The 57,671-nt window shown below is 45.1% G+C and carries 50 protein-coding genes (1 of these 50 running past the window's edge); 26 read left to right on the top strand and 24 right to left on the bottom strand.

The window, feature by feature from the left end:
- The 6 genes from KIO97_RS25335 to KIO97_RS25310 form a co-directional block, all read left to right on the top strand.
- On the top strand, window positions 1–1,240 hold the 3' portion of the coding sequence (locus tag KIO97_RS25335) for a COG3014 family protein (RefSeq protein ID WP_038891577.1). It extends 155 nt beyond the left edge of the window; 1,240 of the gene's 1,395 nt are visible here — the last part of the coding sequence; its start codon lies off the left edge, out of view; it ends in the stop codon at window positions 1,238–1,240.
- A complete protein-coding gene (locus KIO97_RS25330) occupies window positions 1,240–1,632 on the top strand; it encodes a YcfL family protein (protein ID WP_005431649.1) in 393 nt (130 codons plus the stop codon). Before KIO97_RS25335 ends, KIO97_RS25330 begins: the two co-directional genes overlap by 1 nt.
- Before the next feature lie 91 nt (window positions 1,633–1,723).
- Complete coding sequence (gene lpoB, locus KIO97_RS25325; RefSeq protein WP_005431666.1) at window positions 1,724–2,314, top strand: penicillin-binding protein activator LpoB; 591 nt, start codon at window positions 1,724–1,726, stop codon at window positions 2,312–2,314.
- Window positions 2,315–2,356: 42 nt separating this feature from the next.
- The gene (gene thiK, locus KIO97_RS25320; protein ID WP_077200960.1) at window positions 2,357–3,238 is read left to right on the top strand and encodes a thiamine kinase; all 882 of its coding nucleotides are present in this window, start codon (window positions 2,357–2,359) and stop codon (window positions 3,236–3,238) included.
- 75 nt (window positions 3,239–3,313) lie between these two features.
- Window positions 3,314–3,853 (top strand): alpha/beta hydrolase YcfP, encoded by a 540-nt coding sequence (gene ycfP, locus KIO97_RS25315; RefSeq protein WP_005431653.1) that lies wholly within the window; start codon window positions 3,314–3,316, stop codon window positions 3,851–3,853.
- Between the two features lie 527 nt (window positions 3,854–4,380).
- The gene (locus KIO97_RS25310; protein WP_005431677.1) at window positions 4,381–5,670 is read left to right on the top strand and encodes an NAD(P)/FAD-dependent oxidoreductase; all 1,290 of its coding nucleotides are present in this window, start codon (window positions 4,381–4,383) and stop codon (window positions 5,668–5,670) included.
- A gap of 86 nt (window positions 5,671–5,756) precedes the next feature.
- Here the strand turns inward: KIO97_RS25310 and KIO97_RS25305 are convergent, their stop codons facing one another.
- From KIO97_RS25305 to KIO97_RS25290, 4 genes are all read right to left on the bottom strand, one after another.
- Window positions 5,757–6,305 (bottom strand): GNAT family N-acetyltransferase, encoded by a 549-nt coding sequence (locus KIO97_RS25305; RefSeq protein WP_045397644.1) that lies wholly within the window; start codon window positions 6,303–6,305, stop codon window positions 5,757–5,759.
- 78 nt (window positions 6,306–6,383) lie between these two features.
- Window positions 6,384–7,151 (bottom strand): peptidoglycan binding protein CsiV, encoded by a 768-nt coding sequence (locus tag KIO97_RS25300; protein WP_010649101.1) that lies wholly within the window; start codon window positions 7,149–7,151, stop codon window positions 6,384–6,386.
- Window positions 7,152–7,158: 7 nt separating this feature from the next.
- Window positions 7,159–10,620 carry a transcription-repair coupling factor gene (gene mfd / locus KIO97_RS25295; protein WP_285384286.1) on the bottom strand — a complete coding sequence of 1,154 codons (3,462 nt, stop codon included), beginning with the start codon at window positions 10,618–10,620 and terminating at the stop codon, window positions 7,159–7,161.
- A 25-nt stretch (window positions 10,621–10,645) separates the two neighbouring features.
- Window positions 10,646–11,215: a PilZ domain-containing protein gene (locus KIO97_RS25290; protein WP_038891579.1), complete on the bottom strand. Its 570-nt coding sequence runs from the start codon at window positions 11,213–11,215 to the stop codon at window positions 10,646–10,648.
- Between the two features lie 264 nt (window positions 11,216–11,479).
- Between KIO97_RS25290 and lolC the strand changes: the two genes are divergently transcribed.
- The 3 genes from lolC to lolE are packed head-to-tail and all read left to right on the top strand — an operon-like array spanning window position 11,480 to window position 14,635.
- The gene (gene lolC / locus KIO97_RS25285) at window positions 11,480–12,688 is read left to right on the top strand and encodes a lipoprotein-releasing ABC transporter permease subunit LolC (protein WP_285384285.1); all 1,209 of its coding nucleotides are present in this window, start codon (window positions 11,480–11,482) and stop codon (window positions 12,686–12,688) included.
- On the top strand, window positions 12,681–13,388 hold the full coding sequence (lolD, locus tag KIO97_RS25280; protein ID WP_045373222.1) for a lipoprotein-releasing ABC transporter ATP-binding protein LolD: 708 nt from the start codon (window positions 12,681–12,683) through the stop codon (window positions 13,386–13,388). The genes lolC and lolD overlap by 8 nt, the downstream gene beginning before the upstream one ends.
- A 2-nt stretch (window positions 13,389–13,390) precedes the next feature.
- Complete coding sequence (gene lolE / locus KIO97_RS25275) at window positions 13,391–14,635, top strand: lipoprotein-releasing ABC transporter permease subunit LolE (protein ID WP_005431697.1); 1,245 nt, start codon at window positions 13,391–13,393, stop codon at window positions 14,633–14,635.
- A 201-nt stretch (window positions 14,636–14,836) separates the two neighbouring features.
- Here the strand turns inward: lolE and KIO97_RS25270 are convergent, their stop codons facing one another.
- Complete coding sequence (locus KIO97_RS25270) at window positions 14,837–15,346, bottom strand: DUF2062 domain-containing protein (protein ID WP_005431694.1); 510 nt, start codon at window positions 15,344–15,346, stop codon at window positions 14,837–14,839.
- Window positions 15,347–15,354: 8 nt separating this feature from the next.
- Here KIO97_RS25270 and KIO97_RS25265 point away from each other — a divergent pair, with 8 nt between their 5' ends.
- Genes KIO97_RS25265 through kdsB form a run of 5 tightly spaced genes read left to right on the top strand, consistent with a single transcriptional unit; the run spans window position 15,355 to window position 21,327 of the window.
- Entirely contained in the window at window positions 15,355–17,613 is a 2,259-nt protein-coding gene (locus KIO97_RS25265) for a DNA internalization-related competence protein ComEC/Rec2 (protein ID WP_285384284.1), read from the top strand.
- A gap of 31 nt (window positions 17,614–17,644) precedes the next feature.
- A complete protein-coding gene (msbA, locus tag KIO97_RS25260; protein WP_005431688.1) occupies window positions 17,645–19,396 on the top strand; it encodes a lipid A ABC transporter ATP-binding protein/permease MsbA in 1,752 nt (583 codons plus the stop codon).
- 5 nt (window positions 19,397–19,401) lie between these two features.
- Entirely contained in the window at window positions 19,402–20,409 is a 1,008-nt protein-coding gene (lpxK, locus tag KIO97_RS25255; protein WP_285384283.1) for a tetraacyldisaccharide 4'-kinase, read from the top strand.
- Window positions 20,390–20,569 carry a Trm112 family protein gene (locus KIO97_RS25250; protein ID WP_005378451.1) on the top strand — a complete coding sequence of 60 codons (180 nt, stop codon included), beginning with the start codon at window positions 20,390–20,392 and terminating at the stop codon, window positions 20,567–20,569. The genes lpxK and KIO97_RS25250 overlap by 20 nt, the downstream gene beginning before the upstream one ends.
- A complete protein-coding gene (gene kdsB, locus KIO97_RS25245) occupies window positions 20,569–21,327 on the top strand; it encodes a 3-deoxy-manno-octulosonate cytidylyltransferase (RefSeq protein ID WP_038891570.1) in 759 nt (252 codons plus the stop codon). The genes KIO97_RS25250 and kdsB overlap by 1 nt, the downstream gene beginning before the upstream one ends.
- Window positions 21,328–21,408: 81 nt before the next feature.
- Here the strand turns inward: kdsB and KIO97_RS25240 are convergent, their stop codons facing one another.
- The 9 genes from KIO97_RS25240 to KIO97_RS25200 all read right to left on the bottom strand — a co-directional run bounded on the left by KIO97_RS25240 (window position 21,409) and on the right by KIO97_RS25200 (window position 34,382).
- Window positions 21,409–22,968, bottom strand: a complete 1,560-nt coding sequence (locus KIO97_RS25240) for a SpoVR family protein (RefSeq protein WP_285384282.1) — start codon at window positions 22,966–22,968, stop codon at window positions 21,409–21,411.
- 11 nt (window positions 22,969–22,979) lie between these two features.
- Complete coding sequence (locus KIO97_RS25235; RefSeq protein ID WP_038891573.1) at window positions 22,980–24,251, bottom strand: YeaH/YhbH family protein; 1,272 nt, start codon at window positions 24,249–24,251, stop codon at window positions 22,980–22,982.
- A gap of 45 nt (window positions 24,252–24,296) precedes the next feature.
- Entirely contained in the window at window positions 24,297–26,231 is a 1,935-nt protein-coding gene (locus KIO97_RS25230) for a PrkA family serine protein kinase (RefSeq protein WP_005431706.1), read from the bottom strand.
- Between the two features lie 489 nt (window positions 26,232–26,720).
- Window positions 26,721–27,221 (bottom strand): YfbU family protein, encoded by a 501-nt coding sequence (locus tag KIO97_RS25225; RefSeq protein ID WP_005534010.1) that lies wholly within the window; start codon window positions 27,219–27,221, stop codon window positions 26,721–26,723.
- 158 nt (window positions 27,222–27,379) lie between these two features.
- Complete coding sequence (locus tag KIO97_RS25220; RefSeq protein WP_012127402.1) at window positions 27,380–28,045, bottom strand: energy-coupling factor ABC transporter permease; 666 nt, start codon at window positions 28,043–28,045, stop codon at window positions 27,380–27,382.
- Between the two features lie 191 nt (window positions 28,046–28,236).
- Complete coding sequence (pflA, locus tag KIO97_RS25215; RefSeq protein ID WP_228174897.1) at window positions 28,237–28,977, bottom strand: pyruvate formate lyase 1-activating protein; 741 nt, start codon at window positions 28,975–28,977, stop codon at window positions 28,237–28,239.
- Window positions 28,978–29,121: 144 nt separating this feature from the next.
- Window positions 29,122–30,099: a lipid A deacylase LpxR family protein gene (locus KIO97_RS25210; RefSeq protein ID WP_285384281.1), complete on the bottom strand. Its 978-nt coding sequence runs from the start codon at window positions 30,097–30,099 to the stop codon at window positions 29,122–29,124.
- A gap of 152 nt (window positions 30,100–30,251) precedes the next feature.
- On the bottom strand, window positions 30,252–32,528 hold the full coding sequence (pflB, locus tag KIO97_RS25205; protein ID WP_043883438.1) for a formate C-acetyltransferase: 2,277 nt from the start codon (window positions 32,526–32,528) through the stop codon (window positions 30,252–30,254).
- A gap of 306 nt (window positions 32,529–32,834) precedes the next feature.
- Window positions 32,835–34,382 (bottom strand): DUF3360 family protein, encoded by a 1,548-nt coding sequence (locus KIO97_RS25200; protein ID WP_038892562.1) that lies wholly within the window; start codon window positions 34,380–34,382, stop codon window positions 32,835–32,837.
- Between the two features lie 458 nt (window positions 34,383–34,840).
- Here KIO97_RS25200 and KIO97_RS25195 point away from each other — a divergent pair, with 458 nt between their 5' ends.
- The 5 genes from KIO97_RS25195 to KIO97_RS25175 all read left to right on the top strand — a co-directional run bounded on the left by KIO97_RS25195 (window position 34,841) and on the right by KIO97_RS25175 (window position 39,653).
- Window positions 34,841–36,295, top strand: a complete 1,455-nt coding sequence (locus KIO97_RS25195) for a flagellar sheath protein A (protein ID WP_285384280.1) — start codon at window positions 34,841–34,843, stop codon at window positions 36,293–36,295.
- A 233-nt stretch (window positions 36,296–36,528) separates the two neighbouring features.
- Complete coding sequence (locus KIO97_RS25190; RefSeq protein ID WP_005446708.1) at window positions 36,529–37,299, top strand: ABC transporter ATP-binding protein; 771 nt, start codon at window positions 36,529–36,531, stop codon at window positions 37,297–37,299.
- A gap of 80 nt (window positions 37,300–37,379) precedes the next feature.
- Window positions 37,380–38,150, top strand: a complete 771-nt coding sequence (locus tag KIO97_RS25185; RefSeq protein ID WP_285384279.1) for an ABC transporter substrate-binding protein — start codon at window positions 37,380–37,382, stop codon at window positions 38,148–38,150.
- Window positions 38,151–38,231: 81 nt separating this feature from the next.
- A complete protein-coding gene (locus KIO97_RS25180) occupies window positions 38,232–38,972 on the top strand; it encodes an ABC transporter permease (RefSeq protein ID WP_045377857.1) in 741 nt (246 codons plus the stop codon).
- 3 nt (window positions 38,973–38,975) lie between these two features.
- Window positions 38,976–39,653: an ABC transporter permease gene (locus KIO97_RS25175; RefSeq protein ID WP_138942222.1), complete on the top strand. Its 678-nt coding sequence runs from the start codon at window positions 38,976–38,978 to the stop codon at window positions 39,651–39,653.
- Window positions 39,654–39,732: 79 nt separating this feature from the next.
- Here the strand turns inward: KIO97_RS25175 and xthA are convergent, their stop codons facing one another.
- The 5 genes from xthA to dinG form a co-directional block, all read right to left on the bottom strand.
- Complete coding sequence (gene xthA / locus KIO97_RS25170; RefSeq protein WP_045373201.1) at window positions 39,733–40,539, bottom strand: exodeoxyribonuclease III; 807 nt, start codon at window positions 40,537–40,539, stop codon at window positions 39,733–39,735.
- 119 nt (window positions 40,540–40,658) lie between these two features.
- Window positions 40,659–40,823, bottom strand: a complete 165-nt coding sequence (rsmS, locus tag KIO97_RS25165) for a pleiotropic regulatory protein RsmS (protein ID WP_005431885.1) — start codon at window positions 40,821–40,823, stop codon at window positions 40,659–40,661.
- Complete coding sequence (locus tag KIO97_RS25160) at window positions 40,823–41,368, bottom strand: primosomal replication protein (RefSeq protein ID WP_285384278.1); 546 nt, start codon at window positions 41,366–41,368, stop codon at window positions 40,823–40,825. The genes rsmS and KIO97_RS25160 overlap by 1 nt, the downstream gene beginning before the upstream one ends.
- On the bottom strand, window positions 41,365–42,150 hold the full coding sequence (locus KIO97_RS25155) for a TSUP family transporter (RefSeq protein WP_038889197.1): 786 nt from the start codon (window positions 42,148–42,150) through the stop codon (window positions 41,365–41,367). The genes KIO97_RS25160 and KIO97_RS25155 overlap by 4 nt, the downstream gene beginning before the upstream one ends.
- 14 nt (window positions 42,151–42,164) lie before the next feature.
- Window positions 42,165–44,240, bottom strand: coding sequence for an ATP-dependent DNA helicase DinG (dinG, locus tag KIO97_RS25150; RefSeq protein ID WP_010649062.1), 2,076 nt, complete (start codon window positions 44,238–44,240; stop codon window positions 42,165–42,167).
- Window positions 44,241–44,756: 516 nt separating this feature from the next.
- Here dinG and KIO97_RS25145 point away from each other — a divergent pair.
- Together KIO97_RS25145 and KIO97_RS25140 are read left to right on the top strand one after the other, a co-directional pair.
- Window positions 44,757–45,740: a porin gene (locus tag KIO97_RS25145; RefSeq protein ID WP_285384277.1), complete on the top strand. Its 984-nt coding sequence runs from the start codon at window positions 44,757–44,759 to the stop codon at window positions 45,738–45,740.
- A 264-nt stretch (window positions 45,741–46,004) separates the two neighbouring features.
- The gene (locus tag KIO97_RS25140; RefSeq protein ID WP_285384276.1) at window positions 46,005–46,670 is read left to right on the top strand and encodes a DUF2057 domain-containing protein; all 666 of its coding nucleotides are present in this window, start codon (window positions 46,005–46,007) and stop codon (window positions 46,668–46,670) included.
- 66 nt (window positions 46,671–46,736) lie between these two features.
- Here KIO97_RS25140 and KIO97_RS25135 read toward each other — a convergent pair whose 3' ends face one another.
- A complete protein-coding gene (locus KIO97_RS25135; protein ID WP_285384275.1) occupies window positions 46,737–47,447 on the bottom strand; it encodes a pseudouridine synthase in 711 nt (236 codons plus the stop codon).
- Between the two features lie 371 nt (window positions 47,448–47,818).
- Here KIO97_RS25135 and KIO97_RS25130 point away from each other — a divergent pair, with 371 nt between their 5' ends.
- A complete protein-coding gene (locus tag KIO97_RS25130; RefSeq protein WP_285384274.1) occupies window positions 47,819–50,044 on the top strand; it encodes an NADP-dependent isocitrate dehydrogenase in 2,226 nt (741 codons plus the stop codon).
- A gap of 146 nt (window positions 50,045–50,190) precedes the next feature.
- Here the strand turns inward: KIO97_RS25130 and cspD are convergent, their stop codons facing one another.
- Window positions 50,191–50,409, bottom strand: coding sequence for a cold shock domain-containing protein CspD (gene cspD, locus KIO97_RS25125; protein WP_005427548.1), 219 nt, complete (start codon window positions 50,407–50,409; stop codon window positions 50,191–50,193).
- A gap of 710 nt (window positions 50,410–51,119) precedes the next feature.
- On the opposite strand from cspD, the gene clpS reads away from it, so the two are divergent.
- Together clpS and clpA are read left to right on the top strand one after the other, a co-directional pair.
- On the top strand, window positions 51,120–51,440 hold the full coding sequence (gene clpS / locus KIO97_RS25120) for an ATP-dependent Clp protease adapter ClpS (protein WP_005427554.1): 321 nt from the start codon (window positions 51,120–51,122) through the stop codon (window positions 51,438–51,440).
- 48 nt (window positions 51,441–51,488) lie between these two features.
- A complete protein-coding gene (clpA, locus tag KIO97_RS25115) occupies window positions 51,489–53,759 on the top strand; it encodes an ATP-dependent Clp protease ATP-binding subunit ClpA (RefSeq protein ID WP_285384273.1) in 2,271 nt (756 codons plus the stop codon).
- Window positions 53,760–53,949: 190 nt separating this feature from the next.
- Here the strand turns inward: clpA and infA are convergent, their stop codons facing one another.
- The 3 genes from infA to aat all read right to left on the bottom strand — a co-directional run bounded on the left by infA (window position 53,950) and on the right by aat (window position 55,657).
- On the bottom strand, window positions 53,950–54,168 hold the full coding sequence (infA, locus tag KIO97_RS25110; RefSeq protein ID WP_001040192.1) for a translation initiation factor IF-1: 219 nt from the start codon (window positions 54,166–54,168) through the stop codon (window positions 53,950–53,952).
- 80 nt (window positions 54,169–54,248) lie between these two features.
- A complete protein-coding gene (locus KIO97_RS25105; protein ID WP_005532832.1) occupies window positions 54,249–54,950 on the bottom strand; it encodes an arginyltransferase in 702 nt (233 codons plus the stop codon).
- Complete coding sequence (aat, locus tag KIO97_RS25100; RefSeq protein ID WP_012127426.1) at window positions 54,947–55,657, bottom strand: leucyl/phenylalanyl-tRNA--protein transferase; 711 nt, start codon at window positions 55,655–55,657, stop codon at window positions 54,947–54,949. The genes KIO97_RS25105 and aat overlap by 4 nt, the downstream gene beginning before the upstream one ends.
- Before the next feature lie 41 nt (window positions 55,658–55,698).
- Between aat and KIO97_RS25095 the strand changes: the two genes are divergently transcribed.
- The gene (locus tag KIO97_RS25095; protein ID WP_012127427.1) at window positions 55,699–56,175 is read left to right on the top strand and encodes a glycine zipper 2TM domain-containing protein; all 477 of its coding nucleotides are present in this window, start codon (window positions 55,699–55,701) and stop codon (window positions 56,173–56,175) included.
- Window positions 56,176–56,335: 160 nt separating this feature from the next.
- Window positions 56,336–57,616: a 3-phosphoshikimate 1-carboxyvinyltransferase gene (gene aroA / locus KIO97_RS25090; RefSeq protein ID WP_103413407.1), complete on the top strand. Its 1,281-nt coding sequence runs from the start codon at window positions 56,336–56,338 to the stop codon at window positions 57,614–57,616.
- Window positions 57,617–57,671 lie beyond the last annotated feature (55 nt).

Genomic DNA, 57,671 nt, shown 5'->3' with positions numbered 1-57,671 from the left:
GCAACTGCAATCTAGTGATGTCGGTGGCGAAATACTTGGCAACTTTGAACAAGGCCGAATCTCGTTTCTTGCGCAAGACTACCCAACCAGCCTGAGTTCACTTGAAGACAGCGATCGTGCAGTACGCAAACAACAAGATCGCGCTACCATTTCTGTTACGGAAACGGCGACCAGTGTGGGTTCTCTTGCCGTTAACGACAATTTAAACGAATACCAACCTGCCGACTATGAACTCGGCTTTTTGCATTTGTACCTTGGTCTGAACTACCTACAAAAAAATGACCTTGAGGGGGCGCTGGTTGAAATGCGCCGCGCAAACCAAGTGCAAGAGGCGGCAAAGAAAGCACGTGAAAAGGAACTAAACCAAGCAGAGAAGGATCTTAAGAAGCAAGGTATGTCAGCGAACTTAGGTAGTGTGCTAGCCAACTACCCAGACGCAGGCAAAAAGCTGAGCTCTGTACAAAATGGTTACTTATTCTACCTTTCTGGATTGCTGTATGAAGCGTCACGAGATTTGAACAGTGCGTATGTAGACTATCGTCGTGCACTTGCAGTGATGCCAGATAACAAGCAAGTTATTGAAAGCACCATGTATGCCGCGAAAAAGCTCGGTATGCGTCAAGATCTTCGTATGCTAGAGAAGCGCTACGGCAAAGCACCATCAGGGCTGAGTAAGTCGCAAGGTCGCGTGATTGTGATTGATGAGCAAGGTGTGGTGGAAGCGCTACAAGGTTGGCGTATTGATTTACCAATCTATGACAGCCGAGGTGATGGCGCGATCTACTCGCTCGCACTGCCTTATTATCCGAAGCGCGGTACACAACGTTTTGGTGATGTTGCGTTGAATGGTAAAAAGCTACCTTCAAGCACATTGGCTGATGTGAATGCCATGGCACAAAACGATTTGCATGAGCGTTTAACGACGATTGTGATTCGTCAGGCAATTCGTGTTTGGGCCAAAGATAGAATTCGAAAAGAAGCGGCGAAAGGTGATGATGTCGGCAACATTCTTTTCAACGTGTGGAATACACTAACTGAACAACCTGATACCAGAAGTTGGCAGACACTTCCGGGCACGGTGAAAACGGCGTCGAAAGTCGTCAAGCCGGGTCAGCAGAGTCTGAACGTTGGTGATCAGGTGTATCAATTCGAAGTGCCAGCACAGCAAACAACGTTGGTTTGGGTTTCTCGTCAGGGAACACATTCTACGGTGTGGCATAAACAGCTAGGGAGGTTGTAATGAGAGCATGGCTTATAGGTTTGGCAGTGATAGTAGGTTTAGCAGGTTGTGCAGATAACACTGCGGGAATCCGAATCGATGGCCAAACGCAAAAGGTTTTCTTCCACGATAACGTCATGGGTAGTCGCCTGTTGGTAGACAATATTACCACGACTTATGTGGATGACCGTCCACGCGGTGTTGTTCAACTGAGCAGCAATTACAAAGGCGATCAAGAGATTCTTTATCGTTTTTACTGGTATGACAATACTGGATTAGAAGTGAATACCAAACCAGGTCCATGGCGCAAAATGATTGTGCGTGGATTTGAACAAGTGACTTTGTCTGAAGTGACGGTGAACCCGAATGGGACTCAATTCCGTGTACAAATTCGCGAAGCACAAGATAACTAACCCAAGCTTTGGGATACATATTTTTTAGGTAGCTATGCTGCTTTCCCAAGATGGAGACATCTCGGGACGAAACACAAACTAAGGAACTCTCATGAAAAAAAGTATTATTGCTCTTTTAGGTCTTGCCGTCATTCTGGGTGGTTGTTCAAACAAAGTCTCTTACGGTGATGCGCAAGCGACTGAAACCACAACGATCGACTTCGGCTCGACGGATCTACAAAAAATTGCTGGCGAAATGGTCGACAGCATGATGATGTCAGGTTCGGTGGCAGCAATTACTCGTGACCAACGTCCTATCGTGTTTGTTGAGCGTATCAAGAACAAGACAAGCGAACATATTGATACGGAATCAATCACAGACACTATCTCTACTAAGATGCTGAACTCTGGTAAGTTCCGTTTCGTAGATATGGACCGCGTTGAGTCTGTTCGTGAGCAACTTAACTTCCAAAACACTGACGAGCTAGTGAACCAAAGCACGGCAATCCAATTCGGTAAAATGGTCGGTGCGCAATACATGCTTTACGGAAACCTTTCTAGCATCGTGAAAAATGCAGGTAGTGACAAAGACGTTTACTACAAAATGACCATGCGTCTAATGGACCTTGAAACTGGTTTGATTGAGTGGGCGGATGAGACTGAAATCCGTAAAGAACAATCTAAGAGCCTATTTGGTCTTTAATTGATTCTGTTTGGTCTTATGACCTGAGTGGAGAAGTCATTCATGGCGTGGTTTTCTTGGCAACAAGCGAAACAATTAGACCCGAGTTTAAATACTCTTGATGGCTTCTTTACTTCGCCACCAGTGAAGGTTCAAACCGTCACTGGAGGGTTGACCAATCGCTGTTGGCGGTTGGAATCCTCTGAAGGCCTTGCTTACGTCTGGCGACCGACCAGTAATGTATGCAAGGCCTTTGCTATATCTCGCCACAATGAATATCAAGTTCTCAACGCGATTGCTCCGCTCAATTTAGGCCCGAAGCCCGTGTTTGTTCACGAGCAAGGTTTATTGGTGGAGTGGGTGCCGGGTGAAACTCTCACCAAACCGGGAATTGATATTGAAGAGTTACTGCCAATAGCGGCTGCAATCCACGAGTATTCAGCAACGTCGATTCCATTAGTGCCATTCTCTTATCTCTCACGTATCGATCATTATTGGTTAGAGCTGGGGGGCAAGTACGTAGGCACTGAGTTTGAGATGTTGTATCGCAAGTGGCGTTCTGAACCAAGCGTAGAACAAATCCCAGCAGCACTGTGTCATTTTGACCTTGGTTGTTACAACTTAGTGCGCGGCCAAGACGGTGTGAAAGTCATTGATTGGGAATACGCAGGCTTAGCGGACCCAAGACTTGATCTCACCCTTATTTTGCAACTGGCTGACGTACCAATTGAAGATGGTGTCGTCAGGTATTGCCAAGTTCGTCAAATTGAAGACGTGGATTTGTGGCTAGAAGGCGTTCAAGCTTGGATGCCAAGAACTCGAATGATGGCAATGCTATGGTATTTAGTCGCCTACAAATTGTGGGATGATGAACAATACTTAGACAGTGCTCGCGAGTTTAAAGACTTATTATGTATTGAAGATCACTGTTTTGATAACTCATGACTTTTTCCTCTTTAACCATAAGGAAATAGTGGTAGTTTAAAGTGAAGTACCAGCAAGTCACAGGGAGAGGTACACATGATTATTTACTTGCACGGCTTTGATAGTACAAGCCCAGGTAACCACGAAAAAGTTCTTCAATTGCAGTTCATCGATGATGACGTTCGTTTCATCAACTACAGCACACTTCATCCTAAGCATGACATGCAGCACTTATTGAAAGAAGTGTCTAAGGTCATCGACCAAGCGAACGATCCAAATCCACTGATTTGTGGTGTGGGTCTTGGGGCTTACTGGTCAGAGCGAATCGGTTTTCTTTGCGGCATCAAACAAGTGATGTTCAACCCGAATTTGCATCCAGAGAAGACGATGGCAGGGCGTATTGATCGTCCAGAAGAGTACGAAGATATTGCCACCAAATGTGTCGAGCAGTTCCGTACGAAAAACCAAGAGCGCTGTTTGGTTATTTTGTCGAAAGAAGATGAAATTCACGACAACTCAAAAACCGCAGCAGAATTGGATAAACACTACCAAATCATTTGGGATGAAACTCAATCGCATAAATTCAAGAAAATCTCTCACCACTTGCAAGCGATGAAGGCATTCAAAAACGCTTAACTTGCCCCAGAGCAAATGATTTAACTATCTTTAAACGGCACTTTTCGAAGTGCCGTTTTTGTTTCTGGCTTTGCCCAACTTGATAATAATAATTCTGTAGAAATTTACATTTTGTAGCTATTTATTATCTTGATTTATTGTTTTAACCTTTTGTGGCACGAAAACGATACCGTTAAGCAGATGAAAATTAGCCAATCCGTATCTAGAGTAAGGATTTTTGTTGCCATCAAAAGATAGCCCTATATAATGAACTTCGTAAAAATAATTTGATAAATATCAAAAAAAATTGAGAGCGAGTAAGAAACTTGCCCATTTTTTGTCTGAGATCGCGTGTTTCAGACCAAGAAACCGATGCACATCAACAAGCAAATGAAATAAGAAGCAAAAACAAGATGGTATCGGCGTTTATCCAAAAGTGAGCTCACCTCTAGAGACCAAAGAATTCATCGGTTGGATGTATGACCGCAGAGCACTGTGAGTCAGCATCGAGCTGAACCCATATATTCATTTTTGTAGAGGATAACATTGTGACACGCATTATCGTTGTAGGCGGCGGTGCTGGTGGCCTTGAGTTGGCAACCAAACTGGGCCGCACTCTGGGTCGTAAGAACCGTGCGCAAATTACACTGGTAGACCGTAAAGCGAGCCACTTGTGGAAACCATTGTTGCACGAAGTAGCAACAGGTTCTTTGGACGAAGGTGTGGATGCACTGAGCTACCGTGCTCACGCAAAAAACCACAGCTTTGACTTCCAAATGGGCAGCCTTCAAGACATCGATCGTGAACGTAAAGTGATCATTCTAAGTGAGCTTAAAGACGAGCACGGCGAACTTCTTATGCCAAGCCGTGAACTAGAATACGATATTCTGGTGATGGCAATTGGTTCTACATCTAACGATTTCAACACTCCTGGTGTTCGTGACAACTGTATCTTCCTAGATAGCCCAGAACAGGCACACCGTTTCCGTAGTGAAATGAACAACGAGTTCCTAAAACTGCACGCGAAAAACGGTAATGGCACGGTAGATATCGCGATTGTTGGTGCGGGTGCGACTGGTGTTGAGCTCTCTGCTGAGCTTCACAACGCGGTGAAAGAGCTGCGTACTTACGGCTTTGGCGACCTAGATTCTAGCAAGCTAAACGTAAACCTAGTTGAAGCGGGCGAACGTATTCTTCCTGCGCTTCCTCCACGTATTTCTTCTGCGGCACACCAAGAATTGGTTAAGTTGGGTGTCAACGTACGCACAGCGACCATGGTGACGCAGGCGGACAAAGACGGTCTGACGACGAAAGACGGTGAGAAGATCCCTGCGCAAATCATGGTATGGGCTGCGGGTATCAAAGCGCCTGACTTCATTAAAGATATCGCAGGTCTAGAGACGAACCGTATTAACCAGCTTGTAGTGAAAAACACGTTACAAACCACACGTGATGACGACATCTTCGTTATTGGTGATCTAGCACAATGTACTCAGCCTGATGGCTCTTTTGTTCCGCCACGAGCTCAGGCTGCGCACCAAATGGCTAGCCAAGCGTTTACTAACATCGTTGCTAAGCTAAATGGTCGTGAACTGAAAGCTTACGAATACAAAGACCACGGTTCTCTGGTTTCTCTAAGCCGCTTCTCTACGGTTGGTAGCTTGATGGGTAACCTAACCAAAGGTTCGATGATGGTTGAAGGTCGTATCGCTCGTGTGGTTTACATTTCGCTATACCGCATGCACCAAATGGCGCTGCATGGCGTGATTAAGACAGGCCTGATGATGCTGGTTGGCCGTATCAACCGCGTACTGCGTCCGAACTTGAAGCTGCACTAATATTTGATGATTTGGCTCTTTAAGCTGATTTGGTTGAGAGCGAAACAAAGGTCAAAACAGAAGCCACCGCATATCGGTGGCTTTTTTCATTCTAAGTCACTAGGAAGCAGTGAATACACTACGCCATCCTTTGGCTTGCCATGGAAGATAAAACGGTTTCTGGCAATGGCTTCTTTTTGTGCGCCAACGGATTCAATTAATGCCTGACTAGCGGTGTTATCTGGATCGCAGACAATTTCCACGCGAGTTAAATTGAGTTTGGCAAAGCAGAACTCTGCCAGTGAGCGAATCGATTCTTGTGCATAACCTTTGCGCTGATAGCGATCGGCAACCCAATAACCAATGCTTGCCATATTGAAGGTATGGTAAAGCTCATTAACCGCCGCCATGCCTACGAGACTGTTGCTCTCACGCTCGTAAACGCCAAAACCAAACGCCTCGGTTTTGACCCAATTTAAGCGAGTTGCTAACAAGAAATCTTGAGCGTCTTTTAACGTAACGTCTTCATCGCACCAATCTAGCCATTGATGCAGAGAAGGGGATTCGACTAGGAGTCGCTGCAAGGTGTGAGCGTGTTCTGAAGGAATCAGTCGCAGCGCTAAACGAGGGGTGATGATTTCAAAATCTGGACTCATGAATTGATACAACTTCCATGTGAGACTCTAGATAAAACAAAGCGCAGCCAGTGCTGCGCTTTTATGTTGAGGTGGCTCTTATCGAACTCGACGAACTTGAATGATCATACCCATCAATGGGTTGTCTAGGTAGTGGGTTTCGCCACTGCGCATACGACGCTTTTGATCCATTCGGAAGCTCTTCAAAAACTTCTCTTCGGTCACGGTTGGGGTGACTTCCGCTAAGTTGCCAACTTGTACGTTGCCATCGACTTCGCCAAATTCATCAGATAGCTGTTCAGAAGGCTGTGACGCTAGGTGGACTTCACGCACGCTTGGTTCACGAATATCGATGGTTGTTTCAGCAAACAAGTAGTGCTGAACATAGATTTGTAACTTACCGTCTAGTTCGTACAGTGGGCCATTCACGCTCTCTTCACTGTAGCCATCGGTTGATAGTGATGTGCTGCTGCCGACAGGGCTGCCATCTGCATTGTAAGAACCAGAGAAGTCTCTGCCACCAACCATACGGAAGATTGGTGCACTGGCTTTACCACGGTCACCTTGACGCCATGCCACGTGTTTTAGCACTTTAAAGCCTGCGTGGTTGTTCAGCGCAGCTTCTTGCGCGTTCAATCGGTAAGAAGAACGTGGTAGAAGCGTAACGCCTTTTGACTGGCGGTAAGAATCGCTTTGTAGGCTGCCGACGTTACTCATTTCAATAGTTGGCAGTTCATTTGGCCATGATTCACTGGTATTTTCAGCGTTGACTGCTCGCTTGAAAATAATTACTTCAATATCAAATTGACGCGCAGCCCAAGATGGCATTGAGACACAAAGAAGCAATAATGGGATCAGTATTCTCATTCGACTATTAGCTCGTTGGTAATAAATTCTGTTTAAAATCATTCAGTAAGTCTTGAACAAACTGGATGCGTTTACGTCGGTCCGTCAATGGTACGCTAAACTTGAACTTAGTTGGACCTTCCATTGCAAATTTTTGCGGCTGTGATTGCAGGAGTTTAACCAAATACGCTGGATTAATGTCAGCATCAGGGTAAAACTCAATGAATCCGCCCTTATCATGCGCCTCAATTTTCTTCGCTTTGAGACTTCCTGCCCCAATTTTCAACTCTGAGACAGATAGGAGGTTCTTGGTTGCATCTGGTAAAACACCAAATCGGTCAATCAGTTCCACTTTCAGTTCAGACAAACCTTCGTTATCCGTCACGCTTGCAATACGTTTGTACATCGATAGACGTGTGTTCACATCTGGAATGTAGTCATCCGGCAATAGCGCTGGGATACGCATTTCAATTTCAGTTTGTTCGCGAAGCAGATCATCCAATGATGGCTCTTTACCTTCTTTCAATGCTTCAACCGCTTGTTCAAGCATCTCCATATACAGTGTAAAGCCAACAGATTGAATTTGACCACTTTGTTCGTCACCTAATAGCTCACCCGCACCACGAATCTCAAGATCGTGCGTGGCCAGTGTGAAACCTGCACCGAGATCTTCCAGCGAAGCGATCGCATCAAGACGCTTAATCGCATCTTTGGTGATGGCTTTTGGATGTGGCGTCAATAAGTAAGCGTAAGCTTGGTGGTGTGAACGACCAACGCGGCCACGAAGCTGGTGCAACTGCGCTAAACCGAGGTTATCGGCACGATCCATAATGATGGTGTTGGCCGTCGGAACGTCGATACCTGTTTCTATGATGGTGGTACACACCAGCAGGTTGAAACGCTGGTGGTAGAAATCGTTCATGATGCGCTCTAGTTCGCGTTCACGCATTTGACCATGGGCAACGGTCACGCGCGCTTCAGGAATCAGCTTTTGTAGGTCTTCAGCGGTTTTTTCAATGGTTTCTACTTGGTTGTGTAGGAAATAAACCTGACCACCACGCATGATTTCACGCAGTACGGCTTCGCGTACCACAGAGTCTTCACGTTGACGCACAAAGGTCTTGATAGCTAGGCGACGCGCAGGCGGTGTTGCGATGATCGACAAGTCGCGCATGCCACTCATTGCCATATTCAATGTACGAGGAATAGGGGTTGCGGTCAGCGTTAGGATGTCGACATCAGCACGCATCGCTTTCACTTTTTCTTTTTGGCGTACACCGAAGCGGTGTTCTTCATCGACAATCAACAAGCCAAGATCTTTGAATTTGATGTCGCTTGAAAGTAGCTTGTGAGTACCTACGACAATATCCACTTTGCCATCGGCGACGTCTTGAAGAATGACTTTTTGCTCTTTTGCCGATTTAAAACGCGAAAGTACTTCTACGCGAATTGGTAAGTTGGCAAAGCGGTCACGGAAGTTTTCAAAGTGTTGCTGAGCAAGTAGGGTGGTTGGCACCAATACCGCGACCTGCTTACTGTTGTCTGTAGCAACAAACGCAGCGCGCATCGCCACTTCTGTTTTACCAAAGCCCACATCACCACATACGAGACGGTCCATGGCTTTTGCTTGGCACATATCGGATAGAACCGCATTAATGGCAGTTGACTGATCATCGGTTTCTTCAAACGGGAAGGTGGCTTTAAATGTGGCGTATTGACCACGGTCCAGCTCAAACTTGTAGCCCGGTTTCAATTCACGCTTAGCGTAAACATCAAGTAGCTCTGCCGCGACGTCGCGTACTTTCTCAGCGGCTTTACGACGAGCCTTCGCCCATGCTTCACCACCCAGTTTATGCAGCGGCGCGCTCTCTTCGGCACCACCAGAGTAGCGGCTGATTAGGTTTAATGAAGAGACGGGAACGTAAAGTTTGGCATCATTTTGATACTCAAGGGTTACGTATTCCGTTTTCATGCCGCCCGCTTCAAGAGTCTGTAAGCCAATATAGCGACCGATACCGTGATCGATGTGCACAACGGGCTGACCCGGCTTAAGTTCAGCTAGGTGACGAATAACGGTGTCACTGTTTACCGCTTTCTTGTCTTTGCGGCGACGTTGAATCACACGATCGCCCAGCAGATCGCTTTCACAGATCAGGGCGAAGTTCAGGTCATCATGAATAAAGCCATGTTCTGCTGCACCTAAGATCAAACTGAAACGATCATCAGAATCCAGTGCTTGGTAGAGTGAACCATGCACGACAGGACGCACTTTAATGCCTTGCAGCAGCTCTGTTAGTGCTTCTCGGCGGCCTTCCGATTCCACAGAGAAAATGATTTTACCTGTGAATTGTTCACTGAATTGACGTAAACGCGCTAACGGCTCTTTGTTCTGCTGTTGAACACCAAGCTCGGCTAGAGATTGAACTGTGAGATTCTGGCGACCAGCACGCTTAACGATTTTCTCTAAGTTCAGCTGCGCCTGTGGCAGGCGTTTGAAGTGAGTAAATAGTTCGTCTTTCTTCAACCACAATTCATGTGGCGCTAACAACGGACGCATCGGATCGATTTTCTTTTGATCGTAGCGGTAATCTACGTCATTCAAGAAGGTATCCACTGAGGCTTCAATATCACCGTATGTGATCAGTTGAGAGTCTTCTGGCAGGTAGTCAAACAGTGTTTCGGTATGGTCGAAGAACAGTGGTTGCCAGTACTCGATACCTGCCGGCCAAGTACCTTTGGTGACTTGCATGTAAATCGACTCGGGCTCGCGGCGAGCTTCAAACTGAGAACGCCAGCGAGTACGGAAATCTTCAATTGCCGCTTTGGTTGTCGGGAACTCATGCGCTGGTAGCAATTGGATTTGCTGAATGTCTTCGATCGAACGTTGGTTTTCTGGGTCGAAGGTACGGATGGTGTCGATCTCGTCATCGAAGAAATCAATGCGGTATGGATCTGAGCTGCCCATTGGGAACAGGTCAAGGATCGACCCTCGGCTCGCGTATTCACCCGGACCAAACACTTGATCAACGTGACGGTAGCCTGAGTTCTCTAGCTGCACACGAAGCTTATCTAGTGAGAATTGGTCGCCCGTTTTCACCATCAAAGTGTGTTGCAATAAGAAATCACGTGGAGACTGACGCTGCAACACCGTACTTACTGGCACAATCGTTACGCCATTACTTTGAGTCGGCAATTGGTATAAGCGTGCAATACGGTCTGAGATGATCTCTTGGTGCGGAGAAAAGTTGTCGTAAGGCAGTGTTTCCCAATCTGGAAATAGGCTGACTGGTTGTTCGGTAAACTGTTCAATTTCCGCTTGTAGCTTGAGTGCGATTTGTGGATCTGGCACTACAAGCAAAGAGTGACTTGAATGCTGTTTGGCTAGCTCAGCGATTGCCATTGCCAATGCTGCACCAGGTAGGTTGCCAAGTTGTTTTTTGTCGCCACGCTCAGATGGATTCGTGACGGAAAGAATTGTTGCTTTTGTCATGATAGTTATTTAAGGAGCATGAGGGTTATTTGTTTTCTCGCTCTAGTGAGCGCTGACGGAGTAATTTTTGCTGTTGGTATAGCGCGGCTTTGATTAATAAATCTTGGTCAGCTTCTCGAAGCAGTTTGTACTTGAGTGTAACCACATAACCTTGCTCTGATTGTTCACACTCTACTACCTGAGCGTAGCAGTAAATCGCTGCGGCAGGATGATCTAAGAAGAGTTTCACTCGAACCAGTTGGTCTTTTTCTACGGCAGAAGCGCTGCGATAGCTCAGTTGGCTTGCACCGAATTGCGTGGTTTGAAAACGCAGTGCAATATCATCTTGCTGAGAAAGCATAAAACTCAGCAGTAAGTTGAGTTTTGAGTTTTGGGTATCCAGCAAGCTGATGACGTGTTTCAACTCTTTATTTTGCAGTTCCAGTCTCGCGTTATCCGCTAACATATCTAAGTGACTGAATTCACTTGCGACGATGAACGGTGCTGGAATTTCAGATACAAAAGTGGCCTCATCTGGCAGAGCAAAGTCCGTCCCTAACGTTTCGACGTTAATCGTCAGATTGTGGTGCACGGTGAAGTATTCTTGCTCTGTCATAATTTGGTCCTTTTCTGCCATCGAGCGCTCTCATTTCATTGAAGAATGAGTAGGATAGGGGAGTGATTATCGCTAATCAGGGTAAGTTATCAAGTTTACCTGTTTTTATGGCTGAACTTTTTGCAGTAAATGGGGACTTATTGCATGTCGTTGACAAATTTAGCGATTATCTTGTCTTCTTCATAGTAAGAGTAAGGTAAGATAACCGCTATTAATTAGCTAAGTATTGGCTCCATTATTAGAAAACCAGTTGGTTTGTCCTATATGTATCATCCTATCTCTTTGTTTATTGGCTTGAGGTATCTTCGGGGACGCTCCGGGGATAGATTCAGCCGATTCGTTTCTTACATGTCGACCGCAGGTATCACGATTGGTGTGATGGCGTTGGTGACAGTACTGTCTGTGATGAATGGCTTTGAAGCTCAGCTTAAAGAGCGCATTTTAGGCGTACTTCCTCATGCTGTCGTTTCTCAGTATGATGGCAAAACGCCAATGAGCGAGACGGCGCCCCAATTCATTCAAAATATGTCGACCATTGCTGAGCCAGAGCCGATTGTGCGTGGTGAAGCGGTGATCCAAAGTTCCGCGCAGCTAACCGCTGGTTACTTGATTGGTATCGAGCCTAAACTTGGTGATCCTATTTCCAATCACTTGATAGCAGGTCGCTTATCTTCGCTACAAGCGGGTGAATATAAGGTTTTCCTTGGTCACAGTTTGGCGCGCTCTCTTAAAGTATCGATGGGTGACAAAGTCCGCTTAATGGTGACCAATGCGACGCAATTTACCCCATTAGGTCGAATTCCAAGTCAACGTAACTTCACTGTGGCGGGTATCTTTAATACCGGCTCAGATGTGGATGGTCAGCTTATGATCGTCAACATGACTGACGCTTCTAAATTGATGCGTTTACCGAAAGATACGGTATCCGGTTGGCGTGTGTTCTTCTCTGACCCATTCATGGTGACGGAATTTGCAGATAAGCCAATGCCGGAAGGTTGGCAATGGAGTGACTGGCGTGAGCAGCGTGGTGAGCTTTTCCAAGCAGTAAAAATGGAAAAGAACATGATGGGCTTGATGCTGGGGCTGATTGTTGGCGTAGCAGCATTTAATATTATTTCTGCGTTGATCATGGTGGTGATGGAGAAGCAATCGGAAGTCGCGATTCTCAAAACTCAAGGCATGAAGCAATCTCAAGTGATGGCGATTTTCATGGTGCAGGGCGCGAGTAGTGGTGTGATTGGTGCGATTGTTGGTGGCGCGGTCGGCGTTGCTTTATCGCTCAATCTCAATGCGATTCTGGAAGCGGCAGGCGTTGCCTTGTTTAGCTTTGGTGGTCACTTGCCAATCGTGATTGATTCATTCCAAATTTTATTAGTGGTAGTGCTGGCGATTGCTCTGAGTCTAGCTGCAACTGTTTACCCGTCTTACCGAGCATCTTCTGTTAAACCTGCTGAGGCACTTCGCTATGAATAAGCTATTAGAATGTCGTGATATTCGTAAAGTCTACCGAGAAGGCTCGTTAGATACGGAAGTGTTGAAAGGCGTGAGTTTTGATATCGACAAAGGTGAACTGGTTTCTATTGTTGGCTCATCTGGCTCAGGTAAGAGTACGCTGCTTCACATCCTTGGTGCTTTAGATGATGCATCTCAAGGTGAAGTGGACTTTCTAGGGCAGAACTTGTCTGCGCTAAGTTCAAACAAGCAAGCGGCACTACGAAACAAACATCTTGGTTTTGTCTATCAGTTCCATCACCTATTGGCTGACTTTACCGCAGTAGAAAACGTTGCGATGCCATTGTTGATTGGTGGCGCAAAAGTAGCGGATGCCAAAGCGGAAGCAAAAGCTCTGCTTGAGAAAGTTGGCCTAGGGCACCGCATGGACCACCGTCCTTCGGAGCTATCAGGTGGTGAACGCCAACGTGTTGCGATTGCGCGTGCTTTGGTTAATAAGCCTGACTTGGTTTTGGCTGATGAGCCTACAGGTAACCTAGACCACAACACGGCATTGGCGATTTACGACTTAATGCGAGAGCTAAACCAGGAGTCAAACATCGCTTTCTTGGTGGTGACCCACGATAACGAGTTAGCTGCGAAAATGGATCGTCAAATGCACATGCAAGATGGTTTGCTGGTGGATCGCTTCACGACTCAAACAGCGGCTGCGGAGGGCTAATTTTGTTTTCATCTTTAGCATTGATGATCGGTGGCCGTTTTAGTCGCGCGAAAAAGCGCAACAAGATGGTGTCGTTCATTTCTCTCTCTTCCACTATTGGTATTGCGGTTGGTGTTGCGGTGATCATTATAGGTCTATCCGCTATGAACGGCTTTGAGCGTGAGCTGCAATCGCGCGTACTTTCTGTGATTCCGCACGGTGAGTTAGAAGGGGTGAATGGACCGCTGCATAACTACACCAAAACCATGAACCAAGCCTTGAGTCATGAACACGTCGTCGCAGCGGCGCCTTATGTCCGATTTACGGGATTGGCAGAAAAGGGCAGCAAGCTTAAGGCGATTGAAGTACGTGGTGTGGATCCTGCTTTTGAACAAGCGGTGTCGAGCATGTCGGAATTCATTGATCCAAAAGCATGGCAGAACTTCTATGCGGGCCAACAGCAAGTCATTTTGGGGCGTGGTGTAGCGAATGAACTTAACGTCGACGTAGGTGACTACATTACATTGATGATTCCGCAAACCGGAAGTACCAATAAGGTTCAAGCGCCGAAACGAGTTCGCGTGAAGGTGGCTGGATTCCTAACACTCAATGGTCAAATCGATCACTCATTGGCTTTGGTGCCGCTGAAAGATGCTCAGGCTTATGCGCGCTTAGGTGATGGCGTAACAGGTATTTCGCTCAAGACCGATGATGTGTTAAACGCACCTTCCATTGTGCGTGAAGTGGGCAATCTGATTGATGTGTATGTTTACCTGAAAAGCTGGCAACAACAGTTCGGCTTCTTGTATCGCGATATTCAGCTCGTTCGTACTATCATGTACTTGGTGATGGTTTTGGTTATCGGTGTGGCGTGTTTCAACATTGTGTCGACACTGATGATGGCGGTGAAAGATCGCGCGGCGGAAATTGCGATTCTTCGTACGATGGGTGCAAAAGATGGTTTGATTAAACGTATCTTTGTGTGGCAAGGCGTCTTCTCTGGCGTATTCGGCAGTCTTGCTGGCAGTGTCGTTGGCGTTCTTGTCGCTCTCAACCTCACACCGATTATTAAGGGGCTGGAAGCCTTAATTGGTCACCAGTTCCTTTCGGGAGATATCTACTTTGTCGACTTCTTGCCATCGCAGTTGCACTGGCCTGATGTCGCTTTAGTTTCCATTACAGCGATTGTTCTGAGCTTGCTAGCTACTTGGTATCCCGCATCTCGTGCAGCGAAGCTTAACCCAGCGGCGGTATTGAGTTCAAAGTAGTGGATAGAACTTAGCGAAGCGCTGGCCACTCACTGACACAAAAAAGGGCCGAATCTCGGTCCTTTCTTTTATCTGTAATCTAACTATCTCTGCGGTGGCTCGGTAGCTTTCATACTTGAGTTACATCGCCTTTCATTTCGAACGTTAACTGTTCTCCATTCGATGTTCTGCGACCTGCCAACTGAAAGATAAGTACTTATCTTATCTTATCTTACGTTTTTGCCAGCTTCTGACCACTGAGTAACGCCATAATCCACGTATACCAAAATAGCCTATGATGGCTGATACCACGCCACAGATTGCGCAGCCTAGTAGGAACGGAGGCCCAATGGTATTCATTTGCTGCATGATGAATTCCCACGACAACTCAAAGTGGAACGGTTGTGGTGGTACATGCATGACCAATGCGCCAAGTTTGTATGCGAAGTAGAACAGCACCGGCATGGTGATTGGGTTACTGATCCAGACAAGGGCAACAGATAGAGGCAAGTTAACACCAAGCATGATGGCGAGACCCGCCGCCATGATCATCTGGCTCGGAAGCGGAACAAACGCCATAAACAGACCAACAGCAAAAGCACCTGATGCAGAGCGACGATTTAAACACCACAAGTTTGGGTTGTATAAAACGTTGCCGAAGACCTTCAGTGCTTTTTGGCGTTTGATCATTTCATGATCTGGCATGAAGCGTTTTATCAGCTTTCTAGGCATAGGACGACATGACTCTCTTAGAAAAAAGTTTGACCTTGGCGTTATTTGTAGCGAGCGTTATATCGTCTGCGTGGTGGCCGACGATGCCTGATTGGCGATGGTTGCTGCTGGGAATAATTGCCACTGGCTCGATTATCAAATTACGTCGTGGCTTATTGAGCATAGGCGTAATTTGGGGCTTTATGGTTGTCATTATCCACGGCAATGTTATGGAGCATCAAAGACAAGCCCTGTTTCGAGCAGGGGTGAATATTACCATAAATGGCAAAGTTGACAGCCCTTTTACGCAAATAAGTCACGGATATGAAGGAATTGCGCAGATCAATCAGGTGAATTCTCAAAACCTGTTACCTTTTCTTAAACCGAAAATCCGATTGATAACCGCTTTCCCACTGCCCGTTAACAGTGAGTTCACTACTCAGGTGACGATCAAACCGATTCTGGGTTTGAAGAATGAGGCGGGGTTTGATGCGGAAAAGCAAGCGATAGGTAAGGGTATTACCGCTAGAGCTGTCACACCTGATGACGCGAAATGGTTGATTCGTACACACTCTTCATTTCGACAGCAAATCATTACGGCCGTTGATAGTCATATTGCTGAGCTTGACCATTTCCCGTTAATCAGTGCATTAGCATTTAGTGACCGCTCCCTGCTTGCTAAACAGGATTGGCAGTCTCTGCGAGATAGCGGGCTGCTGCATTTGGTCTCAATCTCTGGTTTGCATATTGGAATGGCGTTTGCGTTTGGCATGAGTTTGGGCTTTGTCATTCGGCTTCTATTCCCCAAATTTGTTCACCTTCCTTCCGCTGTCGGTTTATTGGCAGCGCTCGTTTATGCGTGGTTGGCCGATTTTTCTTTACCTACAACCCGTGCTTTCTCGGTTTGTGTCATTTATCTCGTACTTAAAGCGGCGTTGGTTCATTGGAGCCCTTGGCGAGTGTTATTGCTCGCAGTCTCGATACAGCTTTTCATCGAGCCTTTTGCTTCATTCACGATGAGCTTCTGGTTGTCTTATCTGTCCGTGGTTGCCGTGCTTTTAGCCGTGAATGTGGTTCAACAGCGACGCGGCAATTGGCAAACGAAGCTGAGTTCACTACTAAAAATACAGTTAGTACTTACTTTGCTTATCGTGCCAATCAGCGGTGCGTTTTTCTCTGGAACAAGTTTGGTATCCATCGCTTACAACCTAGTTTTCATTCCTTGGTTTGGTTTTTTGGTCGTTCCTTTGATGTTCCTAGCGCTGATTGTAACCCCAATTGCTTTTCAGTTGGCTGGTGTGCTTTGGCAACTGGTGGATTGGGTGTTGTTGCCACTGACATGCTCATTACAGTTTGCGGTTGGGAGTTGGCATTTTGTAAGTTTGCCTTTGACCTTAACGATACTCGCAGTTGCCATCTGTGGATTATTGAGACGTTTTTTAAATCGGGGCTCGATCGTTACGTTAGTCATTCTAGTAACGGGTGTCGCCCTATTTTATGAGCGTACAACAAATTCTTGGCGAGTGGACGTGTTAGATGTAGGGCATGGCCTTGCGGTATTAATTGAGAAGCATGGAAAGGTGGCGCTTTATGACACAGGCAAAGCTTGGAACTCAGGGAGCATAGCTCAGCAAGTTATCTCTCCCGTATTACATCGCAGAGGTTTTGGCACCATTGATATGTTCATTATCAGTCATGCTGATTCGGATCATGCTGGAGGTAGGCAATATATAGAGCAGCACTTTTCGCCAGCGCAGAAATTCAGCAGTCAAAACTACGCTAACTACCAATCTTGTATTGCGGGTGAACGCTGGTATTGGCAGGCGCTTTATTTTGAAGTCCTATGGCCACCTAAGCAGGTAAACCGTGCTTATAATCCTCATTCGTGTGTTGTTCGAGTTGTGGATAAGGAATCGGGTTTTAAATTGCTTTTGACTGGCGATATTGAAGCCGTCAGTGAGTGGATACTTATGCGTGAACCCAACAAGCTAGAGAGTGATGTTATGTTGGTTCCTCATCATGGTAGCAAGAGCTCTTCGAATCCAAAATTTGTTCAAACTGTCTCTCCAACCTTGGCGATAGCCTCGTTAGCAAAAAGTAATCAGTGGGGCATGCCTGCTGAAAATGTTTTATCGGCTTATCAGGCAGCAAATGCCCACTGGCTGGATACGGGAAATCATGGGCAGGTATCGGTGTTTATTGAGCGAGACAATTGGTACTTTGAAGCTAAACGTAGTGAGACATTTGAGCCTTGGTATAGGCAGATGCTGCGTAAGGGAGTAGAATAAGAGTCTTAATGTAAGAAAATAAAGCACTTCTATGTCGATAAATACTGATGAAACGACCTGGCAGACGTTTAAGCGTCTATGGCAATTTATTCGCCTTTATAAGTCAGGTATTATCGTTGCCGTCATTGCATTAGTGATTAATGCACTTTCAGATACCTATATGATTTCTTTGCTAAAACCACTTCTTGACGAAGGTTTTGGTAATGCGGAATCGGATTTTCTACGCACGCTTCCATTGATTGTTTTCGCCATGATGTTCATTCGTGGTGTGAGCGGATTTGTCTCGACTTACTGCTTGAGCTGGGTATCCGGCAACGTGGTGATGCAAATTCGTCGCATGGTGTTTAATCACTTCATGCATATGCCAGTTTCTTACTTTGATAAAGAAAAAACAGGTAATTTACTGTCTCGTATTACTTATGATTCAGAACAAGTCTCTGCCGCAACAAGCCAAGCGCTGGTAAGCATTGTACGTGAAGGTGCGAGCATCATCGGTCTTCTTGTGTTGATGTTCTACAACAGCTGGCAGCTTTCTCTGGTACTATTTGCTGTTGCACCAGTTGTGGCTTGGGGTATTGGTATCGTTTCTAAGCGATTCCGTAAGATCTCTAAGAACATGCAAACAATGATGGGCCATGTGACGGCTTCTGCTGAGCAAATGCTGAAAGGTCACAAAGTCGTACTAAGCTACGGCGGTCAAGATATCGAAGGCAAACGCTTCGAAAAAGTCAGCAACCAAATGCGTCAACAAAGCATGAAGTTGGTGACAGCTCAAGCCGCAGCAAACCCAATCATTCAAATGATCGCGTCTATTGCGATTGTTGTAGTTCTGTACCTAGCAAGTATCGACTCAATCAAAGAACAGTTAACGCCGGGTACATTTACCGTTGTATTCTCAGCAATGTTTGGTTTGATGCGTCCGCTTAAAGCGCTGACAAACGTAACCTCACAGTTCCAACGTGGTATGGCAGCGAGCCAAACCTTGTTTGCCCTGGTAGACCTAGAGCCAGAGAAGAACGAAGGTAAGTTCACTGTAGAACGTGCAAATGGCGACGTTGCAGTAAAAGAAGTCAGCTTTACCTACGAAGGTGCAGAGAAACCGGCACTTGAGAACGTGAGCTTTGATATTCCAAAAGGCAAGACAGTTGCTCTTGTTGGTCGTTCAGGCTCGGGTAAGAGTACCATCGCGAACTTATTCAACCGTTTTTACGACGTCAGCGGTGGTTCAATTACACTTGATGGCCACGATATTCGTGACTACGAGCTTAAGAACCTGCGCGAGCAGTTTGCATTGGTATCGCAAAACGTACATTTGTTTAATGACACGATTGCAAACAACATTGCTTACGCGACAGAAGATCAATACACACGTGAAGACATCGAACGAGCCGCTAAACTTGCTCACGTCACTGAGTTCGTCAGCAAGATGGAAGATGGCCTTGATACGATGATTGGTGAGAATGGTGCGAGTCTATCTGGCGGTCAACGTCAACGTGTCGCTATTGCTCGTGCACTTCTTCGTGATGCCCCTGTTTTGGTTCTTGATGAAGCGACATCAGCTCTAGATACGGAATCTGAACGTGCTATTCAATCGGCGCTGGATGAACTGCAAAAAGACAAGACGGTATTGGTGATTGCACACCGACTGTCGACTATCGAGAATGCAGATGAAATTCTAGTGGTAGATGAAGGTTCTATCGTTGAACGCGGTAACCACGCGGAGCTGATTGCCAAGAAAGATGGCGCGTACGCTCAACTTCATCGAATCCAATTTGGTGCCTAAGAACTGTGGTTGAAAAAATCTGGTTCGAAAACCATCCTCTCAAATACCTGCTGTGGCCGCTTTTGTGGCCACTGAGCTTGTTGTTTGGTGCGATCAGTAAGTCTAAGCGTCAACAATTTCAATCAGGTAAAAAACAAGCTTACAAAGCGCCAGTGCCTGTCGTCGTGGTGGGTAACATTACGGCTGGAGGCAATGGTAAAACACCAGTTGTTGTTTGGCTGGTGGAGCAATTAAAACAGCTTGGTTACAAACCAGGCGTTGTGTCTCGTGGCTATGGGGCGAAAGCGCCGCAGTATCCTCTGGTTTTGGATGACAATACACCAGCGAAACACTGTGGTGATGAGCCGAAGCTGATTTATCGCCGCACTGGTTCACCTGTCGCCGTAGACCCGGTTCGTGCCAATGCGGTGAAAGCATTGCTTGAAACTGGCGTTGATATCATTATTACTGACGATGGCCTCCAGCATTACGCTCTAGAGCGAGATATCGAGTTCGTTATCGTTGATGGTAATCGCCGCTTTGGCAATGAAAGCCTTATTCCACTTGGTCCACTTCGTGAAGGGGTAGAGCGTCTTGCTGAAGTCGACTTTATCATCACGAATGGCGGTCAAGCTCAGCAAGGCGAAATGCCAATGTCTTTAGCGCCATCAAAGGCGATAAACCTGAAGACAAAACAACAAGTCGAGGTCAGTGAATTACGTGATCTCGTTGCGTTTGCGGGGATAGGGCATCCACCACGATTTTTTAATACACTTAATGCAATGAATGCAGACGTCAAAGTGACGAAAGGCTTTGCCGATCATCAAGACTTTGACCAGCAAGAATTACAAGCATTGGCTCAACAAGGAGCGAATGTGATTATGACAGAAAAAGATGCCGTCAAATGCGACAGTTATGCGCAAGACAATTGGTGGTATCTGCCCGTTTCTGCACAGTTTGAATCAAACGATGCAGAACGAATTTTAAATCGAATAAAAGAGGTTAAAGCGACTTATGGATCACCGTCTGCTTGAGATTGTAGCTTGCCCTGTGTGCAAAGGTAAGCTGACGTACGATAAAGATAATCAAGAGTTGATCTGCAAACTGGATCGCCTTGCTTACCCAATCAAAGAGGGTATTCCTGTTCTGCTTGAGCCAGAAGCACGAACCATGAGCATGGACGAGGGACGCTAATGTCTTTTACGGTTGTCATTCCTGCACGTTACGCGTCAAGCCGCTTACCGGGTAAGCCGTTGGCAGACATTGGTGGTAAACCAATGATCCAATGGGTATATGAACAAGCCTTACAAGCGGGCGCAGAAGACGTGATTATCGCAACTGACGATGAGCGCGTATCGGCGGCGGCAGAGCAGTTTGGTGGCAAGGTTTGTATGACCTCGCCAAACCACGAATCTGGCACTGAGCGACTAGCGGAAGTGGTAGAAAAAATGGCTATCCCTGCAGACCACATTGTGGTTAACGTTCAGGGTGATGAACCATTGATTCCGCCATCGATTATTCGCCAAGTGGCTGACAACCTAGCAGGTTGCGATGCACCAATGGCAACGCTTGCGGTTGAGATTGAATCGGAAGAGGAAGTCTTCAACCCGAATGCGGTGAAAGTGGTTGCGGACGAGCGTGGTTATGCCATGTACTTTAGTCGCGCAACGATCCCTTGGGATCGTGACAACTTTGCTAAGCAAGACAAAACCATCGCGAATCCATTGATGCGTCACATTGGCATCTACGCTTACCGTGCTGGCTTCATCAATACTTATGTGAATTGGCAGCCAAGCGCACTTGAGCAAATCGAGTGTCTAGAGCAACTTCGTGTGCTTTGGTACGGTGAAAAGATTCATGTTGAAGTGGCAAAAGAAGCGCCAGCAGCAGGTGTGGATACACCAGAAGATTTAGAAGCAGTACGAGCCATTGTCGCTAAGCAAGCACAATAAGCTTGGTATTGATTTCCAAATTAGAAAGGCTCCTCATTGAGGAGCCTTTTTGTATCTACGGTAGATTAGAAGCTGTATCGGTTAGATATTGGTGTCGTACTGATTACGTTTCGGACAGGTCGAGAGAATTTCTCTGTGTCCGGTGTCTTTCACTTCTTCTAAAATCACATCGAAGCCCCACAAGCGATACACATGCTTAAGTACCTCTTCATAACTGTTATCCAAAGGAATGCGGTTATGAGGGACGTATTGAAGTGTTAACGAGCGGTCACCGCGGACATCCACGTTAAACACCTGAATATTTGGCTCTAAGTTCGCCAAGTTATATTGCGCAGCCAGCGTTTCACGAATGCGTCGGTACCCCGTCTCATCATGAATGGCGGCAACTTCGATGAAGTTTTTACGATCATCGTCATTGATGGCAAACAACTTGAAATCACGCATGAGCTTCGGTGACAAGTATTGGCTGATAAAGCTCTCGTCTTTGAAGTTATGCATGGCAAAGTGAACCGCTTCCAGCCAGTCGGTGCCTGCTAGCTCAGGGAACCACTCTTTGTCCTCGTCTGTTGGCTCTTCACAGATACGTTTGATATCACGGAACATCGCGAATCCAAGCGCATACGGGTTGATGCCACTAAAGTAAGGGCTGTTGTAAGGTGGTTGTGCAACCACGCTTGTGTGACTGTGCAGAAACTCGAGAATGAACTTTTCAGACACTAAACCTTCATCATAAAGGTGATTAAGGATGGTGTAGTGCCAGAAGGTTGCCCAGCCTTCGTTCATGACTTGAGTTTGTTTTTGAGGATAGAAATATTGGCTCACCTTACGCACGATACGCACAATCTCGCGCTGCCATGGCTCAAGCAGTGGTGCGTGTTTTTCAAAGAAGTAGAGCAGGTTTTCCTGTGGCTCGCTAGGGAAGCGAATTTTGATGTCTTCTTCTTTGGTTTTCGATTGTGGAACGGTACGCCATAACTCATTCACTTGCGATTGCAGATAAGCTTCACGCTCTTCCTGACGCGCTTTCTCTTCGTTGATTGATATCTTTTCAGGACGCTTATAACGGTCGACACCGAAGTTCATTAGGGCATGACAGGAGTCGAGTAGTTGTTCGACTTCGTGCACACCGTAGCGCTCCTCACATTCTGCAATGTAGTTCTTCGCGAACAGAAGATAATCAATGATCGAACTAGCGTCGGTCCAAGTTTGGAACAGATAGTTACCTTTGAAGAACGAATTGTGCCCATAGCACGCGTGAGCAATAACCAGTGCTTGCATGGTGATGGTGTTCTCTTCCATCAGGTAAGCGATACATGGGTTAGAGTTGATCACGATTTCGTAAGCCAACCCCATTTGGCCGTGCTTATAGTTCTGCTCCGTTTGGATGAACTTTTTACCAAACGACCAGTGGTTGTAGTTGATGGGCATACCGATGCTTGAGTACGCGTCCATCATTTGCTCTGAGGTAATGACCTCAATTTGGTTAGGGTAGGTGTCGAGACGATAATGCTCCGCCACACGCTTGATTTCTTTGTGGTAACGCTCCAGCAATTCAAACGTCCAGTCCGGACCATCTGGCAGCATATTCTCTCTGCGTTTTTTCGAGGCTTCCCCCGAAAGGTTTGTCGTTGCGGTATTCATCGCTAGCCCCCTTACGCATTTTCTTTTTGGAATAGTTCACGGAAGACTGGGAAGATATCCTCCACAGAGCGGATGTTTTTCATGGCGAAGTTTGGAAAGGCTTCGGAAAGCTTTTCATACTCATGCCATAGCGTTTGGTGGGAACGTCTAGTGATCTCGATGTATGAATAGTACTGACAATTTGGCAGTAACTTATTGACGAGTAGGTCACGACAGCGAGGTGAGTCGTCTGCCCAGTTATCGCCATCGGATGCCTGAGCCGCGTAGATGTTCCATTGACCCACAGGGTAGCGGTCTTGAACGATCTCATTCATCAGTTTGAGTGCGCTCGAAACAATCGTGCCACCCGTTTCTTGCGAATAGAAGAACTCGTGCTCATCGACTTCTTTCGCTTGGGTATGGTGACGAATGAAGACCACTTCCACATTCTCGTACGTACGCGTTAAGAACAGATAAAGCAGTACATAGAAGCGTTTTGCAATGTCTTTGGTGGCTTGGTCCATAGAACCAGATACATCCATTAGACAGAACATGACTGCTTGGCTTGATGGCACTGGGCGCTTCTCGTAGTTCTTGAAACGTAAGTCGAAGGTATCAATAAAGGGTACGCTTTCGATTTTTTTGCGCAGATCCTCAATTTCCTTCTTCAGACGATTTTCTTCAAGCTGTTGAGCGGGCTCGATGTTTTTGATGCGAGTAAGCTCATCTTCTAGTTCATTAAGAAGGCGCTTCTTACCTGCCGTCATTGCCGTGCGTCGCGCTAGAGATTGCTGCAGCGAGCGAACAACGGCAATGTTGGATGGAATACCCGCGGTTTGGTAACCCGCACGGTGGGTTTTCCATTCTGTGATTTTGGCAATTTGGTTCTTCTCAAGATTTGGTAACTCTAAATCTTCAAACAAGATATCGAGGTACTCATCTTTTGAAATTTGGAAAACGAACTCGTCTTGGCCTTCACCGTCAGGGCTGGCATTGCCTTCACCAGCACCGCCGCCTTGGCCACCACCTTTCGGGCGTTCGATTTTGTCACCAGTGATAAATTGGTCGTTACCAGGATGCACGCGGTCGCGCACGCCCCCTTTACCCTGATGAAACATAGGTTCGTTAATATCTTTGTGCGGTATTGCGACGTCTTCGCCCGTTTCCGTGTTCGTGATCGAGCGTCGATTCACTGCGTCAGCTACCGACTCTTTAATCTGCTCTTTATGGCGCTTCAAGAAGCGCTGTCGATTAACAGCGCTCTTGTTCTTGCCATTGAGCCTTCGGTCTATAAATTGCGCCATGAAATAGCCCTCTTCATGTTTCACAAGCGACCTAACTCAAACTGGTTAGGATGACTTACGTACTCGTAGGTACCACTCAGAAAGTAGGCGAACCTGTTTCTCGGTATAGCCTTTTTCCATCATGCGAGCGACAAAGTCGTCGTGTTTCTTCTGATCTTCAGAAGAGGTTTTCGCATTGAAAGAGATAACCGGAAGCAGTTCTTCGGTATTGGAGAACATTTTCTTCTCGATTACCGTGCGCAGTTTTTCGTAGCTGGTCCAAACTGGGTTTTGACCATTGTTATTGGCTTTCGCACGAAGCACAAAGTTGACGATTTCGTTTCGGAAATCTTTCGGGTTTGAGATGCCCGCTGTTTTCTCGATCTTCTCTAGTTCAGCATTTAGAGAAGCGCGGTCGAACAGTTGGCCTGTTTCTGGGTCGCGATATTCTTGGTCTTGGATCCAGAAGTCTGCATAGGTGACGTAACGGTCGAAGATATTCTGGCCGTACTCAGAGTAAGACTCTAGATATGCAGTTTGAACTTCTTTACCAATGAACTCGACATAACGAGGCACTAGATAGCCTTTCAAGAATTCAAGATACTTCTCTGCCATCTCGGAAGGAAACTGTTCGCGTTCTACTTGCTGTTCAATCACGTAGAACAAGTGCACTGGGTTTGCAGCCACTTCTGTTTGGTCGAAGTTGAATACGCGAGACAAGATCTTGAATGCGAAACGGGTTGACAGACCGTTCATGCCTTCATCAACGCCAGCGTAATCTCGGTACTCTTGGTAGCTCTTCGCTTTAGGATCGGTGTCTTTCAGTGTTTCACCGTCATACACGCGCATCTTCGAGAAAATGGACGAGTTTTCAGGCTCTTTAAGTCGCGAAAGAATACTGAATTGAGCCAGAGTTTCGAGTGTGCTTGGTGAGCAAGGTGCTTTAGATAGCTCACTGTTTTCAAGCAGTTTCTGGTAGATCTTCACTTCTTCCGACACTCGTAGACAGTAAGGTACTTTCACGATGTATACACGGTCCAAGAACGCTTCGTTGTTCTTGTTATTACGGAAGGTTTGCCACTCAGATTCATTTGAGTGCGCCAGAATCATACCGTCGAATGGAATTGCTGATAGACCCTCTGTCCCGTTGAAGTTGCCTTCCTGAGTTGCAGTCAAGAGTGGGTGTAGCACCTTGATTGGCGCTTTGAACATCTCAACGAATTCCATTAAGCCTTGGTTCGCTTTACATAGCGCGCCAGAGTAGCTGTAGGCATCTGGGTCATCTTGTGAGTAATGCTCTAACTGACGAATATCGACCTTACCAACTAGGGACGAAATGTCTTGGTTGTTTTCATCACCTGGTTCGGTTTTCGCAATAGCCACTTGGTCAAGGATAGAAGGGCGAACTTTCAGTACTTTAAATTTGGTGATATCACCGCCAAATTCATGAAGACGTTTTGCCGCCCATGGTGACATGATAGAACGTAGGTAACGATGCTCGATGCCATACTCTTTCTTGAGAATCTCACCATCTTCTGTTGGATTGAACAAACAGAATGGGTGATCGTTAACTGGGCTTCGTTCGCCGTTTGCGCTAAGCACATAAACGGGCATTTTTTCCATTAGGGCTTTTAGCTTTTCGGCAAGTGATGACTTACCACCACCAACAGGGCCGAGTAGGTATAGGATTTGTTTGCGTTCTTCCAAACCTTGTGCGGCATGCTTGAGGTAAGAAACAATCTGCTCGATTGCGTCTTCCATGCCATAGAAATCTTTGAAGGTTTCATAACGCGAAATGACACGGTTTGAGAATATACGGCTCAGTCTTGGATCTTGAGCAGTATCAATGACTTCTGGCTCTCCGATAGCCATAAGTAGGCGTTCTGCAGCGTTAGCGTAGGCGCTTTTGTCGTCTTTACACAGGGCTAAGAAATCCTGTAACGACATCTCTTCATCTTTTGCAGCTTCATATCTTGATTGATAGTGGTCGAAAATACTCATGTCGCTTTCCCCTTTAACTAGTCAGTCTACCGACGAACGTTGACGCAGGCTTATCCACCCTTGATATGCCCTTCGTTGTATGAAGTTATACGTCCTGTTATCACGTTTGGTTTGTACTGAAGGCAAGCTAGACAAGACCAAAGACTTTGCTTTATGGACACTTTTTCACTGCAACGAAGAACGATGGATAAGTTCCTTTCAATCACTCCCTTTCTCAATTTAAGCCTAGTCGGGGATTTCCAATTTTGCTTAACAATTATGAATTTATTGCAAAAGTGACATTTGAATCACTGTTTAGAGAATTAACAATTTGAGCTGTGAATAGGAGCGATAGAAATCAGATATGTGGCTTTGAATCACTGAGATTAGTGATTTGTGTGCAAGTTACAGAGAATGAAAGACTTAAGCGTGCTTAACGAATGAGGCTGAATTGTGACAGGGGAAAAGAAAAAGGAGAGCCTTTGCTCTCCTTTTCAGATACTTGCTGGATTATGCACTAAAGATTTGCGCCAGTTCGTTTGCACACAAGTGGTATTGACGAGGGCAGTTGCGCCAAGTTTTTAGCATGCGACGGTATTTGTCTAGCATTGGCATTTGACTATTGAAGTGATGGTCCGCTTTATCAAATTGAGGGTAAAGACCTTCTGAATCCACTAGGAAGCGTACGTAATGCACTTGCTGCGCTTCCGTTGCGATATCAAAGCCAAGGAACTGCAGACGACGTTGGTCCACTTTGCCGCGCTCTTCATCATCCAGCATTTTGTTTGATTCTTGCATTGCATGGTACATCTCCATAATGTCGATGATTTCACGACATTCAGTTTCAGTGATGCAGCCAAAATCTTTGTTCAACTCGCGCATTTGCAGCTCGTAACCACGTTCTACAATGGTTTGTAGACGCTTGTATTTTGCCGCATTACTAGGGTCAAGTTGAGACATTAGGTTGTACTGGTTTGATAGGATCAAACGTTGAGCGTTTGACATTTCCATGATGACCTCACTAAATAATCTAATACATTTTTAATGTGCTTAGGTTAACGTTTCGGACGAAGGTGAAACATGATCTCAACACATATTTAATATGAAAAATGGCAAGAATTATTGAATTTAGCCAGTTTAAAAACGCTGTGTTAACGGGCGATGACAGCTTATTTATGGTAATGGTTGTATATATAATCTCGGTCTGAGAAGACTCGTAGCCATTCTGGTTTGAAAACCGTCAACACAGCCAGTGACATTCCGTTGAGAAGTCCTTCAGGGAAGGCAAGCAATGGGACAAAAACAAAGTAATTGTGTTGGATGGTTTGCCAGTCGTAATGACCGATAGAGAGGTGGTAAAAAGAGTTAACGAGTAAATGGAGGCTACCAGTGAGCGCACCATTGAAGAATCCCGCTACAAAAATGAAAACGAAGATATTGCGCGGAAGATACTGATAACTTAGCAAAAAGATAAGATAGCTGATAAGAATTGGAACCAGAGCAGAAAGCACCAATGCGCTTGGTAACATTAACAGCGGTACGCCGTGGATCAAGTGATTGACGATCATGGCAGGGATACAGAGAAGAAACGCTATTCGCCAACCGTACATCATGGTTAGTGTAGTCAACGCAAGAAAGTGAATTTGTAACCCTTCTTTCACACCGGCCTGGGCAGACCACAGAATGCTTAGTAAGAAGAGTGTTGCGAAGACCAAATGTTGGAATGGCTTTTCTTGCTCCATTTTAGGCCAAACCACTTTTCGCCAATCGGGAAGGCAATAAACGACCGCGACCCAGCAAACAATGATGACCGAAACGAAATTAAACCAATCCATGTGTTATTCCAACGCTATTCCTGTAAGCTTTACTTACTACTTAGTATTCCTAATACGTCTAGTATGAGTTGGATAGGGCACAAGGCCGATCAGTTTGTTCGACTAGTTTGTACGACACATACACCAAAGTATAGGTAAAAAAATACCAGCAAGCTGCTGGTATTTTAAATCTATTCAATAACCTAATGCGCTTAGTATTTCACATTTGAGTGGTATTGGGAAAGAATTGACTGGATTTCATCCATTGTTTCTTTTGATGGTGGGTTGACGCCATCAAGCGGATATTCAACACCAAGTGCTTCCCATTTGTGTGCACCAAGTTTGTGGTATGGCAGAAGCTCTATCTTTTCGATGTTGTCCATATCTTTGATGAACTCACCCAGCATGTGCGCTGCTTCTGGCTCGTCAGTGTAGCCAGGGACTACAACATAACGAATCCAAGTCTTTTGACCAATCTTATGTAGGTAACGAGCAAAGTCTAAAACACGACGGTTAGACACACCGATGAACTCTTGGTGGATCTCGTCTTTCATGTGTTTAAGGTCAAGCATGACAAGGTCTGTCGCATCCAATACTTCGTCGATAACATCAGTGTGTTTACGGATGTAACCGTTAGTATCTAGGCAGGTATGAATGCCTTCAGCTTGAGCAGCGCGGAAGAAGTCACGTACAAATTCCGGCTGAAGCATTGCTTCGCCACCAGAACACGTAATGCCACCACCTGATGCATTCATGAAGTGACGGTAGGTTTTTGCTTCTGCAATAATCTCTTCAACCGTCACTTCTTTGCCATCATGCGTGTCCCATGTATCGCGGTTATGGCAATACTTACAGCGCATTAAGCAACCTTGCAAGAAGACGATAAAACGAATACCAGGTCCGTCTACGGTACCACATGACTCAAACGAGTGAATACGACCAGTTGTTGACATCTTTTGCTCTCATTTTTAATAAATTCTGACCGTTATTTTATTACAAATTGAAGGGTTAAAACAGTCTAACAGGATTTTCGTTGGCGAGATAATGAGCAAAGAAAACGGCGAATGAAAACTCACACGCCGTATGAGGGTTTTTCTTTAGAAGAAGGCGAATAAAGAGAGGGAACCAGTACCGTAAACGTCGGTTTGAGCTTCTTTATAGTCTGGTGTTTTGACGGTAAAGGTTAAACTCGCGCCGTAGTTTTGGTTGTACCAAGTGGCACCTGCGACGGCACTCGCTTGCCAGTTTTGTAGCGTAACATCGTATTGATCTGATGGCTCAGGAATACCAGAGCGATCGCCTTCGATGGTGATGTCATTAAAGCGGTAACGACCTTCGAATCCGGTAAACAAGAACCAGCTAGAGGTGCTTTTAGCCAGCATACTTGCGTGGAATGGGCTTTCAACACTGATGTTTGCCGCACCGATGCTGTTTGCTAGGTTTGTACCCCAACGGAACATTACACCTTGTGAAACATCACTACGGAAGTTACCCGCATTAATGTCGTTTACATTGGTGATTTCCCACTGTGTGCTTTCACCTTCGCTGCGCATTAACTTATTGAATGCGCGGTAACCTACGCTGAATGCGATTTCATCATCAATCTGGTATTCCCAACCTTGCGGGTCGGTTGAGCCAGTAATACCGTGCACGATTTCCTGTGCTTTTTCTGACAACGAGCTTTCACCTGTTGCACCGATAGTGAAGTTATAGCGAACGGCTTGATCTGCAGTCAGTAAGATATAGTTGATTTCGGTATGAAGGTAGCCTGCGTAAGGACGATCGTTAACAAGCGGGTAGTCGGCTTCAATGTCACTTGGCGTGTACATCTTGTGACCAAGTACGATTTCAATCTTGTCTACGTTACTTTGGCTGTTGTCATTAAGTGTGAGCCAATTCCACTCTGCGTCTTCACGCAGTTTTTCTGTCGCGTAAGAAAGGAAAATACCGTTGGTGTAATCTTGGTCAACGCCGAAGATACCATCGTTATCTAAAGTGAAAGAGACTGTGGACTTGGTGGATGCAATAGCTGCTGGAGACAGCAGAGCAAGGACGATTAATTTACTAAGTTTCATATATTATGTTTGCAAGCTTTTTGCGCATCATACGGAAGATCACAGACAAAATCTTTCGTAATGTCACAACTTTAGTTCAAGAAACAAAAAAAGGCCGATGCTTTACAGCATCGGCCTCTGTTCTATCACTCAGGGTGTTAATTCAGCTGATCTTATAGAGACTCAGTGAATGTACGTGCGATTACGTCAGCTTGTTGCTCTGCAGTTAGAGAGTTGAAGCGTACAGCGTAACCAGATACACGGATTGTTAGCTGAGGGTATTTCTCTGGGTGCTTAACAGCGTCTTCTAGAGTTTCGCGGTTAAGTACGTTCACGTTAAGGTGTTGACCGCCTTCAATGCCAGACTCGTGGTGGAAGTAACCATCCATTAGACCAGCTAGGTTAGCGCGTTGTGAACCTTCATCTTTACCTAGAGCGTTAGGTACGATAGAGAACGTGTAAGAGATACCATCTTTAGCGTGAGCAAACGGTAGTTTACCTACAGACGTTAGAGACGCTACAGCACCTTTTTCGTCACGGCCGTGCATTGGGTTAGCACCTGGTGCGAAAGGAGCACCTGCGCGACGACCGTCAGGCGTGTTACCAGTCTTCTTACCGTATACCACGTTTGAAGTGATAGTTAGGATAGACTGAGTAGGGATTGCGTCACGGTAAGTCTTAAGCTGACGAATCTTGTTCATGAATACTTCAACAAGTTCACAAGCGATGTCATCTACGCGAGCATCGTTGTTACCGAATTTAGGGTAGTCGCCTTCGATTTCGAAGTCGATTGCTACGCCATCTTCGTCACGAACAGGTTTAACTTGCGCGTATTTGATTGCAGATAGTGAGTCAGCTGCAACAGATAGACCAGCGATACCACAAGCCATAGTACGACGAACGTCACGGTCATGTAGCGCCATTAGTGCAGCTTCGTAGCTGTACTTGTCGTGCATGAAGTGGATGCTGTTTAGTGCAGTCACGTACTGCTTAGCTAGCCAATCCATGAAGTGGTCTAGTTTGCCCCATACATCGTCGAAGTCTAGAACTTCGTCAGTGATCTTAGGCATTTGAGGACCAACTTGGATCTTCAGTTTCTCATCCACACCGCCGTTGATAACGTATAGAAGAGTCTTAGCTAGGTTAGCGCGAGCGCCGAAGAACTGCATGTGTTTACCAATGATCATTGGAGATACACAACATGCGATTGCGTAGTCATCAGACTCGAAGTCTGGACGCATTAGGTCATCGTTCTCGTACTGGATTGATGAAGTATCAATAGATACTTTCGCACAGAACTTCTTGAAGCCTTCAGGTAGTTGCTCAGACCAAAGAACAGTGATGTTTGGCTCTGGAGAAGGACCCATTGTGTATAGAGAGTTTAGGAAACGGAAGTTTGAACGCGTAACTAGCGTACGACCGTCAAGCCCCATACCACCCATAGACTCTGTTGCCCAGATTGGGTCGCCAGAGAATAGGTCATCGTACTCAGGAGTACGTAGGAAACGAACCATACGTAGTTTCATTACGAAGTGGTCGATCATTTCCTGTGCGTCAACTTCAGTGATCTTACCTTCAGCGATATCACGCTCGATGTAGATATCTAGGAAAGTAGAAGTACGACCTAGAGACATAGCTGCGCCGTTTTGAGATTTAACAGCTGCTAGGTAACCGAAGTAAGTCCATTGGATTGCTTCTTGTGCAGTTTCAGCTGGACGAGAGATGTCACAGCCGTATTTCTCAGCCATAACTTTCATTTGGCCAAGTGCACGGTGCTGCTCAGCGATCTCTTCGCGAAGCTGCATAGTCATTTGTAGATCTTCACCGTTCTCAAAACGCTCTTGTAGAGACTTGAATTGAGCTAGCTTGTCTTTCATTAGACGGTCGATACCGTATAGAGCAACACGACGGTAGTCACCGATGATACGACCACGGCCGTAAGCATCTGGAAGACCAGTTAGAACGCCTGATTTACGACATGCTAGGATATCTGGAGTGTAGATATCGAATACGCCAGCGTTGTGCGTTTTGCGGTACTCTGTGAAGATTTTCTTAACTTGTGGATCAAGCTCGCGATCGTAAGCTTTGCAAGAACCTTCAACCATACGGATACCACCGTTAGGGATGATTGCACGCTTAAGCGGAGCTTCAGTTTGTAGACCTACGATAGTTTCTAGGTCTTTTTCGATGTAGCCTGCATCGTGAGCAGTGATGGTAGAGATAACTGAAGTATCGAAATCAACAGGAGCGTGAGTCGCGTTCTCTTGTTTGATACCTTCCATTACCTTAGCCCAAAGCTTGTTAGTCGCTTCAGTACCTTCAGAAACTAGGAAAGATTCGTCGCCTTCGTACGGAGTGTAGTTCTTCTGAATGAAATCACGAACGTTTACTTCGTTTTGCCAGTCGCCTGCAGCAAAACCTTCCCAAGCTTTAGCAAATTGCTCTGCCATGACATACCTACCTTTGTAGTAGAAAAAAATACGTACTGGTTCGCCGTTGAGCCAGCTATCTCCACTGTTAGATGGAGAACAGTACACTCTTAATGAATAACAATATGTATAGTCTTAAATAAGAAAATGTGGGTCATAAAACTATAAATATTGTCACTGCTAACAATGTGGGTTTTTCCCAACCACAATTCAAGGCTACACTAAAAAAATTCTGCAAACCTTAAACTAAATCAATAAATACTAAAAAATCTCGATAAAAATTGGGTAGCGACAAGCGCTACCCACACAATTTTTGAACGAATGTCATTATAGCCAAGCTTTAATGCCATATTGTCCTTCTAGCATACCTACTGCAAGCATAGCGACCAAACAGATAACAAGTACACCTACAGGGATCACAATCTTGTCTACAAATGACAGGCGAGCTGCACGCTCTTTATCACCAATTAGACCGTTGTTGTCTAGAAGCATCGTCAGTGCCCAAGCTAGAACTGGGTTAACAACTGCTGAACCAAAGATACAGATACCTGCTGCTTGAGAATCTTTTGAGTCTTTCACCATTTGCATACCTGCTTCAAGTAGAGGTAGAGATACACCTACAAGAAGAGCAACACGCATTACTGGTGGCCATACCGCGATATCCATTGGGAAACCAAGGATTGCGATGATCATTACTAGAAGACCAAGAAGGATAGCACCGCCAGGGATAGGGCGTTTCGCGATCGCTGCTGGGATCATGTAAGTACCCCAAGATGAAGTGATGTTACCACCACCTACTGCAGTACCTACCATTTGGCGGATAGAACACATTGTCATAGTGTCATCAACGTCCATCAGTACTTTTTCAGTCTTTTTAGGGTAGTTCAGTTCTTGGAAGATACGGTGACCTAGGAAGTCAGGAGACCACATCGCTACAGCAAGGATTGCAAACGGTAGTGATGCGATGAAGTGTTCCATATTAGGAAGACCTAGCATCCAACCTTCTTCAGTGCTGCCCCACCAGTAAACTGGGTTTAGGTTAGGAAGACCTGTTTCAGTAACGAATTTAATGTCGAAACCTGCGCCTAGTACTAAAGCGATTGCAAGGCCAGTGAAAGCACACACTGGGATTGCTAGCCAACGCTTGTTTACTTTTGCAAGGAATGCGTAGAGCGCGATAGTCACTGCTAGTACGATCAGACCAACATAACCCATGCTGCCCGCTTCAACAGTAGAAGATTGTAGACCAACCGCCCATTCTTGAATCGAAGTGATTTGGCTCATGGTACCCGTTAAGCCCAAGAAAATAAGCAAGCCGCCGGCTGTACCTTCTGAGGTGAGGTTTACTAGCTTGGAGCCGCCTTTCAAGGCACTAAGTAGAAGACCAAATACACCGATTAGAATTGCCAATGCAAGAGGGTGAGCACCAGCAAGAGCGATGGTACCAATAAGAGGGATCATTGGACCGTGGTTACCTGCAAGGTTGGCTTTAGGGTTAATAAAACCAGAAGCAAGTACACAGAAAAGGAGTGCAGGGATAAGCATTTCTACACGTGCAACTTCGATTGCAAAATCTTTGCCTAAGTTTACGTGGTCCCATGCTGCAGTAAGACCTTCAGCCCAAGACATCATCACCGCAGAGTACATCGCGATAATACCGATAGTACCAGCAAGTGCTGGAACAAGGTCTTCAAGCTCAAAGCGGAAGTCACGACCTGGCAAGTTTAAGCCAAAACGACGTGGCTTCATGATTTGTAGTTCGTGGTCTAGGTAGTCTGAACGGCTTGCGAACTCAGATGATGGACGGTGAAGCTCGCGGTAGCTTTTAGTCTCAATATCCGAATCAGAGTGCGCTTTATTCACTGCGTCTGACATAGATTCCTCATATATTTAAAAGTTATGAATTCTAAATTGAATTGTGTGTTTTCCGCTTCCTGCGGCACTTCCTATGCTAGCTATTATTAGATTTTGTCACACGAATACTACGTGCCTAAGCATAGCTAATAACTCGTTGTGTTGAGGCACAAAAAATTCCTCATCATTGACGCGGAGTCTAACAAGATAGCCCTTTGGGGTGATTGATTTAGATCACTTTAAGAATAGATGTGAAAGAAAACTACAGAAAGTGTCTGGCATGCGAACAAGCTGGTGATTTAGTGTGTAATTCGATTACACAAGTTGCATAAAATTAGACTTTGTTTTGCAGAAATAATGCACAATTGAACGTATTGATGCCATTCATAGGTGGAACAAAAAGCTGGCTTCATTCTTGCTTAATACCGAGCAGAGACGATTTTTTGGCTAATCATTGCCGCTCAGTTTAGGAAGAAGACATGAAACAGCTTAAAGTACTGCCGCTAGTGGCAATTATTTCAGGATTAATGGTCGGTTGCGGTGGCGGCGGCGGTGGCGGTGGCGGTGCACCTCAAACCCCTTTTAACTTCACTTTTGTTGCAGCAAAAACTCAAGCGTTGGCAAGTAATGGCTCATGTACGATCTATGACCGCTTTGACTCGAACAATGAAGAGCAAGTATTGAACTACCACCGTTTGGGTGGAGTGCTTGATTCACAGTTAACCGCATATTACTCAGATGCTGCAGGTAACCGTGAAGGTGACTTAGTTACTGCGAGCAACGACAAATTGACGATCATTCTTCAGTCGATTCCTGATGGTGGCAGCGTAACGGTGCAAGAAGTGAATGGCACTATTATTAACGCAATTACATTCTCTAAAGACTTGTTAGAGGCAGATTCTTCACTGAGAAATGTTTATTTATCAGCTGATGCGAATGTAAGTAACACGACTTGTTTAACGGGCAACAACGACTCAATTGTGAACAAGACAGCCCTTGATTATAAAGTTGCTGAAGATGCCGTAGGTAACCCATATTCAACGTTTTATTTTGATTCTCAGCTAGAGACGGTAACGGCAAACGAATCACGCTTTACTAAAGGCGAAGTGTTGCCAGCAGTAAGCACTGAAATAACAATGGTTGCCCAGTACCGAACAGATGCTCGTTCTTCTCTATACCAATATGGTTTTGAGGATTGGGCGGACGATCGCATGGTATTTGCTGGTACACCTTCTACTCCAATGGTGAGTTCTTCTGGTATCAATTTTTCTACTATTGATATTGATACAATTTATAAAAACTTTGCTTATCGTCTAGCTGAAGTGCCTAAGACGAGTGCTTTTTATCACCCTGATGCTTTAAAAGGCGATGTGTGGACATTCAGTGTTGATGGCACAATCTCAACTCCGGGATGGGAAGCAGCATACACGGACAAAGTTTCTGACAACTTTAGTGTTGTAGTCGACGATGCTTCACTGTTTGCAGTAAACAACACTCAGAACGTAAAACCAGGAGTATCGAATAGTGTTGTTGATCTATCTGACAGCATCGGCTTAGGTAACGAAAATGGTTTACAACGTGTTAGTTACCAACAAGGCACAACGGTAGGCTCTACACCGTATGTGGTAAGACATTCTGTTTACTCTCTGATCGAACGTAGTATTGTTGTACCAGACTTAGACTACTCAAGTGTACCAGCAGGTGCTGAAGATGATCTTGTGATCTCTAATAGTTCCCAGATAACACAAAGCTATGTTTTCACTGAAGATGAAGGTGACGTACAAGCTGCAGACTTCCTGACTGCTTTCGCTAATGGTAATGGTACAGACACTAAAGAAGATGTGCTTGGTATTGTTATGAATGAAAAGCAAGTTCGCGATATGTCGAATCGAGTCGCTCAAACTAAGACTCTACTTTTAGAGAGAACTAATTAACACTTTTGTATCTTAACTAGCCCCTCTACTGAGGGGCTTTTTTATGTCAGTTATTCAACATTTAAAGAATATTTAGCTAAATGTTGCATATTAATTTGATTGTTGTATCTATCTATTCGAATTATTTAGGTTAATAATTTGTTGCAACTTGCAGTTGGTGGTGATAGTTTGTTCCAATTCAAAGAGGGCGGAGTCCCTTATTGCAGTGACTAAAACACAGGGAGTAAGGCGCAATGAATGATGTACCAGCGCTAGATATAAAAGACCTGCACAAAACATTTGGACAGAATGAAGTCCTTAAAGGCATTTCACTTGCCGCTCATAAAGGGGATGTTATCTCCATCATTGGCTCTTCCGGTTCCGGTAAGAGTACCTTCCTAAGATGTATTAACCTTCTTGAAACGCCTACTGCTGGTGAGATTTGGGTAAACGGCGAGCTTATCCAGATGAAAAATAACCGAGCAGGAGAGTCCGTTCCAGCCAATGAGAAACAAGTTCAACGTATTCGTTCACGCTTAGCCATGGTGTTTCAGGGCTTTAACCTTTGGTCACACTTAACGGTTCTAGAAAATGTGATTGAAGCGCCGGTGCATGTACTTGGCGTACCTAAAGCACAAGCGATTGAAAATGCAGAGCTGCTTCTGAAAAAAGTAGGGCTGTACGAGCGAAAAGACTACTACCCAGGACACCTTTCAGGTGGTCAGCAGCAACGTGCGGCTATTGCTCGCGCTCTTGCTGTCGATCCAGAAGTGATGCTGTTCGATGAGCCAACCTCTGCACTCGACCCTGAGTTGGTTGGTGAGGTGTTAGGAGTAATGCGAGATTTGGCAGATGAAGGGCGAACGATGTTGGTTGTTACTCATGAAATGGCATTTGCACGTGACGTATCTAACCATGTGATGTTTTTACATCAAGGCTTAGTGGAAGAACAGGGAGATCCAGCTAAGCTATTTACAAACCCAGATTCGGAACGATTACAGCAATTTATCTCATCTATCTACTAATATTTCTTGGGTGGCAGTCTTTTGCCACCTATTAAGCACAACAATCAAAACCAAATAAAAGCAATCACAGGAGTATGGAAATGAAAAAGTGGTTATTAGCAGCAACGCTTGCTGCAACAGCAGTGTCTGGTGTCGCCCAAGCGAAAGAATGGAAAACAGTTCGCTTTGGTATTGAAGGCGCTTACCCTCCGTTTAGCTGGACAGAAACGGATGGCTCTTTAAAAGGCTTCGACGTGGATATGGCGAACGCACTTTGTGAAGAGATGAAAGTGAAGTGTCAGATCGTTGCTCAAGACTGGGATGGTATTATTCCTTCTCTACTTGCTCGCAAATACGATGCAATTATCGCTGCAATGTCGATCACTGAAGAGCGTAAGAAGAAAGTAGACTTCACAGGAAAATACGCACTGATTCCAAACAAATTCATCGCCAAGAAAGGCGCAAACCTAGACTTTGATAACCTTGACGGTCAAAAAATTGCCGTTCAACGTGCAACCACTCATGATAAGTACCTAACAGATAACTACGGCGATAAAGTTGAAATCGTACGTTACGGTTCATTTGATGAAGCCTACCTAGATCTTGCTAACGGTCGTGTCGTAGCAGTACTTGGTGATGCATCAGCACTTGAAGAAGGTGTATTAAACAAAGCGGGTGGTGAAGCGTACGAATTTGTTGGTCCTTCTCTAACGGATCCTAAATGGTTCGGTGATGGCTTTGGTATTGCCGTTCGTAAGCAAGACAAAGACCTAACTAAGAAGCTAGATGCGGCTATCTTGTCACTACGTGAAAAAGGTGTTTACCAAGAAATCGCAGGTAAATACTTCAACTACGATGTTTACGGCGAGTAAGCTGTAACTAAGCGACCGTTGGCTTGTTCCTAGAAGTAGCTAACGGTCGATCTTTTGAGTTTAGGGATTAGGAACTCACCTATGCTGGATCTACAAGGATATGAAGCCTCGATCTTAAAAGGGGCTCTAGTAACCATAGAAGTCGCTGTACTTTCACTTCTTTTAGCCATGATTCTCGGTATGCTTGGTGCGTTAGCAAAACTGGCGCCTTACAAGTGGGCGAGAGCCATAGCGACACTTTACACCACCATTATTCGTGGCATTCCAGACCTCGTTTTGATGATGCTGATCTTCTTCGGTGGTCAAATTCTATTAAACAACAGTCTTTATTCGATCAATGAGACACTCAACGAGTGGTTTACTGCAAGTGACCCTAACCATGAGTGGACTTCTTACTTGCCTGATTATATTGACGTCAGCCCTTTTATTGCAGGCGTGCTGACCATTGGATTTATCTTTGGTGCTTACATGGCTGAGACGTTCCGTGGTGCGATCATGGCCGTAGACAAAGGCGAATTAGAGGCGGCAAAAGCTTATGGCATGAGTCCGGTAATGTCGTTTCGCAGAATCTTATTACCTCAAATGATTCGACATGCCTTACCTGGCTTCGGTAACAACTGGTTGGTTCTACTGAAAACGACGGCATTGGTTTCCATCATCGGTTTAGAAGACATGGTTCGCATGAGCTCATTGGCAGCAGGTACAACCAAGATGCCGTTCACCTTCTATATGGCTGTCGCGATCATCTTTTTGTTCTTTACCAGCGTTTCGACCGGTTTGCTTAAGCTGGTGGAACGTAAATTCAGTATTCACGCGAGGTAAGCCATGGATTTTTCATTGATAATTGAAAGCTTGCCGGTCTATCTTGATGGATTGTGGACGACAGTATGGCTTGTTGCGTTAGCGCTGGTGATTGGTCTATGTGTATCAATTCCCCTAGCTATCGCGCGTAACAGCACGAATTACGCATTAAGTTTGCCGTCATGGGCATTTATTTACTTTTTCCGTGGGACTCCATTGCTCGTGCAGCTCTACCTTATCTATTACGGTATGGACCAGTTCTTCCCGGTGAAAGATACACTTTGGGAAAACGCGTGGTTTTGTGCACTGGTGGCTTTCGTACTGAATACATCAGCCTATACGGCGGAAATTATTCGTGGGGCAATTAATGGTTTGCCTAAAGGTGAAGTGGAAGCCGCTAAAGCATACGGTATGAGCAAGTTTATGACTTATCGCCGCATTATTTTGCCAAGTGCTTTGCGTCGTGCATTGCCAGCTTACTCCAATGAAGTCATCTTCATGCTTCATGGCAGTGCGGTCGCGGGTATTATTACCATTATGGATCTGACAGGGGCTGCTCGTTTGGTGAACTCTCGATACTACGCACCATTTGAGTCATTCTTGACTGCGGGGCTGTTCTATATGGCATTGACCTTCATTATTTTGTGGTGTTTTAAAATGGCAGAGAAACGCTTCTTGGCATACCTAAGACCGTTAAGCTAAATCGTCACCAGCGAAATAGTGAATGAAAAGAAAAAGAGCGCCGATTGGCGCTCTTTTGGTTTTTTGGAAAGTGATTTCGCTATTGGAAAGTAGACCAGATCGGGGCGTGGTCAGAAGGCTTTTCAATACCACGTAGTTCATAATCGATATCTGATTCAACACACTTTTTCGCCAGCGATGGTGTCGCCAGAATAACGTCGATACGCAGGCCTCTATTATCATCGAAACCGCGAGAGCGATAATCAAACCATGAGAAACGGTCATTGACTTCCGGGTGCAGGTTACGGAAAGTATCTTCGAAGCCCCAATCTAATAAGGTTTTCAACCATTCACGCTCTTCCGGTTGGAATGAACATTTCCCTGTCTTCAACCAACGCTTACGGTTTGGTTCGCCAATGCCGATATCTGAATCAATTGGGCTAATATTAATGTCACCCATGACGATCAGTTGTTCATCGTTAGTGTGGTGATCATTCAGGTAAGTCATCAAATCCTTGTAAAACTGACGCTTATATGGGTATTTGGTTTCGTGAGCGATATTGTCACCTTGAGGGAAGTAACCATTTAGAACTGTTACCTTCTCACCATTCTCATCTTCAAACGTCGCCATGATCATGCGTTTTTGATGTTCTTCATTGTCGGTTGGGAAACCTTTTTGAACGCTGATCGGTTCTTGTTTGCATAGCATTGCCACACCGTAGTGGGCTTTTTGACCGTGAAAGTAAACTTTGTAGCCCATCGCCTCGACATCTTCGATAGGGAATGCTTCATCGTGTACCTTGATTTCTTGAAGACCAATCACGTCTGGTTGGTGTTTGTCGATAAGCGCTTGGAGTTGATGCAGACGCGCACGAAGTCCATTGATGTTAAAGCTAATTACTTTCATTTTTTATCCTTCTCAAGGGGCGTGTTTGCGTATGATGTTACCATTGCAACGGGAAGGTGCAAATGGTTCTCATGCAAGGGGGGAGGGAGACTAGTGAGACAAGGCCAAATTGCTAGTTGCTACTGTGCTTTAAGTTTGTTTTCCAGATCATTTTGCACGATCTTTAGCGCTTTGAGTGCAGTCTCAGGATCTATCTCGTTGGTTTCGAGCAGGTAAATTAAATCAACCGCGAGTTTGATCTCTGCTGGCGCGTCGTCGAGAGGAGATTTTGGCTGTTCTGACATTACTGGTTCTTTTCCCTATGAGTAATTTGGTTCTCTAATTTAAGCAGGGCTGCTTCGCAACGTTCTAGTCGTTGTTCGGTGGCGAGCAAGACTTTCTGAGCCTCTGCTCTAGCAAAGCTTGGTGCCATTTCGACCGCTCTTTGCTTCTCTAATACCATTTCGCGTAAACGGCGAGCCCACTCTTGATGCTGTGCCAATTCCTGGTACATCACATTGATGGGTTTTCGGAAGTGGCTGCTGTGCTTGATTTCACCTTTACGAATCTTAGTCGTGGAAATTTCACGTTGAATCGCGGTGATTTGTGCTACCAGACGCTCTGTTAAGTACTCAGCTCGAAGGGCTGTGAGCTTTCCTTCATTTTGCTCGCGGATAATAGCATCCAGTGTTGCATTTGCCTCTTTAACACATGGCGTAAGCAAACGAGAACGGCAATGAAACAAGCGCTCACCAAAAAGTGGAACATGATGTTCGCCGCGTTGGCGATCAAGCATGGCTGCTTGATTAGACATCTGATTTAAGTTTTCAGAAAGCTGTTTAATGTTCATGTTAATCCCACAAACCACGCGTCATAGGCAAGTTTTATCGCCAACACACTGACCACAGTGACAAACACTGGGCGAATGAATTTGGAGCCAAACCGAATAGCGGAATGTGCGCCAACAAAAGCGCCAGCCATTAAACAGACTCCCATGGTTAAGCCTAGCACCCAGTTGATATGACCTAAAACAGCAAAAGTGATGAGAGAAGTAAAGTTGCTGGTGAAGTTCATTGCTTTTGCTAGGCCTGACGCAAGCAAGATGTTCAATCGATAAAGTGCCATCGAGCTTACTGTCCAAAAAGCACCAGTACCAGGGCCTGCTAGACCATCATAAAAGCCAATCGTAAACCCCTGTGCATACTGTTTTTTATTTAACATTGGGCACGGCTCTGGTGTTGGGCTCTGATGTGTTGATTGCGGTGTTTTGTGGAATACGGTGTACATGGCGGCCGCAAGAATAATAAGAGGTAAAACCTTCTCTAACCATTCTGTACTAATAGCATCAACAAACAGCGTTCCTAATGTCGCGCCAATGAGGGTTGCTACAAACGCTCTTCCCCAGCACTGTGGTTTGAACAAGCGCTTTCTATAATAAGTAAAGGCGGCAGTGGAAGAAGCAAAAGATGCAGCTAGTTTGTTGGTTCCTAATGCAATATGTGGCGGAAGTCCTAACGATAGCAAAGCGGGGACAGTAAGCATGCCTCCGCCACCGGCTACAGCATCAATAAATCCAGCAACAAAAGCGACTAGCGCCAAGACCAACAGCATGGTTGGCTCAATCATTTCCATAAATAGTTATTCTTCTAATATTCGATCTTGCGTTTAAACGGCGGAAGCGAGTCAATTAAAGCTTGCCCGTAGCGTTTTGTTACTAAACGTCTATCAAGGATGGTCACTCTACCAGAATCGCGTTCTTTGCGCAGTAAACGACCGACACTTTGAATCAGCTTTTTGCTCGCATCGGGAACGGTGATCTGCATAAACGGGTTTCCTCCTTTCTTCTCTATGTATTCCGAGTGAGCCTGTTCTACCGGAGAAGTAGGGACTCCAAATGGAATCTTAGTGATGATGAGGTTTTCTAGTAGTTCACCCGGTAAATCAAGGCCTTCTGAGAAGCTTCCTGTACCGAAAAGAATGCTAGTTTTCTGCTGTTCTACGAGTTTTTTATGTTTTTTTAGAATTTCTGCACGTGAACTTTCGCCTTGAACTTGTAGTGCCCAGCCTCGTTTTATGAAGTCTGAACTTAACGCATCCGCCACTTGGTTCATTTGCCAATAAGAGGAGAATAATACTAAGTTTGCTTTGTTGTCTTCTAAATACTTAGGCAAAATTTCAATAAGATATTCGGTAAATTGCGGCGCTTGAGGCTCGTACCTCATTGCTGGAATCAAAAGCTCGGCTTGGTTTTGATAGTCGAACGGAGAAGCCAATGCTAAGAACTGAGTGCCAGACTCAGGTTTTGCATCGACACCAACTTGATGACAGAAATAGTTGAACGAGTTCAGAGCTCGCATTGTCGCAGATACGAGGACTGCACCAATACAGCGGCTCCAGATTTGTTGATCGAGTTGCCAGCCAATCTCTAGTGGAGAAACACTAACAATGTAATCGCCTTCTCGGTCTGGGTGTTTTTCCAGCCATCTGGCCAAAGGGGCACCTTTGTCGCGGGTAGGCTCTGCCATCAGATTCCACACCTGTGCAAGGTTTTCCAGGCGCTGAATGTAAAAACCCAATTCAGCGAGTGCTGGTTCTGCTAACCTTGATGAAAGTTCGCCATCTTTAACTCTTTCAGCAATAAGATCGGCGATCTTCGCAACACTTTGGTTTGCTTTTTTACTCAGTTGTTTGAGGTCTTTAGATTGGTTTTCTAACCACTCTGGCAGCTCACCATGTTCAAAGCGATAAATGTTTTCTTCAAACTGTGCAGGATCGAACTGTTTGGTTAGTTGGCTTAGTGCTGGGATGAGCTCTTGCACCGATTCCTGCAAATCATTGCGAAAACGCGCGACACGTTTCTCGTCTGCTAGAGATGAAAACTTACTGGTCGATTGATTAAGCTTTTCCAACCAAGCCGCTGCACCTTTCAAACTCGCAGAGGCGGATGCATGGTCGCGAGCGACATGGGGTAGGTGGTGGGCCTCGTCAAACACATAAATCGTGTTTTCAGGTTCAGGGAGAATCACGCCACCGCCTAAATCAGCATCAGCCATCACTAAAGAATGGTTCGCAATGATGACGTCATTCTTGTCTAACTCTGAGCGAGCTTTCTGAAAAGGGCAGTTTCGATGGGCTGGTAAGCTGTTATTGCAGCTGTGCTTATCACTCACAATAAGCTGCCATAGACGATCATCTATTGGTTTTGGCCAAGAGTCACGGTCGCCATCCCACTTACCTTGAGCAAGAGAACGATACATGGTCTCTAGGAGTTCGATGTCTTTTTTCTTAGGCTTGGTCTCAAACATTGCGAGCTGGCCACCATCCACACCACTGGCTGTAGCAAGCTTTTCTGCGCAGCAATAGCGTTGACGCCCTTTAGCAAGAATAAAAGAAAACTCTCGATCCGTAATTCGGCGGAAAAGAGGGAGGTCTTTATTCACCAATTGCTCTTGCAAGGCCACTGTCGCGGTTGAAATCACCACTTTGCGGTTGTTGTAAACCGCGACAGGAATCGCCGCCATTAAATAGGAGAGTGATTTACCGATACCGGTTCCTGCCTCGGCTACCAGCATTCGATTTGATTTGTGGTATTGCCCGCATAGCGTTTTTGCGATCTCAGCGACGAGGTAGTTTTGTGCTCGTCTCGGAACAAAGTTATCCAGTTGAGCTTGCAAGTTCTGATAACTGGTTCGAATCGATTTTTGGATGTTACTGGTTAGCATACGGGCCTCAAGTGCGTTGGAGGCGCATAGTAGCACACATCACTGGTTCGACAGTAGTTCACAAAATGGAATGCTTTTGTGCGGAATGTAGATCTTGTTCACAAAAAAATATTGAACTCCAACTAAATGAAAATAATTTCATTAGGCGAAAAATATAAAGCTTCAAAAATGCCATTAATGTAGTTGGATGTTCTGTTTTATTATGTGATTTTGCAATTTAAAGGTGTTTTGTGTTTGTTGTTTATGAATCACTAAATTAAGAAAAATCAAGTTTGTAGTTTAGAACTTCATCGAATAATTTAAATGTAAATTTTTAAATTATTGTTTTTAAAGTATATTTTTGTTCTTTGATATTTCTATTTAGAAAATTTGACAGGCAGAATAATCTTTTGCACTCTAGTGCCCAGATTTTGCAGACCAATCATTGTTACGTTTCGATAACAAGCGGTTTCAAAAATATAAAAAAAGGGAATCGGACAAGGATATCCCGAACTAAGAAAAGGCAGTGGATTAATTATGAAAAAGACTCTAGTAGCTCTAGCAGTAGCAGGCATCTCTACGTCTGCACTAGCAGCAGGCAACATCTACGACAACGGTACGACTTCTTTCAACCTTAAAGGTGAGATCGATACTTACGTAAGTACTGTAGAAGGCAAGGAAAACGGCGCAACTACAACTAAACGTGATGTAGACGTTGATCTTTGGGCTAAGATTCAAATCGATTCTGAGCACAAACTAAACGAAGACGTAACTCTATTCGGCTCATTTGAGCTAGAAAACGGTGAGTTCTTCGATAAAGACAGCAGCTCTGACCACGCTCGCGTACGTACAGATGACCTATACTTCGGTGCTTACTTCGGTGACAACTGGGGTGTGGCTCTAGGTGAAGTTGGTGACTTCGGTGACTCTCTAGACGCAATCACTATCGACAACACCAACGAAGGTCTTGGTTACGTTGATGATTTCGTAAAATCAAAAGAAAGTGCTGGTCACGCTGTTTCAGTTAAAGGTAGCTTCGACAAGCTAACTGTTATCGCTGATGCATACCTAGATCAAAACGAGAAAATTGACACTGCATTCGGTCTATCTGCACAATACGCAATCAACGAAATGTTCACTGTTGGTGCTTCTTACCAAGATCAAGAGAACCGTGACGTTGCTGGTACTGATTACCAAGTAATGGGTGCAGCTGTTCGTTTCAACATGGACAACTTCTCTGCTGCAGTTAACTACGTTGCTGAAGAACTAAACAAAGCTGACCAAGATACATGGTCTGCAGTAGCTGCTTACCAAATGAACGAAGCACGCGTTTACACTTCATTTGGTTTCACTGAGTACGAAGGTGACCACGACCAGTCTTACTACACGTTTGGTGCTGACTATGCTGTAACTGGCAATGTTCTAACGTTCATCGAATACACTGCAAGCGAAAACGACGAGAAAAACGTTTCTAAGAAAGAAGCTGACCTAGTTGTTGCTGGTGTTTACTACACGTTCTAATCTCAGAACTTAAGTAGATATAGTAAAGGTCGCATTTATTGCGGCCTTTTTTATATTAAAAGCTTGTATCTCCTTAGGTACCTGAAAGCATGAACCAAGTGAGTACATGAAGATTTATGAGACTTGAATGCGTTTACCAATTATCTACAGTCAATGATGTAGAAATGGTTGGCTTTTCAGCAATGATTTCCTCAAACTGTGATGAATGGTAAGCGACATTTAACTCTTTTGATGTAATTAATTGAATTTTAAGGTTATTAGGATATGAGACTAAAAGCTTGGACTGTAGCATTTGTACTTGGAGTGTTTGGTACAACAGCGAACGCAGACACAACAAATAGAGCTGATACTTCAGCAACCCTAACCACCGCTCAAGGCGTTCAAGTGCTGTTTGTAAATGGCGTTAGCGCGGATGACTTGAGTGAACCGTTTGGTCTTGTTGATGGCTCTAACCAAGTAGTTTTAAAAGTAAACAAAGCGATTGGGCGTGGCGATAAACGTACCCAAGTTTACTCTGCACCATACATTCTTGGTTTTAGTTCTGGCGCGGGTGAGCTTTATATTGATGCGCCATCTTTTAGAGAAAAACGTCAGGCAGACAAGCTGTTTGAGCAAGATAAAATGGACTGGAAAGTGAGTTTCAACGATAAGTCTATTGATTACTCGCAATATAAAATGCCAGGTGAGAAAGGCGCGTTCCCTTATTCAAACCTTGATGAGCAACTAGCGGTGTACAATGAAGCTAATGGCGTTTTCTTTGCAAACGGTAAGAGAGTCGAATTGTCTGAGCTACAAGCAGCGACGGCTGTAACAGCAACCAGTAAAAGCGCGCAAAGAGTAAAATCACCCGTAACAAAAGCGAAGATTGCTTACCTAGAAATGACAGACGAAGAACGTCAAGCATTCATGAAGTGGGTTGCTCAACAATAATCGTTATTAGTGACGACAAAAACTAAAAAAAGCAGGCGTAGACCTGCTTTTTATATTTTTTGATGTTTAAAACGAGAGTTTGATTTCTCGCCACTCTCCTGGCTTTAAATCGTCAAGAGCAATACCGCCCATCGAGTAACGAACTAAACGCAGTGTTGGGAAGCCAATGTGCGCGGTCATACGTCTTACCTGACGGTTTCTCCCTTCTATAATAGTGATAGCTAACCAAGTAGTCGGAATGTTTGCTCGAAAGCGGACAGGCGGAGTTCTTTCCCAGATCTCTGGCTCAGGCATCACTTCTACTTTTGCTGGCAATGTCATGCCATCTTTCAATTCAACGCCTTTACGTAGTTTCTCTAAATCCTCTTCATTCGGAGCGCCGTCTACTTGCACCCAATACGTCTTTGGTGACTTTGATTGAGGTTGGGTCAACTTAGCCTGCAGAATGCCGTCGTTAGTGAGCACCATCAAACCTTCGCTGTCTCTGTCTAATCGGCCTGCCGCATAAACATCTTTTACAGGAATATAATCAGCTAGCGTTTTACGGCCATCGCCATCAGTAAATTGGCTTAACGTGTCATAGGGCTTATTGAAAATGACCACCTTACGATCTTCGGGTGCAATACGCGGTTTAGCGGATTTTGAAAAACGGGTAGGGCGACTAGGTCGATTTTTAGCCTGTCCATTTGAATGATTTGGCTTACCAGAGCGTTTAAAATGGCTCGGTTTAGAATGGTTACTACGGCGACCTTTTTCATGACCCGTGCGAGATGACATGTTAACTACCTTGCAAAAATGTAAATGAACTGTGTTTGAAAGTTTTATGTTTTCTTCTTATCGGCTATCATTTGCGCGCCTAAAACTAACAAAAGTGCACAGAATAATAGACTATTTCGTGTTATTTGTTTAATGATATAGCCAAGTTGCTTTTAGTGAGGTGTTTTTGCAAAAGAACTTCATGAAAGCAAACTTGGCACAAAGTGCACTCATGGATAGAGAGCCATAGAGCTTCAAACTATAAGAAAGAGTGCAAACCGCATGTCGCGTTGGTGAGGAGGAATGCACTACTAACGCTAAGCACTGCGTAAATTCAACGAACTCAGTTGCTGAGTTGTTCAGCTTAGTTGAGTAAAAAATAGGGAAATTTCATGCCTACAGAAAAACCTACAATTATCTACACAATCACTGATGAAGCCCCGGCGTTAGCAACCTATTCATTACTACCAATCATTCAATCGTTTACTGCATCGTCTGGCATTAATGTAGATACTCGTGATATTTCGTTAGCAGGTCGTATCATCGCTAACTTCCCAGAGCATTTAAAAGAAGAGCAGCGCATCGGTGACGCGCTAGCAGAACTTGGCGAGTTGGCGAAAACGCCAGAAGCAAACATCATCAAACTTCCAAACATCTCTGCATCTATCCCGCAGTTAAAAGCTGCTATTAAAGAGTTGCAAGCGAAAGGCTACGAGCTACCAAACTACCCAGAAGAGCCAAGCACTTACGAAGAAGAAGCGATCAAAGCGACTTACGACAAAATCAAAGGTAGTGCGGTTAACCCAGTTTTGCGTGAAGGTAACTCAGACCGTCGTGCACCACTTTCAGTGAAGAACTACGCAAAGAAAAACCCGCATTCAATGGGCGCGTGGTCAGCAGACTCTCAATCTCACGTTGCAAGCATGGCTGACAACGATTTCTTCGGTAGTGAAAAATCGACGACTATCTCAGGTGCTACCGACGTTAAAATCGAATTTGTTGCTGCTGATGGTTCGGTAAAAGAACTTAAATCAGCATTCCCTCTGCAAGATAAAGAAGTGATCGATTGTTCAGTAATGAACAAGAAAGCGCTTGTTGAGTTCTTCGAGAAAGAAATTGCAGAAGCAAAACAGCAAGATGTACTGCTCTCTCTACATATGAAAGCAACCATGATGAAGGTATCGGACCCAGTTATCTTCGGTCACGCGGTTAAGGTTTACTACAAAGACGTATTTGCGAAATACGGTAAGCTGTTTGAAGAGCTAGGCGTTGATGTAAACAACGGTATCGGTGACGTATATGCGAAGATTGAAGCGCTACCTGCAGAACAAAAAGCAGAAATCGAAGCAGCTATTCTTGCGGTATACGAAACGCAACCAGCACTAGCTATGGTGGATTCAGATCGCGGTATTACTAACCTACACGTGCCAAGCGATATCATTGTTGATGCTTCTATGCCTGCAATGCTGCGTGCTTCTGGCCAAATGTGGGGACCAGACGGCAAGCAGAAAGATACGAAAGCAATGATTCCAGATCGTAGCTACGCGGGTATTTACCAAGCGGTGATCGACTTCTGTAAAGAGCACGGTGCGTTTGACCCAACAACAATGGGTAGCGTTCCAAACGTCGGTCTAATGGCCCAAAAAGCTGAAGAGTACGGTTCTCACGACAAGACCTTCATCTTAGATGCAGCGGGCAGTGTGCGTGTTGTAGATGCTTCTGGTGCGGTTCTTCTTGAACAAGCGGTAGAAGAAGGTGACATCTTCCGTATGTGTCAGGTGAAAGACGCGCCAATTCAAGACTGGGTGAAGCTTGCTGTTACTCGTGCTCGTGCTTCAGGTGCTCCAGCGGTATTCTGGCTAGACGAAGCTCGTGCTCACGATGCAGAACTTATCAAGAAAGTAAATGCGTACCTTCCTGAACACGACACTTCAGGTTTAGAGATCAAGATCCTGGCACCAATCGACGCATGTAAATTCTCTCTAGAGCGTATCAAAGAAGGTCTAGACACCATTTCAGTAACAGGCAACGTACTTCGTGACTACCTAACTGATTTGTTCCCAATTCTGGAGCTTGGTACTTCTGCGAAGATGCTATCTATTGTGCCACTAATGAACGGTGGTGGTTTATTTGAAACGGGTGCAGGTGGTTCAGCACCTAAACACGTTCAACAGGTAGAAAAAGAAAACCACCTACGTTGGGATTCTTTGGGTGAATTCCTTGCACTTGCGGCGTCGCTTGAGCACCTAAGCACGGTTGCTGGCAATGCAAAAGCACAGGTACTTGCCGATGCACTTGATAAAGCAACGGGTGAGTTCCTAGACAACAACAAGTCACCATCACGTAAAGTTGGTGAGTTGGATAACCGTGGTAGCCACTACTACCTTGCGTCTTACTGGGCGAAAGCACTCGCTGAGCAAACGGCAGATGCTGATCTAGCGGCTGAGTTTGTGCCAGTAGCAGCCGCGCTTGCGCAGCAAGAAGAAGCGATTGTTTCCGAGCTAAACAATGCACAGGGTGTGAAAGGTGAGCTAGGCGGTTACTATTCACTGGATGATGCGCTAGCTTCTAAATTGATGCGCCCGAGCGCAACGCTGAACGCAATCATCAATAAATAACCTTGTACGCGCTATTTCGGTAGCGCGTAGTTAAGACTTATAAAAACAATAAACCCGCTTTACGCGGGTTTATTTTTCTCTTCATGAAACCAGATAATTTGTGCTTTCACGAGAGCAAATGGTTTGTCTTTCCGACAGCGCTCGATTTATTTGGCTTGGCCTTCTATTGGCACTACGCTACTTGCGTGTGAACCTTTTGGCCCTTTTTCAATCTCGTATGAGACTTGTTGGCCTGCTTTCAGTGTACGATAACCGTCCATTTGGATAGTTGAGTAGTGGGCGAAAATGTCTCCTTCCTCTTCGTCTGAACAAATAAACCCAAATCCCTTGGCATTGTTAAACCACTTTACTGTACCTGTAGCCATGCTTTTACATCCCTCATGCATTTTTTACTGATGTTGTTACTTCTCCAAGCTATCCCTTTAGCTTGACCTCATTGTTAGCCGTTGCTTTGTTGGTAATTGCTAACACACGTCGAGTGAGCATATCCATATTCATCAGGGTGTTAGAAAACCAACAAACCCAGAATGAGGATTTATGCATCAACACATTCCACTGTAGTCAATGAATCTCGACAGTCAATAGTGAAAGACAACAATCAGAAACATATTTGAAAACAAATCACTTTTGAGATTAACAACTTTGCAAAGTTATTTATGGCTGTTTGCCGAAGTTTAGTGAAAATCTCTGTAAGGTTCTGATATAAGGAAGATGAATACTAGATGTGAAGATTACATTAGAAGATTCTACTGAATGAATAAAAAGTACGGTTTTCGTGATATTTAGTGTTTTTTCCCTGTAACTGTGATCTTGGCAGAATAAGAGAGGGTAATGACAGAAGATGAAGTGTGTCGAATATTTGTGAATCTAACGGCAAAAATATCGCGCCTCAGTGATAAAAATCTTTTATTTGCGCGCCTGCCGGAGGTGCATTAGTCTCTATATGAGGACGCAAATTTTATCTATCAAATTCGAATTAGGTGCCATATCTCACTACACCGCATGGTATGCTTATGGTAGATTGTTTTTATAGGTCGAAAACATCAACCCTTTGATACGATATCTTTGAATTGCCATGAGTAAAAATTTTGAATGGGTGACTCCAGACTCTGATCTTCTGGAGAGAGAAAGTACAAAAGTTCAGCCACCAAAGCTATATAACGTTGTACTCAACAATGATGACTACACACCTATGGATTTCGTCATAGAGGTACTTGAGCGATTCTTTTCACACGATATTGATAAAGCAACGCAAATCATGCTCAAGATTCACTATGAAGGAAAGGCAATTTGTGGCACATACAGTGCAGAAATTGCTGAAACAAAAGTAGCGCAAGTGACGATGTACTCAAGGGAAAATGAGCATCCGCTACTATGTACTATGGAGCAAGCGTAATAAGAAGACTTGCTCGAGCAACCCAAGTTGTTCTTTCGGGAGGTACTTATGCTAAATAAAGAACTAGAGTCAAGCCTTAACGGTGCATTCGCTCGTGCACGTGATAAACGCCACGAGTTCATGACTGTCGAACACCTCCTACTTGCATTATTAGAAAATGATGCAGCTAAGGAAGCCCTTCTAGCCTGCAAAGCGGACCTTGATGCTTTGCGAAATGAACTCGATATTTTTATCGACCAAACAACGCCGCTCATCCCGGAAAGTGATGAGACGCGCGAAACCCAGCCGACATTGAGTTTCCAGCGTGTACTTCAACGCGCCGTCTTCCATGTTCAGTCGTCTGGTCGCAGTGAAGTGACTGGGGCAAACGTCCTCGTTGCTATTTTCAGTGAGCAAGAGTCTCACGCTGCTTACCTACTTAAAAAGAACGATATCTCTCGTTTGGACATTGTTAACTTTATTTCTCACGGCATCACTAAAGCATCGGGTTCAAGTGAAGATTCCTCTTCATCTGATTCGTTTGGCTCAGAAGCACCTGAAGAAACCAACCCAGAAGAGCGTCTGGAAAGCTTTGCAACGAACCTAAACCAAGTTGCGAAAGCGGGTAATATCGACCCATTGATTGGCCGTGACAAAGAGCTTGAGCGCACGATTCAAGTGCTGTGCCGTCGTCGTAAGAACAACCCATTACTTGTGGGTGAAGCTGGCGTAGGTAAAACGGCTATCGCGGAAGGTCTTGCGTGGAGAATTGTAGAAGGCCAAGTGCCTGAAGTGATTCAAAATAGTGTGATTTATTCCTTAGATATCGGTTCTCTATTGGCTGGCACTAAATACCGTGGTGATTTTGAGAAACGCTTTAAGTCAGTTTTGAAGCAGCTTGAGAAAGAAGAAGATGCGATTCTGTTCATTGATGAAATTCATACCATCATCGGTGCGGGTGCAGCTTCTGGCGGTCAAGTTGACGCTGCTAACCTGATCAAACCTCTACTGAGTAGCGGTAAGTTGCGTTGTATCGGTTCAACGACGTACCAAGAGTACAGCAACATCTTTGATAAAGAACGCGCGCTATCTCGCCGTTTCCAAAAGATCGATGTAGTAGAGCCTTCTTTGGATGATACGACGAAGATTTTGATTGGCCTTAAGCCTAAGTACGAAGCTCACCACGAAGTGCGTTACACCAACAAAGCATTGCGTGCTGCTGTAGAGCTATCAGCGAAGTACATTAACGAACGTCATCTACCAGATAAAGCCATTGATGTGATTGATGAGGCGGGTGCACGTAGCCGTCTAGCACCAGCAAGTCGTCGTAAGAAAACGGTCGGCGTAGCAGACATCGAAGCGATGGTTGCGAAAATGGCTCGTATTCCAGAGAAATCAGTGTCGTCTTCAGACAAAGACATTCTGAAGAATCTGGATGATAAGATGAAGATGCTTGTATTCGGTCAAGATACGGCGATTGATGCGCTGTCTGAAGCCATTAAGTTATCTCGTGCTGGTCTTGGCGTGGATAACAAACCTGTTGGTTCATTCTTGTTTGCGGGCCCTACAGGGGTTGGTAAAACAGAAGTTACTGTTCAGCTTTCTAAGTTGCTTGGTATCGAACTTCTTCGCTTCGATATGTCTGAGTACGGCGAACGTCATTCAGTCAGCCGCCTAATCGGTGCGCCTCCTGGCTACGTGGGCTATGACCAAGGTGGTCTGTTGACTGACGCTGTGCTTAAGCATCCACACTCAGTGGTTCTGCTTGATGAAATCGAGAAAGCACACCCAGATATCTTTAACTTGCTACTGCAAGTGATGGATAACGGTACGCTAACAGATAACAATGGTCGTAAAGCTGACTTCCGAAATGTCATTCTTGTTATGACAACCAACGCGGGTGTGGCAGAGACAGAGAAGAAATCTATCGGTCTTATCCAACAAGATAATAGTCATGACGCGATGGCGGAAATCAAGAAGGTGTTCACACCAGAATTCCGTAACCGTCTAGATAATATCATTTGGTTCAATAGCCTAGATGAAGCGGTGATCCACCAAGTGGTTGATAAGTTCATCGTGGAGCTTCAAGTTCAATTGGATGCTCGAGGCGTATCAATGGAAGTGTCGCAGGATGCTCGTCATTGGTTGGCACACAAAGGTTATGACAAAGCGATGGGCGCGCGTCCAATGGGACGTGTTATCCAAGAGCAGCTTAAGAAACCTTTGGCGAATGAACTTCTGTTCGGCTCATTGGTTGACGGTGGTACAGTGAAGGTAACGCTAGTGAAAGACGAGCTTAAGTTTGAATACCTAAGCGAGAAAGAAGCAGCACTTCACTAATTCTTTGTTGAAATCTATGTTAAAAGCGTGCGCTTAGGCGTGCGCTTTTTTGTGTCTGCAAGAATGGAGCAAGCCTGAGCCTGTGGAGTGTATTGAAACTCCCAAAAATAAGCTTAGTATTGAGAGCAAAAACAGACAATAAAAAACGGAGCCTTGAGCTCCGTTTTTTATTGTATTCGAAAATCAGAGATTAACGAGCACGGAAGACGATGCGGCCTTTAGAAAGGTCGTATGGAGTCATCTCTACAGTTACTTTATCACCAGTAAGGATACGGATGTAGTTCTTACGCATCTTGCCAGAGATGTGTGCAGTCACAACGTGACCGTTTTCAAGTTCAACGCGGAACATGGTGTTTGGTAGAGTGTCAAGCACAGTGCCTTGCATCTCAATTACGTCTTCTTTAGCCATTTAATCCTCTTTAGAAATTAGGCGGTATTAGCGCGCTTATTCTGCCGCTAAACAGTAATTATGTAAACTTGGGGCGTATTCTACCCTTGCCAACGCTGATTTACTAGCCTTTGGTGTCGTTGAAAACGAGTTTTGTAGTTCATCGCTGGACATTCATCGATCTGATAACCCAAATATAGCCAATGTTTATTCTCTCGTTGGCAATATTCGAGCTGGAAAAGTACCCCTAACGTCCCGAGAGATAAAGGATAGTCCGGATCGAAGAAGGTATAAAACGCACTTGCACATTTATCCATTATATCGGTAACGGCAACCGCGAGAAGTCGATCACTCTCGTCATAAATATGGAGAAATCCAGTGGTCAACCAAGTTGTTTGAGCGAACCGAGCAAACTCATCCTCTCTTGGTGGAAACATAGTGCCGTCTTTGTGTCGTTCACAGATATAGCGGCTGTAAAGGTCAAACCAATCTGGATCGAGCTCAGGTTTCATCTCCCAATGTAACGCCTTTCCTTTGCTCTGCAAACGCTTTTGGCTTTTTGAAGGGATGAAGTCAGGTACCGCAATTCGTATAGGTTGACATGCGTTGCAGTGCTGACAATGAGGCTTATAAATAGTATCGCCGCTGCGTCGAAAACCGTTGGCCATCAAAACTTGATAGTTGTCTTCTGTATGTAAGTTTTCGTCTAGCGCGACAGCCACTCGCTCTTCACGTTCAGGTAGGTAACTGCATGGATGGTTATTAGTTAATCCGATACGAATGTGCTGGAGATCTGTGCTCATGATACTGCGCCTTGCAAAACCTGTGGTTCAAACGTACCCAAATTAATGTTCCTGTCTCTTAAAGATAGTAGTTTTTGTACAAAGTCGTCACGCTCCAGCTCAAACGCGCCAAGTGAGGCCAGATGCGGATTCATTACTTGGCAATCAATTAATTGACCTTGGTTTGACGCCAAGTGCTCGCATAGATACCACAATGCGATTTTCGACGCGTTGTCTTTAAGGCTAAACATCGACTCACCACAAAAAAGTTGGCCGACGCTAATGCCGTACAAGCCGCCAATTAACTTCTCATCGTGCCATACTTCTACTGAGTGGCAGTGTCCGCGTCTCGCAAGCTCAATGTATGATGTCTGCATCTCTTCATTGAGCCAAGTTTCTTCTGCTGAGCGAGTTGAAGAGCATAATTGAATTACTCGTTCGGTTGCATTGTTTAGCGTTACTTTATACTGTTGTTTACGTTGAAACTTTTTCAAGCTTTTGGAAGGCTTAAATGCCAAAGGGTCAAAAACGGCTCGTGGAGATGGGCTCCACCATAGAATCGGCTCTCCCGGCCCATACCAAGGGAAAATGCCCTGATGATAGCCGTTTAGAATGCGATCAGGGTTAAGATCGCCGCCAAAAGCCAGCAAGCCATTTGGGTCATTCAATGCGTCGTATGGCGACGGAAAAGAATGTGAATCACCAAGTTCAGTTAAATAGATAGCCATAAAGAAAACTTTACCAACATCAGAGCCTATAGGAGCTTATTATGAGCGGAGTAAAACTTAATATAAAACGATGGGCATGGATCATACTGTTTTTGCCATTTTTCGCCAATGCAGCCTATGAAAGAAATGTAGCAAAGCCAGTTAACCAAGTGGTGTATGGCAAAGTCGATTCGGTGCGATACATTACACAGCAAGAGGTGAAGCAATCTCAAAGCAACGGATGGGAGACCTTACTAGGGGCGACGATCGGTGGTTTAGTCGGCAATCAATTTGGTGGTGGCACGGGTAAAGAAGTGGCGACGGCTGTTGGTGCATTGGCTGGTGCGGCGGTGGTGAGAAATCGCAGCAATTATGAATACACGGTTGAATACAAACTCGTTGAACTATTGATCAAGGTTGATGGCAACAAACTGATCAACGTCATTCAAGATGTTGATAACAGCATGTTGTTTAATCGAGGTGATGAGGTGCGCATCCTGTATTTTGATGATGGTGTAAGGGTTGATATCGCTTATTAAGCCAACGTTTGCACTGCAAAACCTAAGCTGACTAATTATTCAAAAATTAGCATGGATTTACTCTGGTTTTGTGGTGGTTTTTTCGTTAGTCTGAATTCACGAAGAATTGTTTAGCTCTCAAAAACCTTGAAGTGAGGGCACAAAGGATTATCAACTTTTAATGGAAAGCCTAACGTTACAACCTATCAATAAAATTCAAGGGGAAGTGAACCTTCCTGGATCAAAAAGCGTTTCCAATCGAGCGTTACTGCTTGCTGCACTAGCAAAAGGTACGACTCGTTTGACCAACCTTCTCGACAGTGATGATATTCGCCACATGTTGAACGCTCTGACTAAACTCGGTGTTCAGTACCAATTGTCTGAGGACAAAACGGAATGTGTCGTAGAAGGTCTTGGTCGCCCATTTTCTGTCTCTGAACCTGTAGAGCTCTTTTTGGGTAATGCAGGTACAGCAATGCGTCCACTTGCTGCAGCCCTATGCTTAGGCGAAGGTGAATACGTTCTGACTGGCGAACCTAGAATGAAGGAACGCCCAATTGGTCACTTAGTAACGGCCCTAAAAGCGGCTGGCGCGGACGTAACGTATCTGGAAAATGAAAACTACCCACCACTAAAAATCGTAGGTACTGGACTTAAGTCGGGCTCTGTATCGATTGATGGTTCGATTTCTAGCCAATTCCTGACGGCATTTTTGATGTCGGCGCCGTTGGCAGAAGGTGACATTCGCATCAACATCGAAGGTGAACTGGTTTCGAAACCATACATTGATATCACGCTGCACATCATGAAACAGTTTGGTGTGGATGTGATCAACAACGATTACCAAGAATTTGTGATTCCTGCGGGTCAACAGTATGTCGCTCCGGGTGACTTCTTGGTTGAAGGTGATGCATCATCTGCTTCTTACTTCTTGGCGGCAGCAGCCATCAAAGGTGGTGAAGTGAAAGTCACTGGCATTGGTAAAAACAGTATCCAAGGTGATATCCAATTCGCTGATGCGCTTGAAAAAATGGGTGCAGATATCGAATGGGGTGATGATTACGTTATCTCTCGTGTCGGCCAGCTGAAAGGCATCGATATGGACTACAACCATATTCCAGATGCGGCAATGACCATTGCGACAACAGCACTGTTTGCCGAAGGTACAACGGCGATTCGCAACGTGTACAACTGGCGTGTAAAAGAGACTGACCGTTTATCCGCTATGGCGACTGAGCTACGCAAAGTTGGCGCAGAGGTGGAAGAGGGCGAAGATTACATTATTGTGAAGCCTGTACCACAGCTTACGCACGCTGCGATTGACACATACGACGATCACCGAATGGCGATGTGTTTCTCGCTGGTAGCGCTAAGCGACACGCCTGTGACGATTAACGATCCCAAGTGTACGTCCAAGACGTTCCCGGATTACTTCGATAAGTTGAAAGCGTTGAGCTGTTAATTCGTCTTATATGAAAGAGAAAAGCCAGAGTGAGAACTCTAATGCCGTTCGGATA

Source organism: Vibrio sp. B181a, from assembly GCF_030248375.1.
GTDB lineage: Bacteria > Pseudomonadota > Gammaproteobacteria > Enterobacterales > Vibrionaceae > Vibrio > Vibrio campbellii.
This window is presented reverse-complemented; position numbering and strand designations above follow the sequence as displayed.

Bases quoted from the DNA above. Each gene is read 5' to 3' on its own strand.
- KIO97_RS25330 (WP_005431649.1), top strand. From the start codon at position 1,240: ATGAGAGCATGGCTTATAGGTTTGGCAGTGATAGTAGGTTTAGCAGGT.
- lpoB (WP_005431666.1), top strand. From the start codon at position 1,724: ATGAAAAAAAGTATTATTGCTCTTTTAGGTCTTGCCGTCATTCTGGGT.
- thiK (WP_077200960.1), top strand. From the start codon at position 2,357: ATGGCGTGGTTTTCTTGGCAACAAGCGAAACAATTAGACCCGAGTTTA.
- ycfP (WP_005431653.1), top strand. From the start codon at position 3,314: ATGATTATTTACTTGCACGGCTTTGATAGTACAAGCCCAGGTAACCAC.
- KIO97_RS25305 (WP_045397644.1), bottom strand. From the start codon at position 6,305: ATGAGTCCAGATTTTGAAATCATCACCCCTCGTTTAGCGCTGCGACTG.
- KIO97_RS25300 (WP_010649101.1), bottom strand. From the start codon at position 7,151: ATGAGAATACTGATCCCATTATTGCTTCTTTGTGTCTCAATGCCATCT.
- mfd (WP_285384286.1), bottom strand. From the start codon at position 10,620: ATGACAAAAGCAACAATTCTTTCCGTCACGAATCCATCTGAGCGTGGC.
- KIO97_RS25290 (WP_038891579.1), bottom strand. From the start codon at position 11,215: ATGACAGAGCAAGAATACTTCACCGTGCACCACAATCTGACGATTAAC.
- lolC (WP_285384285.1), top strand. From the start codon at position 11,480: ATGTATCATCCTATCTCTTTGTTTATTGGCTTGAGGTATCTTCGGGGA.
- lolD (WP_045373222.1), top strand. From the start codon at position 12,681: ATGAATAAGCTATTAGAATGTCGTGATATTCGTAAAGTCTACCGAGAA.
- KIO97_RS25270 (WP_005431694.1), bottom strand. From the start codon at position 15,346: ATGCCTAGAAAGCTGATAAAACGCTTCATGCCAGATCATGAAATGATC.
- KIO97_RS25265 (WP_285384284.1), top strand. From the start codon at position 15,355: ATGACTCTCTTAGAAAAAAGTTTGACCTTGGCGTTATTTGTAGCGAGC.
- msbA (WP_005431688.1), top strand. From the start codon at position 17,645: ATGTCGATAAATACTGATGAAACGACCTGGCAGACGTTTAAGCGTCTA.
- KIO97_RS25250 (WP_005378451.1), top strand. From the start codon at position 20,390: ATGGATCACCGTCTGCTTGAGATTGTAGCTTGCCCTGTGTGCAAAGGT.
- kdsB (WP_038891570.1), top strand. From the start codon at position 20,569: ATGTCTTTTACGGTTGTCATTCCTGCACGTTACGCGTCAAGCCGCTTA.
- KIO97_RS25240 (WP_285384282.1), bottom strand. From the start codon at position 22,968: ATGAATACCGCAACGACAAACCTTTCGGGGGAAGCCTCGAAAAAACGC.
- KIO97_RS25235 (WP_038891573.1), bottom strand. From the start codon at position 24,251: ATGGCGCAATTTATAGACCGAAGGCTCAATGGCAAGAACAAGAGCGCT.
- KIO97_RS25230 (WP_005431706.1), bottom strand. From the start codon at position 26,231: ATGAGTATTTTCGACCACTATCAATCAAGATATGAAGCTGCAAAAGAT.
- KIO97_RS25225 (WP_005534010.1), bottom strand. From the start codon at position 27,221: ATGGAAATGTCAAACGCTCAACGTTTGATCCTATCAAACCAGTACAAC.
- KIO97_RS25220 (WP_012127402.1), bottom strand. From the start codon at position 28,045: ATGGATTGGTTTAATTTCGTTTCGGTCATCATTGTTTGCTGGGTCGCG.
- pflA (WP_228174897.1), bottom strand. From the start codon at position 28,977: ATGTCAACAACTGGTCGTATTCACTCGTTTGAGTCATGTGGTACCGTA.
- KIO97_RS25210 (WP_285384281.1), bottom strand. From the start codon at position 30,099: ATGAAACTTAGTAAATTAATCGTCCTTGCTCTGCTGTCTCCAGCAGCT.
- pflB (WP_043883438.1), bottom strand. From the start codon at position 32,528: ATGGCAGAGCAATTTGCTAAAGCTTGGGAAGGTTTTGCTGCAGGCGAC.
- KIO97_RS25200 (WP_038892562.1), bottom strand. From the start codon at position 34,382: ATGTCAGACGCAGTGAATAAAGCGCACTCTGATTCGGATATTGAGACT.
- KIO97_RS25195 (WP_285384280.1), top strand. From the start codon at position 34,841: ATGAAACAGCTTAAAGTACTGCCGCTAGTGGCAATTATTTCAGGATTA.
- KIO97_RS25190 (WP_005446708.1), top strand. From the start codon at position 36,529: ATGAATGATGTACCAGCGCTAGATATAAAAGACCTGCACAAAACATTT.
- KIO97_RS25185 (WP_285384279.1), top strand. From the start codon at position 37,380: ATGAAAAAGTGGTTATTAGCAGCAACGCTTGCTGCAACAGCAGTGTCT.
- KIO97_RS25180 (WP_045377857.1), top strand. From the start codon at position 38,232: ATGCTGGATCTACAAGGATATGAAGCCTCGATCTTAAAAGGGGCTCTA.
- KIO97_RS25175 (WP_138942222.1), top strand. From the start codon at position 38,976: ATGGATTTTTCATTGATAATTGAAAGCTTGCCGGTCTATCTTGATGGA.
- xthA (WP_045373201.1), bottom strand. From the start codon at position 40,539: ATGAAAGTAATTAGCTTTAACATCAATGGACTTCGTGCGCGTCTGCAT.
- rsmS (WP_005431885.1), bottom strand. From the start codon at position 40,823: ATGTCAGAACAGCCAAAATCTCCTCTCGACGACGCGCCAGCAGAGATC.
- KIO97_RS25160 (WP_285384278.1), bottom strand. From the start codon at position 41,368: ATGAACATTAAACAGCTTTCTGAAAACTTAAATCAGATGTCTAATCAA.
- KIO97_RS25155 (WP_038889197.1), bottom strand. From the start codon at position 42,150: ATGGAAATGATTGAGCCAACCATGCTGTTGGTCTTGGCGCTAGTCGCT.
- dinG (WP_010649062.1), bottom strand. From the start codon at position 44,240: ATGCTAACCAGTAACATCCAAAAATCGATTCGAACCAGTTATCAGAAC.
- KIO97_RS25145 (WP_285384277.1), top strand. From the start codon at position 44,757: ATGAAAAAGACTCTAGTAGCTCTAGCAGTAGCAGGCATCTCTACGTCT.
- KIO97_RS25140 (WP_285384276.1), top strand. From the start codon at position 46,005: ATGAGACTAAAAGCTTGGACTGTAGCATTTGTACTTGGAGTGTTTGGT.
- KIO97_RS25135 (WP_285384275.1), bottom strand. From the start codon at position 47,447: ATGTCATCTCGCACGGGTCATGAAAAAGGTCGCCGTAGTAACCATTCT.
- KIO97_RS25130 (WP_285384274.1), top strand. From the start codon at position 47,819: ATGCCTACAGAAAAACCTACAATTATCTACACAATCACTGATGAAGCC.
- cspD (WP_005427548.1), bottom strand. From the start codon at position 50,409: ATGGCTACAGGTACAGTAAAGTGGTTTAACAATGCCAAGGGATTTGGG.
- clpS (WP_005427554.1), top strand. From the start codon at position 51,120: ATGAGTAAAAATTTTGAATGGGTGACTCCAGACTCTGATCTTCTGGAG.
- clpA (WP_285384273.1), top strand. From the start codon at position 51,489: ATGCTAAATAAAGAACTAGAGTCAAGCCTTAACGGTGCATTCGCTCGT.
- infA (WP_001040192.1), bottom strand. From the start codon at position 54,168: ATGGCTAAAGAAGACGTAATTGAGATGCAAGGCACTGTGCTTGACACT.
- KIO97_RS25105 (WP_005532832.1), bottom strand. From the start codon at position 54,950: ATGAGCACAGATCTCCAGCACATTCGTATCGGATTAACTAATAACCAT.
- aat (WP_012127426.1), bottom strand. From the start codon at position 55,657: ATGGCTATCTATTTAACTGAACTTGGTGATTCACATTCTTTTCCGTCG.
- KIO97_RS25095 (WP_012127427.1), top strand. From the start codon at position 55,699: ATGAGCGGAGTAAAACTTAATATAAAACGATGGGCATGGATCATACTG.
- aroA (WP_103413407.1), top strand. From the start codon at position 56,336: ATGGAAAGCCTAACGTTACAACCTATCAATAAAATTCAAGGGGAAGTG.